At 54.5% G+C, this 57,090-nt stretch carries 54 protein-coding genes (1 of these 54 only partly in view); 23 read left to right on the top strand and 31 right to left on the bottom strand.

Features of this window, described 5'->3' with window-relative positions; genetic code table 11:
- The 4 genes from KGB28_RS15125 to KGB28_RS15110 form a co-directional block, all read right to left on the bottom strand.
- A protein-coding gene (locus KGB28_RS15125; RefSeq protein ID WP_223446263.1) for an IclR family transcriptional regulator crosses the window boundary here: on the bottom strand, positions 1-725 show its 5' portion. 178 nt of this gene lie to the left of the window's left edge; only the first 725 of its 903 coding nucleotides appear in the window; its start codon is at positions 723-725; its stop codon lies beyond the left edge, outside the window.
- 114 nt (positions 726-839) lie between these two features.
- A complete protein-coding gene (locus KGB28_RS15120) occupies positions 840-2,444 on the bottom strand; it encodes an MFS transporter (RefSeq protein WP_223446262.1) in 1,605 nt (534 codons plus the stop codon).
- A gap of 213 nt (positions 2,445-2,657) precedes the next feature.
- Positions 2,658-3,815 (bottom strand): serine hydrolase domain-containing protein, encoded by a 1,158-nt coding sequence (locus tag KGB28_RS15115; protein ID WP_223446260.1) that lies wholly within the window; start codon positions 3,813-3,815, stop codon positions 2,658-2,660.
- A gap of 68 nt (positions 3,816-3,883) precedes the next feature.
- Positions 3,884-4,051, bottom strand: a complete 168-nt coding sequence (locus KGB28_RS15110) for a rubredoxin (protein WP_223446258.1) — start codon at positions 4,049-4,051, stop codon at positions 3,884-3,886.
- Positions 4,052-4,166: 115 nt separating this feature from the next.
- Here KGB28_RS15110 and KGB28_RS15105 point away from each other — a divergent pair, with 115 nt between their 5' ends.
- From KGB28_RS15105 to KGB28_RS15095, 3 genes are all read left to right on the top strand, one after another.
- Complete coding sequence (locus tag KGB28_RS15105; RefSeq protein WP_223446256.1) at positions 4,167-4,787, top strand: TetR/AcrR family transcriptional regulator; 621 nt, start codon at positions 4,167-4,169, stop codon at positions 4,785-4,787.
- Positions 4,788-5,013: 226 nt separating this feature from the next.
- Positions 5,014-6,153 (top strand): NADH:flavin oxidoreductase, encoded by a 1,140-nt coding sequence (locus KGB28_RS15100; protein WP_223446254.1) that lies wholly within the window; start codon positions 5,014-5,016, stop codon positions 6,151-6,153.
- A 741-nt stretch (positions 6,154-6,894) separates the two neighbouring features.
- Positions 6,895-7,629, top strand: a complete 735-nt coding sequence (locus KGB28_RS15095) for a TetR/AcrR family transcriptional regulator (protein WP_223446252.1) — start codon at positions 6,895-6,897, stop codon at positions 7,627-7,629.
- A gap of 166 nt (positions 7,630-7,795) precedes the next feature.
- Here the strand turns inward: KGB28_RS15095 and KGB28_RS15090 are convergent, their stop codons facing one another.
- A complete protein-coding gene (locus KGB28_RS15090) occupies positions 7,796-8,587 on the bottom strand; it encodes an enoyl-CoA hydratase-related protein (RefSeq protein WP_223446251.1) in 792 nt (263 codons plus the stop codon).
- Between the two features lie 66 nt (positions 8,588-8,653).
- Positions 8,654-9,451, bottom strand: coding sequence for an enoyl-CoA hydratase/isomerase family protein (locus tag KGB28_RS15085; RefSeq protein ID WP_223446249.1), 798 nt, complete (start codon positions 9,449-9,451; stop codon positions 8,654-8,656).
- A gap of 266 nt (positions 9,452-9,717) precedes the next feature.
- Here KGB28_RS15085 and KGB28_RS15080 point away from each other — a divergent pair, with 266 nt between their 5' ends.
- The 5 genes from KGB28_RS15080 (at position 9,718) to KGB28_RS15060 (ending at position 14,719) form a co-directional block, all read left to right on the top strand.
- Positions 9,718-10,623 carry an SDR family NAD(P)-dependent oxidoreductase gene (locus KGB28_RS15080; RefSeq protein ID WP_223446247.1) on the top strand — a complete coding sequence of 302 codons (906 nt, stop codon included), beginning with the start codon at positions 9,718-9,720 and terminating at the stop codon, positions 10,621-10,623.
- Positions 10,624-10,670: 47 nt separating this feature from the next.
- On the top strand, positions 10,671-11,468 hold the full coding sequence (locus KGB28_RS15075) for a crotonase/enoyl-CoA hydratase family protein (protein WP_223446245.1): 798 nt from the start codon (positions 10,671-10,673) through the stop codon (positions 11,466-11,468).
- Entirely contained in the window at positions 11,461-12,252 is a 792-nt protein-coding gene (locus KGB28_RS15070) for an SDR family NAD(P)-dependent oxidoreductase (RefSeq protein WP_223446243.1), read from the top strand. Before KGB28_RS15075 ends, KGB28_RS15070 begins: the two co-directional genes overlap by 8 nt.
- A 66-nt stretch (positions 12,253-12,318) precedes the next feature.
- Complete coding sequence (locus KGB28_RS15065; protein WP_223446241.1) at positions 12,319-13,893, top strand: class I adenylate-forming enzyme family protein; 1,575 nt, start codon at positions 12,319-12,321, stop codon at positions 13,891-13,893.
- A 52-nt stretch (positions 13,894-13,945) separates the two neighbouring features.
- Complete coding sequence (locus tag KGB28_RS15060; RefSeq protein ID WP_223446239.1) at positions 13,946-14,719, top strand: SDR family NAD(P)-dependent oxidoreductase; 774 nt, start codon at positions 13,946-13,948, stop codon at positions 14,717-14,719.
- 69 nt (positions 14,720-14,788) lie between these two features.
- On the opposite strand, the gene KGB28_RS15055 is transcribed toward KGB28_RS15060, so the two are convergent.
- From KGB28_RS15055 to KGB28_RS15010, 10 genes are all read right to left on the bottom strand, one after another.
- Positions 14,789-15,910 carry an acyl-CoA dehydrogenase family protein gene (locus tag KGB28_RS15055; RefSeq protein ID WP_223446237.1) on the bottom strand — a complete coding sequence of 374 codons (1,122 nt, stop codon included), beginning with the start codon at positions 15,908-15,910 and terminating at the stop codon, positions 14,789-14,791.
- 3 nt (positions 15,911-15,913) lie between these two features.
- The gene (locus KGB28_RS15050) at positions 15,914-17,116 is read right to left on the bottom strand and encodes an acyl-CoA dehydrogenase family protein (RefSeq protein WP_223446235.1); all 1,203 of its coding nucleotides are present in this window, start codon (positions 17,114-17,116) and stop codon (positions 15,914-15,916) included.
- A gap of 83 nt (positions 17,117-17,199) precedes the next feature.
- A complete protein-coding gene (locus KGB28_RS15045; RefSeq protein WP_223446233.1) occupies positions 17,200-18,384 on the bottom strand; it encodes an acetyl-CoA C-acyltransferase in 1,185 nt (394 codons plus the stop codon).
- A 31-nt stretch (positions 18,385-18,415) separates the two neighbouring features.
- Positions 18,416-19,459, bottom strand: coding sequence for an acyl-CoA dehydrogenase family protein (locus KGB28_RS15040; RefSeq protein ID WP_223446231.1), 1,044 nt, complete (start codon positions 19,457-19,459; stop codon positions 18,416-18,418).
- The gene (locus KGB28_RS15035; RefSeq protein ID WP_223446229.1) at positions 19,456-20,616 is read right to left on the bottom strand and encodes an acyl-CoA dehydrogenase family protein; all 1,161 of its coding nucleotides are present in this window, start codon (positions 20,614-20,616) and stop codon (positions 19,456-19,458) included. The genes KGB28_RS15040 and KGB28_RS15035 overlap by 4 nt, the downstream gene beginning before the upstream one ends.
- 34 nt (positions 20,617-20,650) lie before the next feature.
- Positions 20,651-21,880, bottom strand: coding sequence for a CaiB/BaiF CoA transferase family protein (locus tag KGB28_RS15030; RefSeq protein WP_223446227.1), 1,230 nt, complete (start codon positions 21,878-21,880; stop codon positions 20,651-20,653).
- A gap of 59 nt (positions 21,881-21,939) precedes the next feature.
- Positions 21,940-23,118: an acyl-CoA dehydrogenase family protein gene (locus tag KGB28_RS15025; RefSeq protein ID WP_223446225.1), complete on the bottom strand. Its 1,179-nt coding sequence runs from the start codon at positions 23,116-23,118 to the stop codon at positions 21,940-21,942.
- On the bottom strand, positions 23,111-24,235 hold the full coding sequence (locus tag KGB28_RS15020) for an acyl-CoA dehydrogenase family protein (protein WP_223446223.1): 1,125 nt from the start codon (positions 24,233-24,235) through the stop codon (positions 23,111-23,113). The genes KGB28_RS15025 and KGB28_RS15020 overlap by 8 nt, the downstream gene beginning before the upstream one ends.
- A 35-nt stretch (positions 24,236-24,270) precedes the next feature.
- Positions 24,271-25,041, bottom strand: coding sequence for an SDR family NAD(P)-dependent oxidoreductase (locus KGB28_RS15015; RefSeq protein ID WP_223446221.1), 771 nt, complete (start codon positions 25,039-25,041; stop codon positions 24,271-24,273).
- A 66-nt stretch (positions 25,042-25,107) separates the two neighbouring features.
- Positions 25,108-25,476, bottom strand: coding sequence for a Zn-ribbon domain-containing OB-fold protein (locus KGB28_RS15010; RefSeq protein WP_223446219.1), 369 nt, complete (start codon positions 25,474-25,476; stop codon positions 25,108-25,110).
- A gap of 1,059 nt (positions 25,477-26,535) precedes the next feature.
- Between KGB28_RS15010 and KGB28_RS15005 the strand changes: the two genes are divergently transcribed.
- The 7 genes from KGB28_RS15005 to KGB28_RS14975 all read left to right on the top strand — a co-directional run bounded on the left by KGB28_RS15005 (position 26,536) and on the right by KGB28_RS14975 (position 32,022).
- Positions 26,536-27,687 carry a thiolase gene (locus tag KGB28_RS15005; protein ID WP_223446217.1) on the top strand — a complete coding sequence of 384 codons (1,152 nt, stop codon included), beginning with the start codon at positions 26,536-26,538 and terminating at the stop codon, positions 27,685-27,687.
- 77 nt (positions 27,688-27,764) lie between these two features.
- Positions 27,765-28,661, top strand: coding sequence for an alpha/beta fold hydrolase (locus tag KGB28_RS15000; RefSeq protein WP_223446215.1), 897 nt, complete (start codon positions 27,765-27,767; stop codon positions 28,659-28,661).
- 48 nt (positions 28,662-28,709) lie between these two features.
- Positions 28,710-29,486: an enoyl-CoA hydratase/isomerase family protein gene (locus KGB28_RS14995; protein ID WP_223446213.1), complete on the top strand. Its 777-nt coding sequence runs from the start codon at positions 28,710-28,712 to the stop codon at positions 29,484-29,486.
- A 26-nt stretch (positions 29,487-29,512) separates the two neighbouring features.
- Positions 29,513-30,385 (top strand): MaoC/PaaZ C-terminal domain-containing protein, encoded by an 873-nt coding sequence (locus KGB28_RS14990; RefSeq protein ID WP_223446211.1) that lies wholly within the window; start codon positions 29,513-29,515, stop codon positions 30,383-30,385.
- Positions 30,386-30,427: 42 nt separating this feature from the next.
- On the top strand, positions 30,428-30,853 hold the full coding sequence (locus KGB28_RS14985) for an SDR family NAD(P)-dependent oxidoreductase (RefSeq protein ID WP_223446209.1): 426 nt from the start codon (positions 30,428-30,430) through the stop codon (positions 30,851-30,853).
- Positions 30,843-31,187 carry an SDR family oxidoreductase gene (locus KGB28_RS14980; RefSeq protein ID WP_223446207.1) on the top strand — a complete coding sequence of 115 codons (345 nt, stop codon included), beginning with the start codon at positions 30,843-30,845 and terminating at the stop codon, positions 31,185-31,187. The genes KGB28_RS14985 and KGB28_RS14980 overlap by 11 nt, the downstream gene beginning before the upstream one ends.
- A gap of 640 nt (positions 31,188-31,827) precedes the next feature.
- The gene (locus KGB28_RS14975; RefSeq protein WP_223446205.1) at positions 31,828-32,022 is read left to right on the top strand and encodes a type II toxin-antitoxin system Phd/YefM family antitoxin; all 195 of its coding nucleotides are present in this window, start codon (positions 31,828-31,830) and stop codon (positions 32,020-32,022) included.
- A 513-nt stretch (positions 32,023-32,535) separates the two neighbouring features.
- Here the strand turns inward: KGB28_RS14975 and KGB28_RS14970 are convergent.
- The 9 genes from KGB28_RS14970 to KGB28_RS14930 form a co-directional block, all read right to left on the bottom strand.
- On the bottom strand, positions 32,536-32,778 hold the full coding sequence (locus KGB28_RS14970; RefSeq protein WP_223446203.1) for a hypothetical protein: 243 nt from the start codon (positions 32,776-32,778) through the stop codon (positions 32,536-32,538).
- Between the two features lie 264 nt (positions 32,779-33,042).
- Positions 33,043-34,683, bottom strand: a complete 1,641-nt coding sequence (locus KGB28_RS14965; RefSeq protein ID WP_223446201.1) for a GMC family oxidoreductase — start codon at positions 34,681-34,683, stop codon at positions 33,043-33,045.
- 103 nt (positions 34,684-34,786) lie between these two features.
- Positions 34,787-35,587: an SDR family NAD(P)-dependent oxidoreductase gene (locus tag KGB28_RS14960; RefSeq protein ID WP_223446199.1), complete on the bottom strand. Its 801-nt coding sequence runs from the start codon at positions 35,585-35,587 to the stop codon at positions 34,787-34,789.
- Between the two features lie 180 nt (positions 35,588-35,767).
- The gene (locus KGB28_RS14955; protein ID WP_223446197.1) at positions 35,768-36,025 is read right to left on the bottom strand and encodes a hypothetical protein; all 258 of its coding nucleotides are present in this window, start codon (positions 36,023-36,025) and stop codon (positions 35,768-35,770) included.
- A gap of 58 nt (positions 36,026-36,083) precedes the next feature.
- On the bottom strand, positions 36,084-36,788 hold the full coding sequence (locus KGB28_RS14950) for an SDR family NAD(P)-dependent oxidoreductase (protein WP_223446195.1): 705 nt from the start codon (positions 36,786-36,788) through the stop codon (positions 36,084-36,086).
- An 80-nt stretch (positions 36,789-36,868) separates the two neighbouring features.
- The gene (locus tag KGB28_RS14945; RefSeq protein ID WP_223446193.1) at positions 36,869-37,291 is read right to left on the bottom strand and encodes a carboxymuconolactone decarboxylase family protein; all 423 of its coding nucleotides are present in this window, start codon (positions 37,289-37,291) and stop codon (positions 36,869-36,871) included.
- A 41-nt stretch (positions 37,292-37,332) separates the two neighbouring features.
- Positions 37,333-38,481 carry an acyl-CoA dehydrogenase family protein gene (locus tag KGB28_RS14940; RefSeq protein ID WP_223446191.1) on the bottom strand — a complete coding sequence of 383 codons (1,149 nt, stop codon included), beginning with the start codon at positions 38,479-38,481 and terminating at the stop codon, positions 37,333-37,335.
- Between the two features lie 13 nt (positions 38,482-38,494).
- Positions 38,495-39,703 carry an acyl-CoA dehydrogenase family protein gene (locus tag KGB28_RS14935; protein WP_223446189.1) on the bottom strand — a complete coding sequence of 403 codons (1,209 nt, stop codon included), beginning with the start codon at positions 39,701-39,703 and terminating at the stop codon, positions 38,495-38,497.
- A gap of 55 nt (positions 39,704-39,758) precedes the next feature.
- A complete protein-coding gene (locus KGB28_RS14930; protein ID WP_223446187.1) occupies positions 39,759-40,544 on the bottom strand; it encodes an enoyl-CoA hydratase/isomerase family protein in 786 nt (261 codons plus the stop codon).
- 574 nt (positions 40,545-41,118) lie between these two features.
- On the opposite strand from KGB28_RS14930, the gene KGB28_RS14925 reads away from it, so the two are divergent.
- The 5 genes from KGB28_RS14925 to KGB28_RS14905 all read left to right on the top strand — a co-directional run bounded on the left by KGB28_RS14925 (position 41,119) and on the right by KGB28_RS14905 (position 47,519).
- Positions 41,119-42,366 carry a cytochrome P450 gene (locus KGB28_RS14925; protein ID WP_223446185.1) on the top strand — a complete coding sequence of 416 codons (1,248 nt, stop codon included), beginning with the start codon at positions 41,119-41,121 and terminating at the stop codon, positions 42,364-42,366.
- A gap of 169 nt (positions 42,367-42,535) precedes the next feature.
- Entirely contained in the window at positions 42,536-43,909 is a 1,374-nt protein-coding gene (locus KGB28_RS14920) for a DUF1329 domain-containing protein (RefSeq protein WP_223446183.1), read from the top strand.
- 198 nt (positions 43,910-44,107) lie between these two features.
- On the top strand, positions 44,108-45,709 hold the full coding sequence (locus tag KGB28_RS14915) for a GMC family oxidoreductase (protein WP_223446181.1): 1,602 nt from the start codon (positions 44,108-44,110) through the stop codon (positions 45,707-45,709).
- Entirely contained in the window at positions 45,706-46,467 is a 762-nt protein-coding gene (locus tag KGB28_RS14910; RefSeq protein WP_223446179.1) for an enoyl-CoA hydratase/isomerase family protein, read from the top strand. The genes KGB28_RS14915 and KGB28_RS14910 overlap by 4 nt, the downstream gene beginning before the upstream one ends.
- 206 nt (positions 46,468-46,673) lie before the next feature.
- Positions 46,674-47,519: a hypothetical protein gene (locus tag KGB28_RS14905; RefSeq protein ID WP_223446177.1), complete on the top strand. Its 846-nt coding sequence runs from the start codon at positions 46,674-46,676 to the stop codon at positions 47,517-47,519.
- Positions 47,520-47,728: 209 nt separating this feature from the next.
- Here the strand turns inward: KGB28_RS14905 and KGB28_RS14900 are convergent, their stop codons facing one another.
- The 6 genes from KGB28_RS14900 to KGB28_RS14875 are packed head-to-tail and all read right to left on the bottom strand — an operon-like array spanning position 47,729 to position 54,557.
- The gene (locus KGB28_RS14900; RefSeq protein ID WP_223446175.1) at positions 47,729-49,906 is read right to left on the bottom strand and encodes a malate synthase G; all 2,178 of its coding nucleotides are present in this window, start codon (positions 49,904-49,906) and stop codon (positions 47,729-47,731) included.
- Positions 49,907-49,917: 11 nt separating this feature from the next.
- Complete coding sequence (locus KGB28_RS14895; protein WP_223446173.1) at positions 49,918-50,319, bottom strand: heme-binding protein; 402 nt, start codon at positions 50,317-50,319, stop codon at positions 49,918-49,920.
- A complete protein-coding gene (gene glcF, locus KGB28_RS14890; RefSeq protein WP_223446172.1) occupies positions 50,316-51,548 on the bottom strand; it encodes a glycolate oxidase subunit GlcF in 1,233 nt (410 codons plus the stop codon). The genes KGB28_RS14895 and glcF overlap by 4 nt, the downstream gene beginning before the upstream one ends.
- A 2-nt stretch (positions 51,549-51,550) precedes the next feature.
- Positions 51,551-52,609 carry a glycolate oxidase subunit GlcE gene (glcE, locus tag KGB28_RS14885; RefSeq protein ID WP_223446170.1) on the bottom strand — a complete coding sequence of 353 codons (1,059 nt, stop codon included), beginning with the start codon at positions 52,607-52,609 and terminating at the stop codon, positions 51,551-51,553.
- Complete coding sequence (gene glcD, locus KGB28_RS14880) at positions 52,609-54,108, bottom strand: glycolate oxidase subunit GlcD (protein WP_223446168.1); 1,500 nt, start codon at positions 54,106-54,108, stop codon at positions 52,609-52,611. Before glcD ends, glcE begins: the two co-directional genes overlap by 1 nt.
- A complete protein-coding gene (locus KGB28_RS14875) occupies positions 54,105-54,557 on the bottom strand; it encodes a MaoC/PaaZ C-terminal domain-containing protein (protein WP_223446166.1) in 453 nt (150 codons plus the stop codon). The genes glcD and KGB28_RS14875 overlap by 4 nt, the downstream gene beginning before the upstream one ends.
- Positions 54,558-55,024: 467 nt before the next feature.
- On the opposite strand from KGB28_RS14875, the gene KGB28_RS14870 reads away from it, so the two are divergent.
- The 3 genes from KGB28_RS14870 to KGB28_RS14860 all read left to right on the top strand — a co-directional run.
- The gene (locus KGB28_RS14870; protein ID WP_223446164.1) at positions 55,025-55,774 is read left to right on the top strand and encodes an electron transfer flavoprotein subunit beta/FixA family protein; all 750 of its coding nucleotides are present in this window, start codon (positions 55,025-55,027) and stop codon (positions 55,772-55,774) included.
- On the top strand, positions 55,775-56,716 hold the full coding sequence (locus KGB28_RS14865) for an electron transfer flavoprotein subunit alpha/FixB family protein (RefSeq protein WP_223446162.1): 942 nt from the start codon (positions 55,775-55,777) through the stop codon (positions 56,714-56,716).
- A gap of 117 nt (positions 56,717-56,833) precedes the next feature.
- Positions 56,834-57,090, top strand: a 257-nt coding sequence (locus KGB28_RS14860; RefSeq protein WP_223446159.1) for an aldo/keto reductase, incomplete at its 3' end; no start/stop codon positions are given.

Raw genomic sequence — 57,090 nt, 5'->3', positions numbered from 1 at the left:
GATATTCCGGTTTTGCGAATGTCCGAGAGCCGTTGACGTAGTTCGGAAGGGCTGAGTGGAACTCTCGGCGAGAACTCGTCCACCTTCAATTTTTCAGCTTTGATTGATCGCAGATATGACTCTTGCGATTCTTTGTCTTGATAGGCAAGCAGGACGTTGCCTGCGGCTGTCTGGTAGAGCGGAAATGTCATTCCCACCCGCAAATTGTAAAGCAACGCTTGAGCACTGTTTATTACCTCAATGGCGACTGCTACCGGCTCGCTGGAGCCCAACACGGCAAAATAAACTGTCTCGTGCGTTCGCTCAGCTAGCTGCTCTACATAGGGTTCGATCAGTGTTCGGATCTTGTGCGCCGCAAGGATATCTGCAGACATCCGAAAGATACGTGGTCCGAGCCTGTAGCGGGATTTTCCATGGCTCAGATAGGACTCCGCCACCAAGGGACGTAATAAGGTCAGCAGGCTGCTTTTCGGCGCGCCGAGCTCAATACTCAAATCTGCGAGAGAAAGTCCGTCTGTTGCGCGGGCCAACGCCTCGAACAAGCCCAAAATTCGCATCACCGAACGAGGTCCGCTAGCGTCTTTTTCTGCCTGCTGAGTTTCCTTAGAAATAGCTTTATCTGACATGTGTTCTAAACCGACCCATTGAGTTGCTGGCGGCGTCCCATTCAGGACGTATATTTTTTGCCACTTCGACCAGGAATGCCTAAGTGTTATCGTGTTCATGAAATGTACCATGATCAATAGGGTTCGAGAAACTGAACGCCGCGTAGAACTCTCTAGGTGATCCATTGTGTTTTTGCGTTGCGTTTATTGGCATCAGTTTGGCACCAATCAGGGTTACTCGGCTTGCAAATGGTGTGTCGTTACCGGCGTGCCTTTTATCAGTGTGCGGCGAACGGCATCGTCTCTACGCTGGTCTGCAATCGTCGCGCGGCTTCGTTGACGAAGATAGTCAGCCCAAGAGTCAACGCAGATCCTCTCCACAAATCGGGTAGGTTCCGACAGGTCGCGGGATAGGGTCCACGACCGTACCCCTTTGCGTCGCCAGGATCTGCCCACTGAGTTAATCGCCAGAGTAAAATCGTCAACGTAAGCAGGGTCCACTGTATAGGTATGATGGATTGAAACTGGCTTCCCACTAGGCTCAATCCCACATACATATGTGGTGTCTGGCTTGGGTGATGCCAGCGTGAACTCTCGGTCATCCATGGACCCAAGTGGATGGCGGCGAGCTAGCAAGCTCCCACACACAATTATCAACGCGGCAGAACAAAGGGTTGGATAGACACCCCATACACTGGCGATCCACCCCCAAAATGTGCTTCCCAGTGCCAGCGAACCTTGAAAAACCAGGATAAACAACGCCAGTGCCCGACCTTTGATCCATGGCGGCAAGGTGGATTGATAATTTGAACTCATGGTGACGGTGAACTGTGTCCAGCCAATTCCGGCCAACACAAGTACTGCGCACATGGTAAAGGTATTACTCGTAAAACCGATGGTTACACTGGCCATGCCGAAGAGCACGCAGGACAGGGCAATCACGCGTTCCGCACTTAAGTGCTCTTTCATTTTTGCGAAAAACAAACCGCCCAGCACTGCGCCTCCACCAATGCAGCCCAGTAACACTCCGTAGGTACCAGAGTCATGGTCTGGCAATCTTCCGGCTACTACTGGAAGTAGTGCCCATAAGGCGCTGGCACCTCCTACGAACGTCAGGACGCGAAGCAACAGCCCTGGGAGTAAGACTGAGTGGCGAACAAACTGAAAACCGGTGCGCATTGCACTGAGTAATGGCTCGCGGGGCGCTTCGCTAACAACCTTGCAGCGAGGCATAAACAGACAGAGCGTAAATGCGGCCAGGCAGAGCGTTGTCACTGCGATGAACACTGCGGTAACTCCAAACAGTGCGAGGACTATCCCCGCGATTGCGGGGCCTACGGCCCTGACGCTGTTGTAGCCTATGTTATTGAGCGCTATCGCTGCGCTGAGGGCGGCCCTGGGCACTGACTCGGAGATAGAAGTCAGCGCTGCCGGGGTAGCGAGCGAAGTCCCCACGCCGATGAGAAAAGTGAATGTCAGTAGAACCATCGGGCCCCCCGCCTCAAGTTCCAAGACCACAGTTAGCCCGGCGGCGCAAAGGAGCATCCAGCCATAGGTCCATACAAGCATCCGGCGATGCCCGACCATATCGGCCAATGCACCCGCGGGAAGACTCAATAGAAAGAAGGGGAGACTGGTGGCTGTCTGAATAAGCGCAACCATAAGGGGAGATGGAGAAAATCGCACCATCAGGGTTGCAGCGCCGACGTTCTGCATCCATACGGCCATGCCACTGCTCATCAATGCCATCCACATGATGACAAACTGACCAGAACGTAATGGAGAGCCGCCTGGCAGGAATTCAATAAGCCTACTGGATTTATTCGTCGAAGTAGTCATGTGTTCACAGCCTTGATGAAACATTGTTCCATATTGTGAATTATGGTCATGTTTGTGAGTGCAAGTTACGATTGGGGGCCTGGTCGTACCTCCGATTTACATGAGGTGGTGGCAGCTATCTGCTTAGCCATTACAGTTAGGCAGATAGCCGAGGGACGCCCGATAACTGCCGAAGCAATGTCGGTGTCGGCAGATCGATGTGGTAGGGCAGCCCTATAGCTTCAGTGCCGCTCGTACTGCATTCGCGATCGGCAAAATGGTGTCATCTTCACGGCTGCTGGAGTTGAACATTCTGTTATGGCAGATAGCGACCGCGAGTTTTTGATCCGGGTCGGCCCAGCCGATAGATCCCCCCTGTCCTGGGTGGCAAATCGCTCGAGGGCTGGCAGGGGAGCACACTGGGGGATGTTCGCCGCCTAGCCAGTAGCCACCAATGCTCAGAGGTAGAGGGATGTTGAACATCACCGGATCAGGTTCGTCGCTATGCACGCGCGGCGTGTTCAAGGATGCCGCCAATTCCCTGGAAAGTATCCGCACACCATCTAACTCGCCACCTTGGGCCAGCATCGCCCAGAATCGAGCCTCGCTGCGTGCAGTAAAGATACCGCCCACCCCGGCAACCGCTGCTCTGCGCACGTCAGGTCGCTCGAATACTTCCGGGACCAAGTCTACCTGCGGGGGCATAGAGGCTGTGAAGAGTGGTGGCAGGTATTCTGGTGGGACTGGGTTTATGGCGTTGGTCAGTTTTGCCACCCGATGCTCGACTTCATCGCTAATACCAATCCACAGGTCAGGGATACCCAAGGGATAGGCAATTTCTTGTTGAACGAATTGGCTGAATGAGCGACCTTGCGGGTCACACCGTCGAACCAGTTCGCCGATGATCCAGCCGAACGTCATGGAGAGGTATAGCGTCTTGGTGCCTGGATCAGCCAGCGGCTCAAGTGCTGCAATTTCCCGCGTCATCCAATCCCAATCGCACATAAGTTCAGGCGTCACGCCTGGAGGCATCTGCGGTATGCATGCACGGTGAGTAAGCACGTGACGAACAGTAGTGTTCTGCTTGCCATTGGCGGCATATTCCGGCCAGTAACGGCTAACCGGTGCGTTGTAGTCGATAAAGCCGCGGTCCGCCAGGATATGGAGTGCGGTCGCTGCCACTGCTTTGGTGACCGAGTACACATTGAACAAAGTGTCTCCGTCGACCATGCGTCCAGTTGTTTCGTCGGCCAATCCACCCCACGCATCAATGACGAGCTGGCCGTTCAGATATGCGGCCACTTGTAGGCCGATCTCAGACCCATTGGCTATCGCATGGTCTATCGCACGCTGGACGTGCGCGTTTGCATCTGAATTTATCGTGTTGATCATTTGAGCCTTCCCAGAAACGCTGCGCCAATGATGACGCGATTGTTGTTATGGCGTTCGAATGTATCTCTTCACTCGATCTCGATCATTTCGAACTCGGCTTTCGACAAGCCGCAATCCGGGCAGATCCACTCTGAAGGAATTTCCTCCCAGGGAGTGCCTGGCGCGATGCCTCCTTGAGGGTCGCCATTTGCCTCGTCGTAGATATACCCGCAGTTCACACACATCCACTTTTTCATCATCGGTTTCCCAGTCAGGCTGTGCGAAGCGTCACCCCGCAGATTATAGTTATATGCACGACGTGCACGATATCGTACAATTTGTCGAGAAGTCCATAAGCGGATATTGACGTTCATGAAGGAAAAAGTACGGGGTCGCCCATCCAAAGAGTTGCTGGCAGAGCACCAAGAGCATCTGCTCGACATTGCCACCGAAGAGTTTTTGGAGCATGGGTTCAAAGCTGCGAGCATCGATGGAATTGCACGAAAGGCAGGAGTGGGAAAGCTTACTATTTACCGACGCTTTGACGGCAAAAAAGGCCTGTTTTTGGCGGTGGCCGAGTGGGTCCTCCAACACGGCCACCCGCTAGCGACTGTATCAACTGAAGGCGGCTCACCTGAGCAGGTGCTCCTCGATTTCTCTTTAGCTATCTATCAAGGGATTACCATTGTCAGAACTCGGGAAATTACCCGGATGGCAGTAGCAGAAGCACGTGAGTTCCCGGAAGTAGCCCGTCGCTATTACGAAAGCGCGATGGTCAGTCTTGAGCCCTTGGTCCGCTTCCTTGAGCTCTTGGACCGTGAAGGCATTCTGAGTGTTCCAGACCCGTTGCGTGCCGCGATTGACTTTACCAACCTTACTGTCGATGGACTGCGCTTTTTGGTCATGGAGCCACTACCGGAGGAGGAGCGTATGGGTTGGTGCACGGCTGTAATCAGGGTCTTCATGGACGGGTATCGCCGTCGTTCAATTTGAGACCTCCGTTGCCTGGAGGGTAGTGCTGCTCTGTATCTCAATCTGTTTTTTGGAATCAGCAGAATTCCCCTCATTGACACGCTGGGTTTGGAAACTTCACACAGATGTTTCTTGACCAGATCTTTCGTCAGAAATAAACTGACGATGTGTCAGTAATTTCGGGGTGTGAGTCTTTCATGCGTTTGAGTGTCCGCTCTCCGATCATTTCGTGCCTGCTAGGAGACGTATGGTGAACCCATTGACCGCTGCCCTTTTCCAGCCCTTCCAGAGTCGTTCGCTTACGCTAGCCAACCGCACGGTCATGGCGCCTATGGGGCGAATGTTCGCGGAAAATGGGGTGCCCAGTACAGACGCTCCTGCCTATTACCAGCGTAGGGCTCAAGGTGGTGTCGGACTGGTTATCTGTGAAGCGACAGGGGTTGATCATCCGCTGTCTGTCGATCATCCTGCAGTGCCGGTCATGCATGGCGAGGCTGCGCTTGAAGGGTGGAAGCGAGTAGTTGACGCCGTACACTCCAGCGGCGGCAAGATTATCCCTCAGCTTTTCCATCAGGGCCCATTACGTGGCGGCAGTATTGCTGATGGTGGCATCGCGAGCTTGCGTCCGTCGGGTACGATCGGTCCCGATGGGCCGAACTCATATGACCCGGGCTTTTTCCTGAAGGCGGTCAAGCCGACGAGCCCCATGACCGACTCCGACATCCAGGATGCCATTGACGCTTTCGCGCGTTCTGCAGCAAATGCAAAATCATTGGGCTTCGATGGAGTGGCAATTCATGGGGCGCATGGATATTTGATCGATTCCTTCCTCTGGGGTGAGACTAATCGGCGCACTGACCGCTATGGGGGCGACCAGAAACAGCGGGCGACCTTTGCCGGTGAAGTCATACGCTCTGTTCGTAAGGCCATTGGGGAGCAGCTGCCAATATTCTTTCGGCTTTCACTACATAAATCCCACAATTATGCTGCTCGCACGGTCGAAACACCTGCCGAGTTAGAGGCATTGCTTGGTCCGATAGTGGACGCTGGCGTAGATGTGCTGGATACCAGTATTCGACGTTTCTACCAACCTGCATTTGAGGGCTCGGCGCTGAATCTTGCTGGGTGGACAAAAAAACTTTCGGGTAAACCGACCATGGCAGTTGGGAGTGTTGGCCTCAGCAATACTGCGTCAGAGACCTTCCTCAAGGAGGAAAGCCTGAGTGTCAACAATATCCCGCAACTTATGGATCGCTTCAATGACGGCGAGTTTGACTTGATTGCAATCGGTCGCTCGCTCATAGGTGATCCCGATTTCGTAGCCAAGCTGCGCAACGGTGAGGAGCCGATCCCGTTCTCCCGGTCGGCGTTGGATTCTTTGATTTAGCGGTGTGCAGGTGCCGGTAGTGCCGCTCAATTGCTGGCACCTGCGCACAGCGACGTAGTCGATTTGGCTGCGTCGTTAGCGTCCTTTATGGCGCTGAAGGTCTCGCTTACTCTCGCGACCTCAGGCGCTGCGATGTTCCTGGCGCTTTTCAAATACATATTTCTTCCGACGATGAGCTCTGAAACTAGCGTTTCAGCGATATGTCCTGCGCTTAGCAACTTCAAAAAACAGCTTCCGATTGGCAGGTGACATTGAAGATCACCGACCTCCTGATTCGAATCTCTCGGTGCTTTGATGGCTTGTATTAGTTGTCATATAGTCAGCTATTTGCGGTCGGAAGCTGAACGCTACTGTGCAGCTGTCCTTGGGTTGGTGAGGCGCTTTCTGCGTCGAGAGAGATGGTGCGATATGCGCGTTGGCGAGTGTGAGATTAGAGTTTTAGTCGCAGTGAAGCATATGTGGTGGGTTAGAGCACCTGCTCGAGAGTCAAGGAGGATGGGTCAGTACTTTATAACGTCTAGGCAGAAGCAGATCTCCAGTTGGGCTTGGGATTGATCCAAAATTAGTGAGTGGATAGATGTCGAGGGGCAGGATGAAGGCAGCCAACTGATTTCACTAATGACGGTTTTTTGCGTTGGTTGGCCCTGAAAAGAGGGATGGCCTGGGGCGGAAGGAAGTGATAGCTGCCATCGTGTCAGTTTGTCGTTTACACTGAGAAAAATAGATCTGCAGGAAGTTGCTATGAGTGAAATTGTAAAAGTAGAGGGGCGTGCGAAAAAAGTCAGTGCTATTCCTGGCGGATATAAACCGTTAAAGCGATTTGTTACCAGCAATAAGCAGGGGCAGCAACTGGGTCCGAAGGGGCAGGCGACGAGATTGCGAATTGTAGAAGCAGCAGAGAAACTGTTGTTGACGCAGTCGCCGGTGGACCTCACCGCGGTGGCTATCGCCAAGGCTGCCAACACATCGCCGGCATCGTTCTATATGTATTTCGAAGACATCCGGGAAGTTCTTTTTGCCCTAAGCGATATTGCAACCCAAGAGATGGACGATGTTCTAGGGATACTGGAGGATGAATGGCGAGAGGACAATCTCGATAGTTGGGCCAATAGTCTTGTCGATGCGTTCTATGCGGTCTGGGACCGACACAGAGAAGTTCTTCGATATAGAAATATGGAATCTGATCGCGGTGATCCGGCTTTTGACAAGCTACGCAATGAAGGTTCATTTCCTTTCATCGAGGCACTGGCCTCGCGAATCGTCGCAGCATGCGCAGCCGGGCAAATGCCCTCCAGAGGCGATGCACGTGCGCTTGCGACAGTTCTCCACGCAGGCATAGAGCGGCTTGCTGCCGTAGATCCGGAGGTTACGCAAGGAATGCTGGGTGTCAAACGGTTAAAGGCTGCGCAGGCGCGTGCAATTGTTTGTGTAATCGTAAGCACCCGCCTTAGTTTTACGGCGCTCCCGAAGGATTAACGCTGCGTTGTATGGCCTACGTCAATCGGGAGAAGCGTTGCGAGACGTGAAATCGCTGTGAGGAGGGAGGGGAATTGTAGATCCCTCACCCCCCTAACTCAGGTATGCGTGAAGCGAAACTTTGAGGGGATAGCAGGGCAAATATACATCTTGGTGTTACGGCTCTTCAGGAAAAAGTCCACTTGGGTTCACGCTTCTCCTGAAAAGCAGTTCGGGCTTCGCTGGAGTCGTTGAGGCGAGAGACGCGATTGGTGTAATCCTGTTCCAGGCGATACCCAGGCTCCAAAGGCATATCTTCGACCCTGTTAAGCGATTCTTTGCCCATCCGTAGGCCCAGCGGGCTGTTGCGTGCTATCTGAGCTGCCAATTCCCGTGCCGCACCCATTAGTGCTTCCGGTGCCAGTACTTCTTCAACAGCCCCCAGGCGATACAGCTCAGTCGCTGGTATGGGGTCGCCAGTGAAAAATGCGCGTCGGGTTTTATTGGCGCCCACTAGACGCTGCAGGTGTCGACCACCGCCCAGCACACCCACTTTTATCTCTGGGACGGAGAAAGTAGCGTTCACTGATGCCAGCAAAATATCGCAGCTGGCGGCAAGCGGGATGCCCGCACCGATGGCCGGCCCGTTGATAGCGCCAATCACCGGTAAAGGGCAGTTGCGTATGGCCTCGAAGCATTCTCGCGGGACGGCTCCAGGGTCAATCAAGTCAGCTACCGTATCGTCTCCGGTCAACTGACGGGCATGTCGCCGGGCGCTGTCCTTCAAATCTACACCTGCGCAAAAAATCTTTTCGCCTGCGGCGGTGAATATCACCACGCTAGCCTCGGTTGACCGCCCCAAGTCGGTGAATACCTGTGCGATCTCGCGAAAGGCTTCGGCATCGAGTGCATTGACCGGTGGGCGATTCAGCGTCACGGTCGCGATACGGTCCGAGATTTCCAGTTTTATATGTTTCACGTTACTTACCTTGTTTGGCGCTGCGGATTGCTTCAATAGGTATTAGAAAAAAGGCCTTAGACGCCGTCAGCAGCCTTTGAAAGCTGGCTTGCGTTTTTCTCTGAATGCATTGATGGCTTCCTGATGATCGCCACTTAAAGTGGCGGCTAATGCCTCGTAAGCCATGCCTGCGTCCATCATGCTGGCGGCCATCTGGCGCAAGGGGATATTGATCGTGGCTTTGCTCAGTCGTAGCGACTGGGTCGGTAGGGCGGCCAGGCGATCGGCGTAAGCATCAACGTAGGCATCTAGTTCGGCGGCGGGCATGCAGCCGTTAATCAGTCCAATTCTTTCTGCTTCCGGCGCGGGTAGCTTTTCACCGGTCAACAAATAATGCTTGGCTCGGGTGTAGCCGATGCGGGCGGGCCAGGTCAATTGACCGCCATCGCCACTGGTCAGGCCGACATTATTGTGGGGGTCACCAAAGCGAGCGTGGTCGGCAGCGAAAACCATATCGCAGCAAGTGATTAGCGTTGATCCCAAACCGATAGCGTCGCCGTTGACCTTCGCGATGATCGGCTTATCGCATTCGAGCATGCTAATGATGATGCGCTTGGCTTCGCGGATGGTGCGAAACCAAACCTGAGGGTTGTCACGAATTTCCTGCATTTTCGGAATGTCACCGCCTGCACTAAACGCGCGCCCAGCACCGGTCAAAACGACGATGTCGCTTTCAGGGTCTTCGGTCACGTCATCCCAGACCCGGCTCAGTTCTGCATGAGACTGATCAGAGAAGCTATTGAGTGTTTCAGGCTGGTTGAATGTCATGTACAGAATCTTGCCGCGACGTTCAAATTTCATCGTTGTGTATTTTGAAAAGTCCATTGCCCCTCCTTGTCTGTCCACCAGGCGCATCTGAGAAAATTTACATGGTCGGCAGCGTTTGAAATCATTATGATTAGCTGACTTATAGTCAGTTATCAAAATATAGCCTGCATGGGTAGGCTGTGCAAGGTTGCTGGCGGCTCTTCGCCGATTATGGCGGCATCTTGTCAGCGTTTTTCAGTTGCCTAACAGCCATTCACTGCTATAAACAGGCTATTCGTCAGTTATATTTTCCTTAATAAACGCGCAAAAACAGGAGAGTGCACATGTCTGGCATGGTTCAGGGCAAAGCGGTCGTCATCACGGGGGCTGGGTCGGGGATTGGCCGGGAGTTCGCTTTGGCGTTTGCGGCGAGCGGCGCAAAGGTGGTCGTCAATGACTTAGCACGAAACGTCGAAACGGGTGTTTTCGCGGCCGAAGAGGTAGCCGCTCAGATCAGGGAGGCCGGTGGAGAAGCGGTGGCGAATACGGACAGCGTCGCCGAGTGGCAATCCGCTCAACATATCGTCCAAGCGGCGATGGACAGCTTTGGCCGTATTGACTGTGTGGTAAATAACGCCGGAATTCTACGAGATAGATTTTTTTTCAATATGAGTCCCGAAGAGTGGAGTGCCGTGATCGATGTGCATCTGAGCGGTTCGTTCTACGTTGCGCGTGCTGCAGCCCCTCACTTCAAGAAGCAGCAGTCAGGCAGCTACATCCATATGTCGTCGTCCAGTGGACTGATCGGAAACGTTGGCCAGGCGAATTACGGGGCAGCGAAGATGGGCATTGCCGGTTTGTCGAAGATTATCGCGTTGGATATGGCGCGCTATAACGTGCGTTCCAATTGCATCGTACCGTGGGCTTGGACTGCCATGACATCGTCGGTGCCGATCAATACGCCTGAAGATGCTGCACGGGCCGAGAAGAACAAACGCATGGAACCTAAGAAGGTCGCGCCACTTGCGGTTTACCTCGCAAGTGATGCGGCATACGACACCACTGCGCAAATCTTCGGTGTGCGTGCCAATGAGATTTACTTGTTCTCCCAGCCTCGGGTGATGCGGTCGGTGCATCGCAGTGAGGACTGGACTCCAGAAACGATTGCTGAGCATGCTATTCCATCAATGCGCTCAAGCTTTTTCGATAATTTGCCTGGAGTGGCGTTGACCACTTGGGACCCGATTTAGGGGTTCCGAGCGTACCAAAACAACAACAAAATTTCGGTAGAGACTTCATGGAAAAATTCCTATTGTACGAGCAAGTCGGCGGCATCGTGACGTTGACGATGAATCAACCCGAGGTGCGCAATGCCCTGACGGGAAACTCTGCGATTGCCGAGTTCATCGAAGCTTGCGCGAGGATCACCCAAGATACGTCAGTAAGGGTTGTCATCCTGACAGGTAATGGCCCAGCGTTTTGTTCTGGCGGGAACGTCAAAAACATGCAGAAATACTTCAGCGAGTCGGTCGACGTTGCAAGTATTCGCCACGAATACCGGACGGGCATTCAAAACCTGACGCGCTCACTCTATAACCTTGAAGTGCCTGTTATCGCTGCGGTAAACGGTCCGGCGATTGGCGCGGGATGTGATTTAGCCTGTATGTGCGATATCCGCATTGCATCTGACGTGGCAACGTTTGCAGAGAGCTTTGTGAAGATCGGCATCGTTCCTGGCGATGGTGGGGCATGGCTGTTGCCACGCGTTGTCGGCATTGCGCGCGCTTCTGAAATGGCGCTCACCGGCGACGCACTGGATTCACAAGAAGCACTGGCTTGTGGACTCATCTCGCGGGTAGTACCGGCGGAGGATCTTATGTCGCAGGCTAGGAGTATAGCGATGCGCATCGCGGCTAATCCTCCCCAGGCTGTGCGTATGACCAAACGCCTCCTGCGCGAGGGACAGAATGCGTCGCTGGATACACTGCTGGAGATGTCCGCCAGCTTTCAAGCAGTGGCGCATAAGTCTCGAGACCACAAAGAAGCAGTGATGGCTTTTATCGAAAAGCGTGAACCTGTTTTCGTAAATGACTGAGTCCCTGTTGCCTAGTTCAGCTTACCGAAGCATTTTGGAGGCGCATGTGAAAAGCGAATTCGATGGTTTGTACGCAGTTGTCACAGGTGGAGTCAGTGGTATTGGCGCTGCTACGGCAAAGTCATTGTTGGAGCGCGGTTGTGAAGTGACGGTTACGTACCTGACGGAGGAGGAAGCCGCAGACTTTGCCAGAACGCCCGGCGCCGACCGTATGACGATGAGAAAGCTGGACGTTACCGACAGTGCTGGTGTTGCTCTATTTTTTTCGTCACTCCAGAAATTGGATATCTTGGTGAATTGTGCTGGTGTAGCGGGGCGCCCAGAAGAGTTCGACGAGCAAGGCTTTCTACGGACCATGGATGTCAATTTAAACGGCACCATGCGCTGTTGTTATGCGGCTAAGGATCTACTCGTCAACGGTGGAGGAGCAATCGTCAATATCGCATCAATGATGAGCTTTTTCGGCAGTGGTACGTCACCTGGATATGCCGCTAGCAAAGGTGCAGTCGGTCAGTTCACGCGCTCCCTCGCCGTCTCGTGGGCGGAGCATGGTATTAGGGTAAATGCCCTCGCTCCGGGATTCACCGATACACCCATGACTAAAAGTCTGCAGGCTGATGCGCAGTGGAGCACCAAGGTGCTGGCCCGAACGCCAATGCAGCGCTGGGGCACGCCGGAAGAAATGGCGATTGGCATCGTGTTTTTAGCATCGCCACAATCTTCATTCGTCACTGGAGTGATTTTGCCCGTCGACGGTGGCTATATGGTCAAAGCAGTCTCTTGACCCACTCATCCAATAAAAAATGTTCCTTTACCCAGGAACTGGAAATCAAGGCTTGAGGAGCTCCTTATGCATGCTGACCTACCGCTATCAATGGCGGATGACCTGGAATATAACTCTCGATGGCATGGGGCAGAACTTGCCTACATAGAAGAAGAGCGCAGCCTTACCCATCGTCAACTGCTCAGTCGAGGGTTGCGGTTAGGCTCGGCTATTTATGAAGCGGGGCTCCGCCACCAAGACAGAATCGGCGTACTTGCGATGAACTGCATCGAATACGGTGAGGTGGTTGCAAGTGCTCAATGTTCGGGCTTCGTATTGGCCACCGTGAACTTTCGACTGGCACCACCGGAAATCGCCTACATCATCAATGATGGGCGACCGAAGATCCTGTTTTTTGAAGCCCAATATTTGGCCGTAGTAGAGCAACTGCGTTCACACCTGCCTTCGGTGGATGTGTATGTGTGCATTGGCGGGGAAGCCAGTTGGGCCGAGAACTACGAGAAATTCATTGCGCGGGGAGACGAGGTAGGACCACCAATACGCTCACGGGAAGAGGACATTTTTTGTCTGATTTACACCAGTGGAACAACCGGGCGGCCGAAGGGCTGTATCTGGGGGCAAAGGGAATTCCGCAAGACCGCCGCAATGTCGGCGTTCAAAACAGAGTTGCAACAGCCTGACCGGATCATGTTGGTCATGCCCATGTTTCACAAGGGCGGCCTGGCAATGAGTCAGTCACAACTGGCCGTGGGTGGGACTTGTTGCCTGTTTCGTCAGTTCGACGCCAATGCTTTGCTCGCCGCCATCCACCGCGACAAGATCAGCATTGTTTATCTTGCGCCAACCATGGTTCAGATGCTCTTGGAGCAGCCTGGCGTTGAGGAGGCGGACCTTTCCAGTGTTCGCACCGTTATGTACTCGGCAGCGCCAATGCCGTTGCCGGTATTGAAGCGAGCTATGGAGCTGTTTCCCGGCTGTGGTTTCGTCAACTTATACGGGCAGACCGAGATTTGCACATTCAGCCTGTCTTCGACTCAGCATCGCCCCTTTGGTGATGAGCGGGATATCAAGCGTCTGACATCAGTGGGCAAGCCTCATGGCAATCATGTACAGGTACGGATTGTCGATGAGGATGATAATGATTGTCCCGTGGGAGTTCCGGGTGAAATCCTAGCCCGCAGTGGTGCCATGCTACGTGGTTACTGGAACAACCATTCGGCAAGCCTGGAGGCGCTGAGGAATGGCTGGGTGCATACCGGCGACGTAGGCAAGTTAGATGAAGACGGTTTTCTTTACCTGGTGGATCGCAAAAAGGACGTGATTATCTCTGGTGGTGAAAATATCTACTCCCGGGAAGTCGAAGATGCTGTTGTGACTCACCCGGCGGTTTCCGAGTGTGCGGTAATCGGCATTCCCGATGAGAAATGGGGTGAAAGCGTCTGTGCGGTGATCACCTTGAGGCCGGGGAGATATGTTGCGGACCAGGAGCTGATCGAATATGTACGCACCCGGATCGCCGGCTACAAAAAGCCCAAGTACATCATCACGCTGGATGAGTTGCCCAAGCTAGTTACCGGCAAGGTGAATAAACTTGAGTTGCGCCAGCGTTACGCCCTGAAGCAAGAGGCGCCAGCCGTGTGATTCCTAGTGAGATCTTGTTGACCGTCCCTTTTACAAAATCAAGAGACACACCATGACTGAAGAGAATGACTTTCCACGGGGTACCGCATTGGTTGTCGGAGCCAGCGGCGGAGTCGGTGGGGCAATAAGCAGGGCGCTCGCTCAGCAAGGTAGCGATGTGGTGCTGTGTTACCGCTCTAGTCAGGCACCCGTGGAGGCTGCTGCCGAAGCGGTACGTCTGGCCGGGAGAAAGGCGCGAGTGGTAAAACTTGACTTGCAGAATGCGAAGTCTGTAAAACAAGCCGTTAACAGTGCGGTGGCTGAATTTGGGCAGATTCACACGGTGGTTTACGCGGCCGGGCCGCAACTGCCATTGAAGTGGTTGAGTACGATCGATCCAGGGGAAATGGCGGAATTCCTCAATGCGGACACCATGGCTTTTTTCAACCTCATGCACGCAAGTATTCCGGCACTCAGAAGCAGTCGAGGCTCAGTTGTCGCCATCCATACCTGCGGTCTCTATCGGTGGCCCAACAAAGATGGCCTTTCGGTTGTGCCAAAAGCGGCAATTGAAGCAATGATCAAAGGTTTTGCTCGAGAGGAAGGCTCCAAGGGTGTCCGCGTCAATGGCATTGCTTTGGGGGTGTTGGATGGCGGTCTGTTTCACAAGATGACGGCCGCAGGTGATTTGGATGAAAGTTATGTCGAGGCCACTAGGAAAATGGTACCGCTGGGTCGCTTGGGCCACTTGGAGGAAGTTGCACACGCCGCGGTATTCCTCGCATCAAGTCGGGCGGCCTACATCACGGGTCACTCCATCGTCGTTGATGGTGGCTTTCACCTTTAAGCAGCGACTGGCGTTATCGGCGACCCCAAGGCAGGTATAACCTCGGGGTCGCATTTTGCGCTTGCTTTCTCAGGTAGCACGCGTCCGGGCACGCTTGAGATGGAAGTCCTGGTCTCCCAAGCGCTTGTCATAGACCAGCATAGATTTGTAGTAGTGACTCACGGCGCATTCTTCGGTGACGCCGATACCCCCATGCAGTTGAATGCTTTCGCCAGCAATGAAGTTGTAGGCTCTCGTAGCAATCACCTTAGCCCCCGACACTGCTCGAGAGCGCTCGGTGCCGTCGCCTCGCTCAAACGCCGCCAGCGTGCTGTAAAGCATTGCCCTGGCTTGATTGATCTCCACGAACATTTCAGCCATGCGGTGCTGCAGTGCCTGGAAGCTGGCGAGCGTTCGGCCATATTGGACACGGGTTTTAAGGTATTCAGACGTCATGGCCATTACGGCCTCCATCGCACCTAATGCGATGGCAGTCGCGGTAACAACGGCGCGGTCCAGCGATTCGATCAGCGCGGATTCAGCGCACTCGATCAAAAGCGCCGATGTAGGCAGGTTTAGGTCGGTCATTCTGAGGTCAGCGACTAGTGTGCCATCGATCAATCGGTGCGTTGCCACCGTGACACCATCCGATCCCTTGGGAACGAGAAACAAGGCGAAGTCATTTCCATCAGTAATCTTGGCAGATAACAGCCAATAGTCGGCAGCCGTCCCGTAGGCAACAAAATGCTTAGTGCCGCTTATCCGCCATGTATCCCCTTCAAGCACGGCGCTGGTAGTTACCTCGGTGTCGTACTCGCAGCGTCCGCCTGGCTCCATGTGTGCCAGAACAACCAACGCGTCTCCACTTCCCATTCTTTCCAGAAGTCCGTCGCGAGCTTGGCTGGGCAAGGCGTGGGCGAGCAAATTGCTCGCCAGTATCGCAGCGTCAACGAATGGCTCGGAAACAAGACCACGACCTAACTCTTCTGCCAGCAGGGCGACATCCACCATGCTGCCACCCAAGCCGCCGTTGTCTTCGGAGATCGGAAGCAACAGCCAGCCCAATTCGCCGAAAGTGTTCCAATGTTCAGCGCTGAAGCCTTTGCTGGATTTACTCGCGTTTCGACGGGCTTCAACCCCATAGTGCTCACGTACATAGCGCTTGGCGGTATCTACGATCATTTGTTGTTCGTTAGACAGGTTGAAATCCATGGCTTATAACCCAAAAGCGACTTTGGCGATGATGTTTTTCTGCACTTCTTTTGCACCGCCGAAAATAGTGTAGGCACGCAAGTAGAGCAGGTCGTTGGTGGCACCCGTAATGTAGTCGGGCCATATCGGATCATTCGTGTGATCGGCAAAGGATTCTTCCCTGGTATACAGCCTCAGGCCCTGAACACCTAAGGCTTCAACCGCCAACTCAGAAAGCCGCTGTTGCAGCTCCGAGCCTCGTACCTTAAGTACGGATGCGTTAGCCGCGACAGGATGTTCGCTAGGGGCGTCACACAGGACCCTCAGCACCGCCCACTCCAAGGCTTGCACTTCCAGCTCTGCCATCGTCAGCTTGTCAAGAAACGCTGAGTCTTCGATCACAGGCCGTCCATTTTTCTGTTGTTGACTCGCGATCTGACGGATTCGTGTCAGGTCGCCGTAGGCCTTATAGATTTCCGAACTGGAAGTACGCTCGTTAGACAGCAGGAACTTGGCCTGATCCCAGCCTCTGTTGACTTCTCCGATGATGTTTTCTTTGGGTACCCGCACGTTATCCATGAACACTTCGCACGGAGACGATCCCCCATTGATCATCGGAATAGGGCGCACAGTGATTCCGGGCGATTTCATATCGACGATAATCATAGAAATACCCGCTTGAGGCTTTGGAGTATCAGCCGTGCGAACCAGAAAAAATCCTTGTTCGCACCATTGCCCTTCGGTAGTCCAGGTCTTCTGACCGTTCAGTACATACTCGTCGCCCTTCAATACGGCGGTAGCGCGCAGGCTTGCCAGGTCTGACCCGGCGCCCGGCTCCGAAAAGCCCTGCGCCCATTGTTCATCGCCACGAAGAATGGCCGGTAAGTAACGTGCCTTTTGCGCGTCTGTACCGAAGGTGTACAACACCGGACCCAGGAGCCGGAGTCCTTGCCAACGTAGCTCAGGGGCATCGGCCATTCGACTTTCATATTCAAAAATATGCTGTTGGATTGGAGTCCAACCGGTACCGCCGTACTCAGTCGGCCAATGCGCAGCTGCCCAGTTATTTTCGAATAACATTCGTTGCCACCAGCGGCGATCTTCCTCGTTTGCTGGGTGATAACCGATTCTGGAACGACGGCGTACATCTTCTGGCAGGTTGTCGCGTAGAAACGCGCGCACCTCTTCGCGGAACGCTTGGTCTTGGGTATCCAAGTGCAGATTCATGGTGCCTCTCCTGCGTATGTGGCCGCTGCGAACACTCAAATTACGGCGTGGATCAATGGGGCTTTGGGAAAACTCATCAGCCATCAATAAACTTCAAACAGCCCGGCAGCTCCCATTCCTCCGCCCACACACATGGTGATCACGACATATTTGACGCCTCTTCGGCGGCCTTCGATCAACGCATGTCCTACGAGGCGAGATCCTGTCATACCGAACGGGTGTCCCAAGGCAATCGCGCCGCCATTGACATTGAAGCGCTCAGGGTCGATACCCAGTTGGTCTCGGCAGTACATGGCTTGACATGCAAAAGCTTCGTTCATTTCCCAGAGACCAATATCGTCAACTTTAAGGCCGTGCTGTTTCAGCAGTTTGGGGACCGCGTACAGCGGACCCAGACCCATTTCCTCGGGCGCCAGTCCTATGATTGCGGTACCACGATAGGCACCCAGTGGCTCGAGCCCTTTGCGTTGTGCGATGGAGGATTCCATCAACAGACAGGCAGAAGCACCATCGGAAAGCTGGCTTGAGTTGCCTGCTGTAATGACCCCGTTTTCCACTACTGGTTTTAAAGCGAGCAAACCTTCGAGCGTGGTTTCGCTGCGGGGGCATTCATCACGGTTGAACAGCAACGAGCTGTATTTAACTTCGCCAGTGTCCTTGTCTTTGATCGACTGCACCGTTGTAATCGGGACCAACTCCTGGTCGAAGCGCCCGGCCTCTCTGGCTGCGGCGAATCGCTGTTGAGATGTCAACGAAAAGGCATCCGCGTCTTCGCGGCTGATAGCGTATTTTCTGGAGATGTGCTCTACGGTCTGGATCATCGGGGTATAGGCGTGTGGTACATGAATGATTGCATTCTCATCCCTTTCCCTGACCGCATACTCGACATAGGAGGGCGTCAGTGCGCTGACGTTTTCTGATCCTCCTCCGACCACGATATTCATGCCATCCACCAGGATTTGTTTGGCGGCTACACCTATTGCAATCAGCCCGGAGGCGCACTGTCGTTCCACTACCAAGCCAGCAACACTGACAGGAAGTCCCGCTGCCTGAACGGACGCACGGGCAAGGTTACGTCCAGCGGTACCCGCGGGCATGGCGCAACCAATCACGACGTCTTCGACCTCGGCACCATCGATCCCGGCACGCTCAACGGCATTGCTGATTGCGACTGCCGTCATGGTCGGTGATTTGATATTGTTCAGCGCGCCTCGGTGGGCTTTGCCGATAGGTGTTCTGGCGGTGGAAACGATCACGGCTTCGCGCATTTGGTTGTTCCTTATACTGTTATGTATGCAATCATTCGGTAATGGACGGCCAGAGACCGGCGTTTCCGTTGGCGAGCACTTGGTGGCCCAGTCGTTCGGACCAGAAATGCTCACTGCCTGACTCTGTTCGCCACTGCCAAAGCCGTCGGGTGTAGTAATGCAGGTCATGCTCATCAGTCACGCCGATCGCACCGAACACCTGGTGTGCAATAGCGCTTCCAAGACCCGCTGCGCGCCCAACGTGTGCTTTGGCCACCGCTGCGCCGTACTCGGCGTTTGCGCTATCAATACGCCGGCAAGCGAAAAGGGCAGCCGCTTGAGCCGATGCTGCCAGAGAGCCAAGCTCGGCGATCATCTGTTGGATCGCCTGAAACTTGCCGATAGGTTTACCGAATTGCGTACGGGTGTTGGCGTACTCGACGCATAGCGCGAGGATTCGGTCTAAAGCCCCGCTAATCTGCCCCGCACGCAGAGCTGCCAAATAAGGCATGAAGCCGAGTTCGCTGATAGCGCTCGCTGCTGAAGAAGTTTCCAGCGGGCGTATGTTCTTTAGATTCAATCGAGCACTAGGAATGCGGCTCAAGGTTTCTTGAGGTTCCAAATCGATCTGCGAGCGTTCAATCAGGCACACGACGTTTTCGTCACCACGATTTGCTGATACCACCAGATGCGTCGCGTGTTGTGCCCAAGCCACTGAAGGGGCAGATCCACTGATGAGACCTGCGGCATCAAGCGTCATCCGTTCGTTAACAACGGCCAGCGGCCCGTCCGGAATACTGAGGCCTGCGTTGGATAACACCCAAGCCCCAACAATGGTCTCGCCTAGTGGCACCGGCGCCACGAACTCTCCGAGGGTACGCAGTAGTGCGCCGGTTTCGGCCCAGGACATGTCCGCCCCACCAGATGCTTCCGGCACAAGAGCCAGAGGCAATCCAAGGGCCTGTATCTGATCCCATAGCGCTGTTGCAGGTTCGCCCTTCTCGACAGCCATCAGGACTTCTCGGCTGACCTCTTTGGTCAGCAACCGTGACAGCTGATCGGCAAGCATGGTGCTTATGTTCATTTCGTTGTTCATCGCAGGCCGAGTCCTTTGGCAATGATGCCGCGCAAAATTTCTCGAGTGCCGCCGCGCAGTGAGAATGTCGGCACGGTTTGGGTCAAGAAGGCTTGTAATTCGCTCAGGCGGTCGCCGCGAGTCATGACCGCGGAAGCATCGGTGAGCTCTCTCACCAACTCAGGCATCCGTTGCTCGTAGCTATTGCCCAGATCCTTGAGTAGTGCTGCTTCTTGAGCGGGGGAATGTCCGCTTGCCAATTGACCGACGATGGATAGCGACATCTCTCGCAGTACAACCAGTTCTGCCACGGCATCACCAATGCGACGTGCCGCCAAACGATCCACCTGACCTTGTTGGCATATCGGATCGAGAGCCGCACTTAGTAGGGGGAAGCAGCTCATGTATCGGTCTGGCTGACTGCGCTCAAATGCGAGTTCTCCGCTGGCTTGCGCCCAGCCGTTACCTTCGCTGCCTACCAAGGCGTCACCCGGGACAAAAACGTTGTCGAACATGACTTCATTGAAGTGTGCTTCGCCCGTCAGATCAACGATGGGACGCACCTCGATTCCCGACGAGCGCATATCGATCAAAAACTGTGAGAGCCCTTTATGCTTTTCGACTTCTGCCGATCCCTCGGTGCGAAACAGGCCAATCATGAAGTCACATACTTGTGCGTTGGTGGTCCAGATCTTCCGGCCGTTGAGTCGCCACCCACCATCCACTCGGGTCGCCCTGGAGCGCAAAGACGCCAGGTCCGAACCAGCGTCCGGTTCACTCAGTCCAATACAGAATGCTGCTTCCCCGCGAGCGATCATGGGCAGAAAACGCTGGCGCTGTGCTTCGGTCCCAAGGCGTAGAAGCAAAGGGCCGCTCTGACGGTCGCCGAACCAGTGGGCGCCCAGTGGCGCGCCGGCTGCCAGCAACTCTTCGACTACGACATAGCGCTCCAGCCCCGTTCTCTCGTGCCCCCCATACTGTTTGGGCCATGTCATTCCGATCCAGCCGCGCGCGCCGAGTTCTCGGCTGAACTCGCGATCAAACCCGGTCCATGAGTGGCCGATTTTCCATCCAGTCCATTGAGAGGAGGCCTCTGCGAGAAAGTCCCGAACCTCGTGACGCAGGGAGGCGTATTCGGCAGGAATATCCAGTGGTTCAAAATTGAAGGGTGACGTCATCTTTTCATTCCTTGCTAGCTTGCCGGTCTGCGGCTCAGATCACGTTGCGTTCTTTGAGATCCACCATGCGATGCTCATCAACGCTTAGCCATTCCTTGAGTACCTGAGCCGTGTCTTCGCCCATCAGAGGGGGGGGCAGTCGATACGAGACAGGGCTTGCGGAGAAGCGCATAGGGCTCGCTGCGGTGCGAATCGTGCCTTTGGTAGGGTGTTGAAGAGGGACGATCATTTCCCTAGCGATGACATGCGGGTCTCGCTCCAAATCCGCCATGGAATTGATTGGGCCGCAGGAAACCGTCGCCGCATTGAATGTCTCGACCCATTGATCTTTCGTGCGTCCGGCCAATGCTGCAGTTAGCAACGATGCCAGCGCCTGTCGATTGGCTACCCGGTCAGCATTTTTTGCGAAGCGAGAATCGTCGCCCCATTCAGGGTGACCCACGACGGTGGCCAGACGGACGAATTCGCGGTCATTGAACGTCGCAATCAACAGATAGCCATCATCGACTTCATACACGCCGTAGGGAGATGCGCTGGGGTGGTCGTTGCCGGTCCGGCCCAACTCTGTTTCGGCATTGAACCAAGAGGAAAATGTATTCAGCAGGGTTGCGACCTGAGCGTCAAACAGCGACACGTCGATGTGCTGACCTTCACCCGTGGTATTGCGGTGGTTCAATGCTGCCAGGGTACCGATGGCCGCATAGAGCCCAGCGCAGATGTCCGCAATGGGAATGCCCACGCGTGTCGGGCCAATGCCGGGTTCGCCATCGCGCGGGCCGGTTACCGACATTACACCTGCCATCGCTTGTATCAGGTAGTCGTAACCGGAGCGGTTGGAATACGGTCCCGTCTGACCGAAGCCGGTAAGCGAAACGTATATGAGTCGCGGGTTGATCTGTTTGAGATCTTCATAACCCAAGCCGTATTTGGCTAACGTCCCAGTACGATAGTTCTCAATCAGCACGTCAGCCTTGGCTGCCATCTCGCGTATGATCTGCGCACCTTCCGGCTGACTGTAGTCCACTGTTACCGAGCGTTTGTTCCGGTTTACGGCCTGGTAATACGTGGATTCCTGAGGCGTATGAGTATGCCTGGTTGGTAGCCAGGGTGGACCGACACGACGGATGTCGTCACCTTCGCCTTGACGCTCAAACTTGATTACCTCTGCACCAAGGTCCCCCATGATTTGCGCTGCATAAGGTCCTGCGATAACGCGCGTCATATCCAGCACGCGCAGTCCTGCGAGTGGTCCAACTGTTGTCATTTTCTGCTTCCTCGAAACAGTGCCGGAAAATACCGGCGCGTATTACTCGTGGGCCGGAGTCAGGCTGGAAGTTTCAAAACTGTCTTGGCCAGAATGTCGCGCTGTACTTCGTTACAGCCCGCGTAAATAGTGGTGGGTAGGGCCCACATGAATGGCCAGTGCAAGTTGGTGGAAAGATCTCCCACCTGAACATCACCGATGACTGCGCCATATTCAGCGGCAATGCCAGCGTTGAATTGCACGATCCTTTGAAGTAGTTCGGAGATGTAGACTTTTAAAACAGAGGCGCCAGGACCCACTTCAGCGCCATTGGCGACGTCTTCGCAGATATCGGTGTAAAGCAAGCGATAGTCATGCAAGTCACACTGCAGTTGGGCGAGGCGGTCGGTAACTCCTACGTCGGTTTCAAGGCCGATCTCTTTGACCAGGCGTGTCGCAATGTGCATTGCGCTATTTGCCATTGCCGGGCTGCCGAGCCAGAGTCGTTCATGGCCCAGCAGACTTTTAGCAACTTGCCAGCCATCGTCGACTGCGCCGACAGCGTCTGAGACTGGAACTCTCACATCATCAAAAAAGACCTCACAGAGTTCGTCATCACCGGCCAAATTCATGATCGGGCGAACGCTGACTCCTGGTGCTCGCAAGTCAATCAGCAGAAAGGTAATTCCTTGCTGTTTTTTCTCGTATTGACCCGTGCGCACCAAGGCAAAAATATGTGTGGATGTGGAGGCTTGGGTGGTCCAAATCTTCTGGCCGTTGACGATGAAATCATCCCCTTCCCGGATTGCCCGCGTGCGCAGGCTTGCCAAGTCCGAGCCAGCATTGGGCTCAGAGTATCCTTGCACCCAAAGGTCATCGCAGCGAAGAATACGAGGGAGGTGAGCAGCCTTTTGCTCCTCGGTGCCATATTGGAACAGGGTCGGGCCCAAATGGGTTTCACCTGGCTCGACGATGCGTGCACCAGCCGCGCGCTCCCACTCTTGCTGGTAGATCCATTGCTTTCGGAAACTCAGGCCCATTCCGCCGTACTCGCGAGGCCACGCTGGTGCGCGCCAACCGTGTTCGTTGAGCAGAAGCATGCAGGCGCGTAGGTCCTCGCCAACCAAGCGAAGGTAGGGACGACGATCGTTCTGGCGCCATTGTTCCGGATAGTATTCCTTTAGCCAGGCCCGAAAGCGCAGGCGGAACTCATCATCGCTCAGCGCGTTGAAGTCATAAGGGGTTAGGTGTTCATGCATGATCAAGTACTCCACGGGCGGTCAGGAAGCGTCGGCGATGGGCTGTAGGCGAACCCAACCAAGCGCTGCCTGCCATCGCGCAACGCAGGTAAAGGCCGATGCCGCCTTCTTCGGTAAAACCCATTGCGCCGTGCAACTGGACCGATTCGCGTGCTACCCACAGTGCGGTGTCGGCGCATCTGGCTTTTGCAGCACTGCTGGCGGCGGTCGTTTCTGGAACTAGCGGAGTTGACTCGTAGGCGCCAAGTGCGTGATGCCAACTGGCCTTGGCCAGTAGCGTCGCGCTGTGCAGATCCACACAGCGATGGCGGACCGACTGTAAGCTACCCAAAGGGTTCCCGAATTGAGCCCTGTTAGTGACGTATTTGATTGTTCGGGCCAAGCAGCCTTCTGCAAGGCCAGCCATTTGGGCGGCGAGCGTTATGCGTCCGGCTTCGAGTGATTGGTTCAGAGCATCGGTTGCCGAGGCGCCACTGAGTAATGGGCGGCCGTTTAGTATCTGGGCGCCATTGAAGGTGATCTCGGCCACAGTGCCAAGTGCAGTTGCACACAATTTATGGCTGACGCCAGGTGCGTTGGCGTCGATTGCCACTACTGCTGCTTCCTCTCCAGTATTTACGCTCACCAGCAGAGTTAAATCGGCTTTTGCATACGGAACAAACCGCTTCACTCCGTAGACCTTCCCATCGGAAAGGTTGAGACGGGTTTGGGGCGTATCGGGGCTAATTTCGCCGAGCTGATCTTGCCAGGCGATTGTGAAAAGCCGGCGGCCGCTGGCTAGCTCGTCAGTCAAGCCCTGTGCAAAGTCATCGCCTTCACAGGCAGACAGCACGATCGACGGCATGAGGGCAGACGCAATGTAGGGGGCAGGGAAGGCGCCAAGGCCGAACTGCTCGGCAAGGGTCGTCGCCTCTCGCAGGCCCAGCCCCGAGCCGCCCATTGATTCGGGAAGTGCCAGCCCAAGCCAGCCCAGTTCTGCCATCTCTTCCCACAGTGACTGATCGAGGTCTAATGGCTCACTAAGTACTGCTTCCTTGCGGGGCAGTGTCTCGTGGCTTTGCAGAAAGCTTTCAACGCTTTCGCGTAGCATTTTTATGATTTCAAGATCTTCGCCCATGGTTGCATCTGCTCTTTTGTTTTTTTGGGGGGGGGCTAGACCGCAATGGTGTAACCACCGTTGACTGAAAGGACTTGCCCTGTGATGTAAGAGGCGCCTTCGGAAAGCAGAAAGCACACAGGCATTGATGCTTCATCCGGTGAAGCGAATCGCCCCAGCGCAATCTGGCTTAGGTATGACTCGATGAACCGCTCTGAACGAGCAACTTCGGTCATTTGAGTTTCAACGAGGCCGAACGCAACGGCATTGGAGCGAATGCCATGAGTCGCCCACTCGCGGGCGGCCGTCATTGCCATACCGAACATGCCGGACTTGGCTGCTGCGTAATTGATTTGGCCCAAACTTCCGCGGCGACCAGCATCGGAGGTGATAAACACGATTGAGCCAAGCTGATGTTCACCGGCTTTGGCTTGGGCAACCATGTGTCTGCCCACCGCCTGGGTGAAGTAGAAGGAACCATTTAAATGGACGTCGAGCACCAATTGCCATTGCTCGGGGGTCATTTTTTCGATCATGGCTGGGCGGCCAATTCCAGCGTTATTCACCAGGCCATGAATCGCCCCAAAGTGGTCTACCGTTTTGGCGACCGCTTCATTGGCGAAATCCGGATCGCAAACACTGCCGGTGAGTGGCAAAAAACGCCCCTCGTAGGCTTGCTGCGTCAGGGCGAGGGCTTCGCCGTTGAGGTCAACGCCGGCAACGTTCGCACCAAGTTCGATGGCCAGCTTGCTGATAGCAAGGCCAATACCTTGTCCGGCGCCAGTGACCAAAATTGTGCGACCTTCAAGTGACATTGGGTTTTTCATGGGGCCTCTTAACAGATCGATAAAGTTGAATTCGAGGGCGGGCAGTGGGTATCTATGGTTGAGGCGTCAATTCCTGACAGGATCAAACACGATGCACGCCTGATTTTCCCTGCTTGATATCCTGGCGCGTACTGGCATACCGATCTGAATTGCTTCGGGTTCTATGCCTTCAACACAACTCATCATTCGAACTCCCTCATCCAGGTCGATCAATACCACGCTGTATGGAGCAGCCGGTGCTTTAGGTCTGACTATCGTGGTTGCGTAAACGGTGCCATGCCCTCTTGCCTGCACCCATTCCAGATCGTCGGCACCCGTGCCGGGCTCGACTGTACGAGGATAAAAAACGCAGCGACCACTGCTACGACTGACCTGAATCATGAAGCGGCCTTGGTTGAGGAAATTCTGGAACTCCAAGTCGGGACGGATATCCATGGCGACACCTGAGCGTGATAGCTGAACAGCCAGCGTTGAATTCGTGAAGCTCGCCAACCCTTGGGTTCGAGCTGTATTGTGTAAAAACTGTCACATCGACAGTTTTTACACTCTGAAGGGCTTTTTTACATGCGTCAAGTAGGTTCTGGAGGCCCGTTTATCGCCAAAACATGGGTTTTTTGCAGTTTTGTTGAGCGCATCTGGCTTTTGTTAGCTATATTTTGGTTTCAACTAAGAGCTGACAGTTGGTCATCTCTTCTGTAATGTTCGCAGGACGACAGTGGGCGCTGGAGCCGGATTGCTGTACTGGAGTGTTACGGCGTCACGGTCGGATGCAATCGACTTGTCGATGAAGGAGCAGGGTTTCACGCCTGAGAGGGTGAGTAGATGCAGGGCAGGAAGAGGTTGCTACCCGGTAAGGATTATTGATGTGCAGGTGCCTAGCTGAAGTTAACAATAATAAAAGCTGGAGGTTCTTCATGGTCACTCGTTTGATTGTTATCGCTATTTTCCCGTTGTCATTGGCTCTCGTCATATTGTTCGGAGCTTTTGGCCCGCATCTGTCACCCCCGACGGCATTCGCTCAATTGCCGCCTTGCGCCACCCAGGCTCCGTATTGCGCAGTACCGTCCACCATCACATTGTCTCGCTTGGGCTGGTAAACGCCGGGCCCGCTTATGTTGCGGCGTGGTGTTGAAGCTGCGCGTCACTCTGAACGCAACGTACAGAGTGGCGCGTGTGGCATTTTGCTCGTGCCCCCTTGCATGGGGGAGTGACGGGCCGCTCAACACTCACTTGAAGTTAGTCCTCGTCAGCCATCTTCATCTGGCTCGGATGCGTTTTGGCGTGTTTTGTAAGCGTCAAGTGAACGGGGAAGCTGCCAATAAATCGTTTTTTACCTACTGACAAGCAACGAGAAAAAAGTAGGCTCTGCCTTAGGTCCATTGGCTAAAGATTGCTTGATTAGCATATTTTCTTCGGATAATGTCTATAAAGATGACGGATAGTCAGTTATTTTCAGGCTGTCCTGAACGCCACTCACGAGATGGATTCAACTCTATGGAACAGTTCCCCCGAGGTCGGTCAGCGATAGTTGGCGCGGCCACTTATGGTATTGGTGAAGCGCCTGGTATGACTTCGTTGGACCTGGCAGCAAAGGCTGCCATGAAAGCGCTAGGGCAAGCTGATATCGCCCTGAAAGATGTAGATGCCCTGTTTGTCTGTACGCCAAATGATGCGCTATCCGGTCTTAGCGCTGCCGAGTACCTCGGCATTCAGCCTCGATTTACCGAGAATAATCGCACTGGGGGTTCCTCGTTTCATTCACATCTGATCGTCGCATCACTGATGCTGGAGGCGGGCTATTGTGAAACTGCCTTGATCATGTATGGCAGTAATCAGCGTACGGGGGCCGGTGGACTTGTCAGCATGCGCTTACCCTCGCCTTACGAGAAACCTTACAAGCCTATGACTCCGGTGTCCTCCTATGCGCTCGCCGCGTCTCGACATATGTATCAATACGGCACTACCCGAGAGCAGCTTGCGCACGTAGCAGTTTCAGCGCGCAAGTGGGCCAATCTCAATCCTGAGGCCTTTGCCCGTGGAGAGTTGAGCATTAGTGATTGCCTCAACGCTCGGATGGTTTCGGACCCGCTGAGTGTACGAGATTGTTGCCTCGTCACCGACGGCGCGGCCGCGATCGTAATGACACGTTCTGATCGTGCGAAAACGCTCAATACGACGCCCATTTATATTCTGGGTGCGGCGGCTGCTACGTGGTATTCGGGCGTAGATCAAGCTCAGGATCTTACGGTGACAGCAGCCTCTGAATCTGCTCGTCGCGCCTTTGCTCTCGCTGGAGTGGCTCCCCGAGACATCGATGTCGTGCAGCTCTACGATGCCTTTACGATCAATACTATTCTGTTTCTGGAAGATCTCGGTTTCTGTGCGAAGGGAGAGGGAGGAGCGTTTGTCGAGGGGGGGCGAATCGCTCCTGGCGGAGCTCTACCTGTCAACACAAATGGTGGTGGCCTTTCCTGTTGTCATCCTGGCATGTACGGCATGTTCACGCTCGTCGAGAACTGCGTGCAGTTGCGCGGGGAAGGTGGGGATCGCCAAGTATCCGGTGCTGAGTTGGCTGTGTGTCATGCCAACGGTGGCACCTTGTCGAGTCAGTCGACGGTAGTGCTGGGTACAGCGGCAACGCTTTGAATTTTCGATCCGAGTGTTTGTGCGTTGCCGTGATACGCCGGCCGGAGTGACTAACAGTTGCAGAGGAATAAAGCCTCATGAGCGCCGAAATTAGACCAACCGTTTTTGACACAAGCGCCCCGCCTGACGTGTTAGCTCTGGCACTGGCGAAGCCTGGAAAATCGTACTTCGTTCGTGTGGACGGAGCCTCTGTTCATTACCTTGGTTGGGGGATGGAGCACACACATAAACCAGCGTTGGTGTTTGCGCACGGTCTGCGTGCTCATGCGCGATGGTGGGACTTTATCGCGCCGTACTTTCTTGACGATTATAGAGTCGTCGCTGTTGACTTTTCCGGCATGGGAGACAGCGAGCACCGAAGCCATTATGACCAAATGACCTTTGTTCAAGATCTCTTGGGGGTCATGGCTGATGCTGGTTTAGCCAAGGCCATTGTCGTAGGTCACAGCTTTGGTGGAGTTCAAGTCGCCCGCTTATGTGCGACCGCACCTGATGCGGTGGAGCGAGCAATTATCATCGACAGTAAGTTTGATCGTATCGGGGAGCTAACTAATTTTGGGTCAGATCTATCCAAGTCTGCGCCACTTTATGCTGGCCTGGATCTAGCGCTGCAGCGTTTCCGTTTGCTCCCTGCTCAGCCAGTAGCGTTGCCTTTTTTGGTCGACTACATCGCCAAGCATTCGCTACGTCAGACAGCAGAAGGCTGGGTCTGGAAGTTTGATCGTCACATGCCCCTGGAACAGGCTGTTCCTGCGAGGCAGGAGTTGCTGCACAGAATCAAGGTTCCGGTGGACTACATCTATGGCGAATTCAGTGCGGTTGTTGATTGCGCGAGAGCCGAATGGATTTGTGAGTCCCTAGGGCAACACCGAAGCCCCTACTTGATCTCCAACGGATATCACCACGTGATGCTGACTGAGCCGGTAGCTTTAGTCAGTGTTTTACGCACGATTTTATCGACGCGGCCAGCATGAGAACACGCTGGTTTCTATCGATTTTACCGACAGTAAGGAGAGATACAAATGGGTGACTGGGTTCGAGTGGACACGATTGATGCCGTCGCGGTTGTCACGCTCAATAATGTTGAAACGCGAAATGCTCTCTCGCGAGGGATGCTGGAGATGTTGAGCGCGGATTTAGTTAAGCTCAATGCCGATGACCATATCCGAGCCATTGTGCTTACTGGGGCGGGGGATCATTTCTGCGCCGGTGGTGACATTTCCGGAATGATCACTGCACGCACGGTCAGTGAGTCTCGGTCCAGAATTCCAGTCACCGCTCGAATTGCTCGCGAGCTTATGGGCGGCGCAAAGCCTGTAATTTCCGCAGTCGAAGGTTGGGCTGCCGGCGCCGGGCTTTCACTGGTTTCTGCTTCAGACTTCGTAGTCTCGTCTAGCCAGGCCCGATATGCAGCGGCTTTTGGAAAGATGGGTTTGCTTCCTGATATGGGATTGCTCTGGAGTCTTCCGCAACGCATTGGTTTAGTCGAGACGAAACGTTTGCTCTTCACGGGTTGCACGATCGACGCCAACAAGGCGCTTGCGTTAGGGCTTGCGGATCAGCTCTGCGAGCCGGGGGAGGCTCGTGAAGTGGCAATTGAACTTGCCTGTGAGTTTACCAATTGCGCACCGCTGCCTATGGCGATCATCAAATCTTCCTATGCCGCGGGCCTCAGTACTTTGGGAGACGCGCTGCGCTGCGAACTGGACAATCAGCCTGGGCTTTTCCAAACCCAGGATCACCGAGAGGCCGTTGCCGCGTTCCTTGACAAGCGCAAACCGGTGTACCGCAACTCCTGATTATTTCCTCCTGCAATGAGACTTCCATGGCGATCGATTACCAAAAGCTGATGGCGTTGAAGATTCCTGATGGTCATCAGACTTATACATACAAAGACACCATTCTTTATGCGTTGAGCATTGGCTATGGCACGGACCCGCTGAACACTGAAGAGCTACCGTTTGTTTATGAAAAAGACATTCGAGCGGTACCGAGCATGGCCGGAGTTTTGGCCCATCCCGGATTCTGGGCAAGGGACCTAGACACGGGCATTGACTGGGTGCGCATGGTGCATTCCGAGATGGGGTTGATCCTCCACAAGCCTTTGCCCCCAAACGCAAGTCTGATCAGCAAATCGCGAATACTGGAAGTGGTGGACAAGGGGGAGGGTAGAGGGGCCATCGTTCAGCATGAACGCATGTTCCTTGATCGAAACAGTGGTGAACTGCTGTGTACCAGTGTCCAAAGTATCTTCTGTCGTGGTGATGGTGGCTTCGGCGGCCCCCCTCGCAGCCTCCAGCCACCCCACCCGATGCCAGAACGACCAGCGGATTGGATTCATGAGCAAGCCACAACACCCGGCATGGCGCTGCTCTATCGTCTGAACGGCGACTGGAACCCATTGCACGCCGATCCCAAGATCGCCAACAAGGCCGGCTTCGAGCGCCCAATCTTACACGGTCTCGCAACATATGGCGTGGCGTGCAAGGCGCTGCTCGACACGGTTTGCGAAAACGATCCGAGCAGACTCGCATCCATTTTCTGCCGTTTTACTGCCCCGGTTTATCCAGGGGAAACGTTGCGCACTGAGATCTGGCTGGATGGCAACGTGGTCAGTTATCGAGTGAAGGCATTGGACAGGGATCTGATAGTGCTCAATAACGGGAAAGCAGAGCTTAGGGAGCCTATTTACACCTGACAAATGTGTGAATTCAACGCTGCTCACTAATGTAGGAATGATATGGCACGAATCAATGTTGTAACTGGCGCTGCATCCGGTATTGGCCTGGCTACGGCGAACTTACTGCGAAATCGTGGTGAGACCGTTATCGGCGTCGATCTGGCGGGTGCCGATATAAATGTCGATCTTGCAAGTCCGGCTGGCCGATTACAGGCAAGTCAAGCGATACAAACGCTTGGCGCAGGTCATATCGATGCCGTGATTGCCTGCGCTGGCGTTGCGATGGCTGCGGGGGAAAGCGTAATCGCGGTCAACTACTTCGGGGTGGTTGATTTGCTTCCCAGGCTACTCCCGCTGTTACAGGCGTCAGAGGCTCCTCGAGCGGTAGTGATTTCCTCATCTGCGTCCCTGCTTCCTAGCGACCAAGCCTTGGTTCAGGCTTGTCTGACGGGGGGGGGAGGAGGCTGCGAAATCGTTGGCTCGTGACAATCCTCTGGCTTACGCGTCTTCGAAACTGGCACTTAGTCGCTGGCTTCGGCGCACGGCTGTGCTCGACCAATGGGCTGGTGCGCGCATTTTGCTCAATGGCGTTGCGCCGGGAACCGTGCGTACTCCGATGACCGCTTCATTGCTGAGCAACGAAGAAGGAAGGGCGATACTTGCGCAAGCGACACCGTGCGCGATGCCCGACTACGCCGATCCGCAAGATATAGCGCCTTTGTTGGCATTTCTTGCCAGCGCTGATAATCGCTACATGGTGGGGCAGATCCCGTTCGTGGATGGTGGTAGCGATGTATTGCTTCGTGGTGACGACGTTTAGCAGAACGCTCCTGTGTTGTATCGGAATAGCGAGCGAGACGAGGCAAAAGGGCAGGGAGAGGGAGAGGGCGCACTCTCCCTGCAGTTCTGCTTTATCGGCCTCAGAGGAAAGGCGTAGCGCGTTCTCAAGGATGAAGTCCGCTGCACGCCATGCCCGGCACGCTGAATGACGCCGCCGAGCGGCACAGGCAAATTATCCCGCGCGCTGGGACCGATGGTTTCGATCAGTTATGCCGCGGTGTTGAATGGCGTTCGCTCACTGGAGTGCCACACGTAGATCGGCGCAGGCATCGGCCAAGGCGAGGGCCGAGGGTTTGGCAAAGGGCGCCAAGCTGATAAAACCGTGGAACATGCCTTCGCAGCACTGCAACCGTATCGGTATGCCGGCTTTGCTTCAGCTGTGGAGCAAGTTTTAGTCTTTCTGTACCGAACAGCCAATGGCGGAATCATTCGGACAGAAAAAATTCAGAGGGCATGGAAAGAGAGACGTTTCTGGCTTTTGGAAACGCGGGAAGGAAATTACCTCGTTGGTAGTTTCAAACGCGGGGGTGGGCGACGTAGTTTTCTTGAGTTGCTTCGGTCGGTTGAACGTCTCAAATCTGATCCAAGATTGAATGCTTGATCTCTGTGGGAGTGGAGGTATGACCGCATGGCAGTTGATGCACTGGACGGCTACTCGAGCAACGAGCAATTTTGATGAGTTGCTCGAGAAGTTAATCACGACTCGTAAACCGATCTTCATTGATGGTGAGCGAAGGAGCGCTGTGCTGATCTCGATCGACGAGTGGAACGCCATTCAGGATGAGCTCCGACCCCGCGTTCAGTCAGACCTCTAAAAAATTACTTGCGACCTTTTACGGTTCAATCATCAGCGCTCCGATTTAGCCATGCGGAGCGCTCCAAACTGACTCTGTCCTGTGACCCTCGTTTTGCCAGGGGACGGCTCACAGCTGGCCCTGGCTCAGTAACCGTACTCGTTCAGCAGTTTCTGCAAAAACTCACGCCGCCGTTGGACGGTGCTCAAAATGAGATAGTCGCGATCGGTGTCTCTCGTCGACAGGTGCCCTGCGTCCACAAGGCCATCGATGTAGCCTTCGGCTCTGCCTCTTGCTTCGAGCAAGGCCTCCTTTGATGTGCTTTTGTAGATGTCTTCAGCGATGCTTCATTTAACGCCGTCCAGCCGCGTCGTCCGAAAATTTTGGAGCGTTCATTAGTGCCTGGAAATCGTTGGGTAACAAAGCGCTGAAAGTGGAAAGCAGCTCACGGCTCTACCACTGTTCGTTTGAAGAGCTATTGCGCCGTACTCGGCGGCCCTACTTTCAACTCAAGGATTCTCCGTACCTTGCTCATCAACCTGCACATTCACGATGCAAGTTGTCTTGCTCCAATGGCCGACATAACCGCGCATCCAGTTCGCCAACTGCGCCGGCTACGAGCAGTTCCCGCACTTCGACCATCGAGTCGCCGGGGATGGCAGTCAGCAGATTGTCTGAAAACTGCCGGTATTGAGTGGCATCGACCTGGCTGTAATCGGGTTCAGGAATCTCGCGTAACTGTTGGAGTAAATCCACGATCTGCTTATCGAGTTGCATGGGCGTCGTCCTCTATGTTGGCCGTTTTGAAACACTGGGCGGGTCTCTTTCAGGCGGGTCGGCGATGGTGCCGACCATCGCAGCCATGTGCGTACGATCCTCCGTAAGCTGCGTCGTTTGCTATGCCCGATGTTGCTGCGTAATGACGAGGTTTAGCAAAACGCTCCTGCGCCATATCCGAAAGGGCGAGCATAGCGAGGTAAAAAGGGGAGGGAGGACAGAGCAAGCGCTTCCGAGCTTGCTCTGTCCTGTCGGGGATCGAATTCAAACAGGCAGCGCCTTTTGCTCCGCTTTATCAGAGTCAGAAGAGCTTCGTAGTGCGTCTTCGAGGATGAGATCCGCTGCACGCCACGCCAAGGCCATCGTGGGCCCATTTGTGTTTCCGGACAGCAGCTCGGGATAGATCGAGCAGTCCATCACCCGTAGTCCCTCTACACCCTTGACTCGTAGCCTAGGGTCCACCACTGCTTGGTCGTCCACACCCATCCTGCACGTGCCACTAGCGTGGTAACCACTTTGACCGTAACGCCTGTAGGCATCGAGAATCTGTTCGTCACTCTGGGCGTTAGCCGTGTAGGACATTTCCTTGCCTACCAGGTTCTCCAGAGGCCTTTGAGTGACGAGCCGGCGAATGTAGCGAACAGACGCTACGCTCACTTGTCGATCATAGGCGGTGGCCAGGTAGTTGGGGTTGATAATCAATGGCTGATCGGGGTCCTTTGATTGGATTCTGACGCTACCCTGGCTGTCGCTTCTCAGCGGGTAGGCAAAGAATTGCATGCCCGGGGTTTTATGCATGGCGATTGCCGACGCGTCCAGGTCCAGGGAGAACGGCGCGAACATCAGCTGTGCGTCGGGCCGGTCCAAGCCAGGAAGGGTCTTCACGAAGGCGCCAAGTTGATAGGAACCTTCCGCCAGTGGGCCTCGGCGCGCCATAAGATACTTGAGCATGCTCTTTAGTAGGCCACCCCCTGAAAACGCCAGGTTCTGACTGTCCTTCAGTCGTTTCAGGTTGAACTGCAGCATGAGCAAAAAATGCTCTCGCATGTTCTCGCCAACTCCGGGGCTATTCTGAATCACGGGTATTCCAAGACTCTCCAGGTGTGCGGCGGGGCCGATGCCTGATAGTTGCAATATCTTGGGTGATTGCAGCGCTCCTGCGCTCAATATGATCTCCTTGGCCCTGAACGTTACAGTGCGGTCGCCCTGCCGACAAAGCACACCGACGGCACGTTTGCCTTCTAATACGACTCGATCGACCGAGGTGCCAGTAAGGATTGTGAGGTTTGTTCGATTGCGGATAGGGTGGAGGAACGCTCGGGATGCACTGACCCTTTCGCCATGGCGGTTGATGTTGAACGACAAATACCCTATGCCCTCCTGATCAAGCCGGTTGAGGTCATTCTTGGCCTTAAGCCCTAATAGGCGGCCCGCAGCGATCATGGCGTCGCCCAATTTGCTAGGTTTTGCCACGGTGATGTCGACCGGCCCGTCGACTCCTCGCAATTCGTCCCCTCCAAGGGCATGATTTTCAAGGCGCTTGAAGTAAGGTGCTACATCATTCCAGCTCCAGCCAAAGTTCCCCAGTTCTGCAATCCTGTCATAGTCCTGGGGCTGCCCGCGCACATACACCATCCCATTTACGGCACTGCTTCCGCCGAGCGCTTTTCCTCTCACCCAGACTTCTGGTGTCTCGCCTTTCATGCGGGTTGTGACGTAGTGCCAGGCGAACTTGGGGTTCATGAGTGTTTTGCCAAAGCCTTTTGGCATACGGAAGAGCAACCCGTCGTCAGCTGTGCCGGTTTCGATCAGCAGAACGCGATGCGCGGTGTTTTCAGATAGGCGATTGGCGAGTACACAGCCTGCCGAGCCAGCGCCGACAATGATGTAGTCATATTCAGACATGAGGTGTTCTCACAGTGCCGAGACAAGCTTATTGCTCCTGGCTCGGCAGTAGAAAATTCTTCCCGAAGGCCAGTGTGGGACTGGCTTTTGGGGGGGAGCCCGGTCAGCTGACGGTGAAGCCGCCGTCGACTGCCAGCAGTTGGCCGGTAATGTAATTTGATGCTGGGCTTGCAAGAAACAAGACTGCGGCTGCAATGTCCATCGGCACTCCGATCCGGCCCAATGGCACACGGCCGGGTTGGCCAATTGGCCCATGCGCCGGATAGTCGCCCGTTTGCGCTGCACGTGCGCCTTCAGTGTCGACACCGCCAGGCAATACAGCGTTGACGCGAATCTGGTCACCTGCGAACTCTAGCGCTGCTGTCTTGGTCAGCATATTGACCCCCGCTTTCGAGGAGGCATATTGAGCATTGTCGAAAATCACTGGGTGCAGAGAGTTCACAGATGAAATGTTGACGATCGATCCGCCATTCCCTTCAGCCTTCATTTGCTTGATGGCTTCGCGCATGCAAAGGAATACCCCCCGGGTGTTTACCTCATGCACACGATCCCACTTTTCTACGGAGATATCGAGAAACGGCTCAGTCGGAAATATTGCAGCCACGTTCACCAGAATAGCCACGTTGCCGAATGCCTTTGCTGACTCCTCGAATAGTTTCTTCACCGTTTCTGCGTTAGAGACGTCGACGGCTACGCCGATTGCGTCAGCGCCTAGCTGTTTAAGTTCTTCAGCGGTGGTGTTGGCAGCGGCGTAATTCATGTCTGCAATCACCACGCGTGCACCCACCGAGGCCAAAAGTGTGGCAACTTCCTTGCCGATGCCTCGCCCTGCACCGGTTACAATGGCTGTACGGCCTTCAAGGCCAAATAGACTGCTCAGTTGATGCTGGTTATTATTAGGCATTTTCGACTCCTGCGATGTGCTGGTATGGACCTTTTTGAATCAACTTGAGTTGTGCTGATTCATGTCCGCCGTTGTTTTTATTAGATAAAATCACACGTGTTTTTGCTGCTAAAGGACTATGCCAATCCAAAAGTCTGACAGTCGGGGAAAACCTTCTTTTTTCCTTGTTCGCCTGACTCTTCAGCTCAGTGCTTCATGGATGCTGACCTCGGGGCGGCTCGTGCGGGTGGCACGCATACGCCGACTTGGATCCTCGGGGTCATTGGGTGAGATGAATATGTACGTCTCACTAACTTCCAAGATCGTACCCACGAATGGCATATCGCCGAACTGATCAGAAACCCGGTAACTAACCGTGTCACCTACGGAAAAGGTGACTGGGTCGAAGTTGAATTTGAACGGGCACTGTTCATCTTCAGAGCTAGAGATAGATTTCATTGTCTGACTCCTGATAGTGAAAGTCGGGGAGGGCGTCGGCCAATCGAGGTTGGCGCGGTCAGCTAAGGCCGGCCACCGGAACTGCTGCACCATGAATGGCACGAGCATTTTCGGAGGCCAGAAACACGATGACATCCGCTAATGCAGCCGGTGTCACCCACCGACTGAAATCAGCGTCTGGCATGTCGGCACGATTAGCAGGCGTATCGATGATGCTCGGCAATACGCAGTTAACGTTGATGTTCTGTTCACGCAACTCGGCGGACATACTTTCGGTGAGGCGAATAACGGTTCCCTTCGCCGCGCAGTAAGCTGACTTGTTGGCGCCGCCAGCGTTGCCCGCGGTCGCTGCGATATTTATGATCTTACCGCCGCCGGCGGAAATCATCTTTGGCACGATCAATCGCGCGGTATTAATCAACGAGGTTGCATTGAGGTTCATCATTAAGTCCCACGTTTGATTGCTCAGCTGATGAACCGGCTCACCCATCGCGAAACCTCCGGCAACATTGCAAAGCACGTCGATATCCCCAAACCATTCTTCTGCGTCTTTTACAGCCTTCGCCAAAGAGGTTGTATCGAGCAGGTTTGCCGGCAGCAAAGCCTGGTTGTCATTGCTGACGCCATACGCAGTACTGAGCGCGTCTTCGTTCAGGTCTAGCAACACGAGTTTGGCGCCCTGAGCTGCAAAAGCAGCAGCCACGGCGCGCCCCAGATTTCCTGCGGCGCCAGTAATCATTACTGTCTGACTCAAATGACTCACTGCTAATCTCCTATTTGAATTTCTGACTTGCAGGGCCAATGCATGCGAATAAATTCAACGAGCACCGTGATTGATTTCGATTACTTGAACAGCCCACGATCAGTAGCGGAGGGGGCGGTGGTGAGCCCATTTTCCTGGAGCACCTCCAGTGCCGCACGGGACGCAACGCTGAATGCCGGGAATCCTGCATAGGGAATACTCTGCATGAGTGCCTCTTCGATTTCAGTCTCGGAGAGCCCGTTCGCAAGCGCAGCCCGGACATGGTTTTTGAGTTCTTCAGGTTGTCCTTGGGCAATCAGCAAGCCCAGAGTCACGAGGCTACGCGATCGATTATCAAGCCCTGGCCGCGCCCAAATATCGCCGAAAACATTTTCCAGCGCCATCGCTGCAGAACTGGCACCGAATTGACCTGATGCAGCATAAGTTTCCAATGATTCGAGAAACTGATCTCCAAGCATTTCCTTGACGACCTTACGGCCGGCTTCCTTCGCATTGTTTTCCATCAAAATATTCTCCAATTCACCTTGAGCGATACGGCATGCTATTAAGCGCTGCCAAGCCGAGCCTTACTGTTGGTGGTTTCGGCGACGCGGGCCGAATGATGTTCAATGTCGCCATTCAGCTTCTCCAGCACTTTGAGGCGTTTGAAGTAGTGGCCAATGCTGCATTCCTCGGTTATTCCCATACCGCCATGCAGTTGAATGCCCTGGGCTCCGACGAACCTGCCTGCCTCAGCTGCCACCACTTTAGCCATCGAAATAGCCGACTTGCGCATGTCAGGGGTTGCCTCAAGGAATGCGAGTCCGCGATAGAGCATCGATCGCACATCTTCGGACTTGACGAACATCTCTGCCATGCGGTGCTGTAGCGACTGGAATTTCCCAAGTGGTTGTCCGAATTGCTTACGCGTCTTGATGTATTCGGCGGTGATCTGCATTGCCGCTTCCATCGCACCAAGTGTCTCGGCGACCTGGGCGAGCGTTGCCCTGTCGATGGCATCTTCCATCACTTCCAGTGCCTTTGCGCCGAATAGAAGGAGGGCGTTTTTTTGCAATTGAACCTGGTCAAAGTTAAGATCCGCAGCACGGCTACCGTCGATCAGTGCGTAATTGTCGAGGCTTAATCCGGGCGCATTTCTTTCAACTAAAAACAGCCCAAGGTTTTCATTGTCAGGCATTCGCGCCGAGACGATGAGCACGTCGGCGGACGGCGCATCAATTGCCATCAGCTTGCTGCCGGATATGCGGTAACCCTCACTATGAATTGTCGCTTGTGTGGTTTCTACATGAGAGAGGCTGTAGCGATTACTCCTCTCTGCGTGGGCGAATGCGATCTTGAGGCTACCGTCAGCAATTTGCGGTAACAGGTCCGCACGCGCGCTGCCGTTGCCTGACTGGTCAATGATTCGGGCGCCGAGAACTGTCGTGCTGACTATTGGCTCCTGCACGAGGCCTCTACCCAGTTCCTGCATCAGGATCGTAACGTCGACAAAACTCAGGCCGAGACCACCGACATCCTCGGGCAGTCCGAGAGACAGCCAGCCCAAATCGGCGTATCGCTGCCAATTGTCTTGGCTGAACCCTTGTTCAGTTTGCAGTAACTTGCGGCGGGTCTCGAACGCGTGTTGTTCACGAACAAACCGTGCGACGCCATCTCGTAATTGTTGTTGCTCTTCGCTGAGATTAAAGTCCATGCCTAAATCCGCCTTACAAGCCAAACGCTAACTTGGCGATGATGTTCTTTTGAACTTCTTGTGCGCCGCCGTAAATAGTAGAAGCGCGGTTGAACAGGTATTGGGCCGCACGACCGGGCACATAATCAGGCCATAGGTCATGATCACCAGTGTCACTGTCATTTTCTTGCGTCAAATTGAAATACCTCAAGGATCGTAGCCCTAGCGCTTCCATCTGAAGCTCCGTCACGCGCTGTTGCATGTCAGACCCGCGAATCTTCAGGGTAGACACCACCGCATCTAGGTTGAAGGACGATTTTTCGTCGGCGAGAACCCGCAGCACCGACCATTCGAGAGCATGCAGATCCATTTCAAGTCTTGAGAGTTTTCGACTGAATTCAGGCATTTCGATCACAGGTTTTCCGTTATCGAGTTCCCGCCGGGCAATGTCCTTGACCACGTCCAACTGGCGCTTGTTGTAATAGATGAAGGAGCTGGTTGTACGCTCCTTCTCTAGCAAATATTTGGCGTAGCTCCACCCCATATTGAGGTCGCCAACCAGATTTTCTTTCGGTACCCGCACGTTATCGAGAAAGACTTCGTTGAGCTCATCGCCGCCGTCAATTTGCTCAATGGGGCGCACGGTAATACCTGGCGTACTCATATCGATAAGTAAGAACGAAATACCTTTTTGAGGCTTGTCTGCACTGGCATCAGTTCGAACCAAGAAAAATCCCCACTGGGAATACTGAGCTTCGCTAGTCCAGATCTTCTGACCATTCACCACATAGGTGTCGCCATCGAGCACAGCGGCTGTGCGCAGACTTGCCAGATCGGATCCCGCGTTGGGCTCAGAGAAACCCTGGCACCAATACACGTCACCGCTGAGCATGGGAGGAAGGTGACGTTGTTTTTGCTCCTCCGAACCAAAAGCGATGATGACGGGGGCCGCCATGTGCAAGCCCTGCCAGCCTGCATCCGGGGCATCAGCCTTATAAATTTCTTCCGTGAATATATGTTTGCGTACGGCACTCCAGTCGGAACCTCCGTACGCTAATGGCAAGTGAGGGGCGCCCCAGCCCTTTTTGTACAACGTTTTTTGCCAGTGACGAATGCCTTCGCGGGAAACGGCATTGCCTCTTCTATAAGCCTGGCGGGCGATATCCTTGGGTAGATTCTGTTGGATAAACTCACGGACCTGGGCGCGAAACGCTTCGTCTTCAGGGCTAAATTCAAAATTCATAACGCTCTGCCTTTTTAGAGGTGCTATTGGCATAGGCCAAATGGCCCGCTCGGATTCAAAGTCCTTTGAAGTCGGGCGACCTTTTTTCTCGCGCGGCAGCCCGGCCCTCAGTTGCATCCTGGCTATTGACAGCCAATGCAACAGCATTCAGTTCGAGTCCGAGAAACTCTTCGATCGAGCCGCAGTTCGCACGAAAAAGTTGTTTGGTCAGGCCGACTGAAAAGGTAGGGAGCGCTGCGAGTTCGCGCGCCAGTATCTGGGCCTGGTCTTCAAGTTCATCGTCAGGAACAACCTTGTTGACCAGGCCTAGCATGCTGGCTTCATCTGCCGATACTCGACGCCGGGAGAACACGACCTCCTTGGCTCTGAGTTGACCTATGTTTTTTGCCAGCACGTGCACGAGCCCGCCTTCTGGAACGGTGGCACGATTAAGGAAGTTGGCGCAGAACAAGGCGGTTTCTGAAGCGATGATCTGGTCGCTCGTCATCGCCAAGGACCAGCCAATACCTACTGCGTGGCCGCGGACGGCACACACTACTGGCTTGTTGAGATTGTGAAATTTGAGAAGTGTTTGCTGCCACGTGAACATCCCTTTCCTGGCATAAGACACTGACATCACTGGGGGCGCGGATGTAGCGCCTGATCCTTTGATATCAGCTCCAGCACAAAAGGACCGTCCTTGCCCGCACAGAACCACTGCCCGGATGGCCGGATTTGCCTCAATCTCATCGGCGTAATCACACAGCAGTCGTAAGCTTTCGGCGCTTAGAGCATTAAGGCTCTCGGGGCGGTTGAGGCGTACGGTCGCAACCGAGGCCTCGATTAGCAGTTCTACATCCATGATGTTGTCCTGTCTCTCTGGCGGCGGATTGGGGTGTCCAGCAAAGATGCAGAGGCATTGCAGCAGCCATCTGCGTGTCGCTTGACGTAATCCTTTGTTCTTATTTATGTGCGTTGTTCGACAATATGAACCGAAAAAATCGGTAACGTCAACATTCCGCTGCGCATTCTCACTACGCTTCCCGCCATAGCCTGTGCCTTGCCTTTCCTAGGTAGCGAAGTCGTCGCTCAGCCAATTCAATTGCGGCCGGCCTCCGTATTTCTTCGCTTCGAGGTGTCCATGCTACTGGCATCAAGGTCAGAGGCAGTGGTACATGATCGATATCAAATATCGTTTCCATATCAAAACAATATTTGTATATGTGAATGTCTATGCGCTATAACTCCGCCCAGCGAAGGTCGGTGGTGTCCCACCTGACGGGCTGCTACGAACCACCCATCCAAGGGCCTAGCTTTTTGGATTAAGTATACGCTATCGTTCACTTGATCTTGGAGCGTACTCCTAGACACTCCTGGAACGCCAATAACAAAAACAAACGAGTGGCTGTTCAAGTCATTCGGCAGAGGAGGTAGGCATGAACGCCGTGCTTCAGCTTGAAGATTTCAAAGACGACTTTGACCCGTTCACTGCTTGGGCCACCATCGGTGGTGAAGGCGCCATCATTGACCCTTATCCGGAGCTGGCGCGTTTGCGGCAAGACTCACCGGTTCAAGCTATTGACCTTCGCGCTCACTTCGGCGTGACAATCGATCAAAGCATGGAAGGGCTTAATCCTTACGTTATTTTGGGTCATAAAGAGGTGAGCGAGGTTCTCAGCAACCACGCCGACTATTCCAGCAAGATCTTTGAGCGCAATTTGGGGGAGGTTTTTGGTGCAACCATTACCGCCATGGATACGCCAGAGCATGGTCGGTACCGTCGCCTATTCCAGGCGGCGTTCACTCCAGTTCGACTAGACGCCATGCGCCTTAAGTTTCAAGGTGTCATCGATCGTCTCCTTTCAAATTTCATGCATCGCGGCAAGGCTGACCTGGTCCAGGAATTTGCATTCCACTTTCCGTTCCAATTCATCACTGATCTCATGGAATTGCCAATGGCGGATCGACCGCTGTTCCATAAGATTGCTTTCGCGCAAACAACCATCGGTTTCGCGCCCTATCACGGTCGTGAGGCCTCCCGCATTCTGGGTAACTACCTGACCCAATTATGTGAGGTGCGTCGTGAACTCAAGTCGAGCGACGATTTTGTAAGCCTCATCTGTAATGCTGAAGTAGAAAATGAGCGGCTTCCGGACGACGTGACGATCTCGTTTTTTCGCCAACTGATGAACGCGGGCGGTGACACCAGCTATCACGGCTTTAGTAATGCCCTTACAGCGCTATTCAGTAACCCAGATCAATTAGAAGCCGTTAAGAACGATCGAAGCCTTATTCCTCTGGCCATTGATGAGGCGTTGCGCTGGAATTGCCCGGTAATGATTGTCCACCGGACACCCAAACGGGACGTGGTATTGGGGGGAGTAGAAATAGAAGCCGGTGCGAATCTGATTGTTTGCCTCGGTGCCGCTAACCGCGATGAAAATGTTTTTCCGGAGCCTGATAAGTTCGATATTTTTCGGGAGCGCAAGCGTCATGTCGCTTTCGGGTTCGGGCTTCACGTATGTATTGGTCAGCATTTGGCGCGAATGGAATTGACCATGGCGCTCAATGCCCTGTTGGACAGACTGCCCAATCTACGACTCGATCCGGATTCACCCCCGCCCGTTGTCACGGGCCTAGGCATGCGCGGGGCTCACTCCGTCAACGTTGTTTGGGATCTATAGCTCCTCCAATGCTGCCGGCCCCTGCCGTAGCAACCGGATCTCAATTGTACTAATGGCATACGCGTGGTTAGTGCTGATGTCTCAGACAGGCCATACAACAACAAAAATGTGATCGCTGTGTTTGACTCGAGCGTACCTACGTCGTCAGGACACGCGAATGGAGGTTTTCATGAATGCCTTGCCAACTGTATTTGCTTTCAGTTTCGCCACAATGCTGGCTGCCGGAGTTGCTTACGGGGCCTCTCCCGAAGAAGTCAAGCAACTGGGCTCCACGCTTACCCCCTTCGGCGCAGAAGTGGCGGGGAACAAGGAAGGGACAATTCCCCCTTACGATCAGAACAAGGCCGCAATCACGCCTCCCTCTGGTTATAAACCAGGTAGCGGCGTCTACCTTAATCCTTTTGCCGATGAAAAACCGCTGTTTACCATCACCGCTGCGAACATGAGCCAGTACAAGGACAAACTTGACGAGGGAGCTCAAACGCTTCTCAAGCGTTGGCCTGACACCTATAAAATCAACGTCTATCCCACCCATCGCACCGCGGTTTACCCCAAGTGGGTATTGGACAACACACTTAAGAATGCAACAATAGCGAAATTGCTGAATGACAAAGGGGATGGCGTCGAAGGCGCATATGCGGGTGTTCCATTTCCTATTCCGAAGAACGGCTTGGAAGCCCTGTGGAATAATATTCTGTTCTGGCGCCCCGTGGCGCTCGAGGAGCTCAGCACTGGTTATCTCGTTGATTCTAACGGTCAAGTCACCAACGTTGGCACCAACTTGGGTTATTACGAAACGCAGTACTACAACAAAGATAAGGACAAGCTTGAAGGTCCGATTTACTACAAATCCCTTTTCAATACCAAAGGACCGGCTCGGCAGGCAGGTGAAGCTTCTTTGGTGCACTATTCTTTAAATTACGCGACGCAGGATCAGATTACCTGGTCCTATTCTCCTGGGCAGCGCCGAGTGAGATTGGCACCTGAGTTTAAATATGATACCCCTTCGCCTAACTATGGAGGTGGGTTGTTTTGGGATGAAATTCAGCTTTTTTCCGGAAGGCCTGATCGCTTTGACTGGAAGTTGATCGGCAAGAAGGAAATGTACATTCCTTACAATGGCTACGACGTCACGAACAGTACGTCTACGCAAGTTTTGGGTAAGCAGCATCCGAACCCGGATAGAGTACGCTGGGAACTGCATCGCGTATGGGAAGTTGATGCGACCCTCAAAGCGGGTGAGCGCCATGCATATAAAACGCGCAAAATCTACATTGATGAGGATAGCTGGAGGATTGTCGCTGCTATTGGTTACGATCAAGCAGGGCAGGTTTACCGCGTAGGGCATTCCTCACCATGGCAAGCCTACAGCCCTGAAGTTCAATGGATGTATGGGGGGTCCTTTTGGATTCAAGATCTCCAAAAGAATCAATACCTTGTTACACCCATTTACGGCGGTGAAAACGGTTTCCTGAGACCGGCCACGTTGCGAGCTTCATTCGCGACGACGCCGGGTGCTCTACAGGGCACGGGAGTTCGCTAAAGTCCGACAGTCATCTCCGTCAGTCTCTGGCGGAGATGGCTGTTTTGGTACCCTCTAGTACATCGTTAATGCCTCATACGCTTTATGCCTCTTGGCGAGTGACTTCCCACGTCATAGCGAGGCTTGGCGTGATTGGAATAGTGTCTTTTTCCGTTTTTGTGGGAGTCACGGATAAGGACACCCAAAGAGTTTCATTTAATGAAAGATTTCGATTACATCATTGTCGGCGCTGGATCGGCCGGCTGTGTGCTTGCAAATCGCCTTTCTGAAAATTCGGATACTCGCGTATTACTGATCGAGGCAGGGCCAGAGGATAGTCACGCCTTCATCCGAATGCCGAAAGGTTTCGGTAAACTACTGACTGATCCCAAACGCGCATGGTTTCTGCCAGTCGATCCTCAGGAGGGCAGCGGTCGCGTCAATGAGACCTGGATACGAGGCAAGATGCTCGGCGGATCCAGCTCTATCAATGGGATGGTGTACATGCGCGGCCATCCACAGGATTACGATGAGTGGGAGGCTAATGGTGCGACCGGCTGGGGCTGGACGACCATGCTCAAGGCTTTTCGCAGCATTGAGAATCACGCCTTGGGTGAAAGTGAGATTCGCGGCGGGCAGGGGCCATTGAAAGTTACGCCGTATGGTGAGCGCAATGCGTTGGGTGAGGCGGTGATTGCCGCTTGCGAATCGCTTGGTCTACCGCGCAAGGAAGATATCAACGAGCTTGATCACGAAGGTGTGGCCTACCTTAATTACACCATTTCAGGTGGTGTCCGACAGAGCGCTGCAAAAGCCTTTCTGTCCCCGGTACGCAAACGCGGCAACCTGACCGTGGTGACCGATACCCTGGTTCAGCGTGTACAATTTGAAGGGACCAGGGCTGTAGGGGTTGAGTGTGTCAGCGGCGGGAAAACCCTTCGTTATAATGCTCGCTATGAGGTGATCCTGAGTGCCGGCGCTCTGGAGTCCCCCCGCTTGTTGCAACTATCCGGGGTCGGTGATCGTGAGCATCTTTCTGGGCTCGGTATCGATGTTGTTGTTCACAACCCGAACGTCGGACGTAACATGCAAGAGCATTTGTTGTATGCGTTGCAAGTGCGATTGCGGCACTGGCGAGATAGCCAGAACCGGCAGTTCTCTGGTGTGCGACTCCTTAAAAATGCCTTGCAGTATTTTCTCACCAAAACTGGCGTCATGGCGCTGGGTTCTTATCAAGTGGGTGGCTTCTTCAAGAGCCAGCCGAACCTTGCTCGGCCTGATTTCCAAATAATGATGGCGCCGTACTCGCTAGAGGTTTCGGCACCCACTTATAGTTTTGAGAAGTTCCCGGGTATGCAGCTGTTTGTCTATCCCATGCGTCCACGTAGCTTGGGGAGTGTACTTATTAAGTCGGCGGACTCCAGTGTGCCCGCACAAATAAGCACCAACTATTTGACCGACCCCCATGACCGAGCAGTTTCGGTCGCTGCCTTTCGGTGCATGCGTAAGGTTATCCAGAGCTCGTCGATGAGTCATATGGTGCTCGAAGAGACTCATCCTGGACCCAGGATTCAAACTGACCAAGAAATCATCGATGAGTTTCGGCGTCGTGGACAGTCTGGATTTCACGCCAGTTCAACCTGCGCCATGGGTGCAGACGATACAGCAGTGGTTGACCCGCAGCTGCGCGTGAGGGGAGTACAAGGTCTGCGCGTTGTCGATCTCTCAGTGTTTCCAACCATGATCTCGGGTAACACAAACGGGCCAGTGATGGCGATGGCATGGCGAGCCGCTCAACTGATTCAGGAGGCCGCATCGTGAGCAAATTGGAAGAGTACTCACAACGTTTCGCTAATATTCGATTAGAGCGTACTGACGGTATCCTGCAACTGACCATGCATAGCGCTGGCGAATCTCTCAATTGGGGGGCGCTGGACGGCAGTATTCACACACAGTTAGGTGACTGTTTTCGTGAGATCGCCCGCGATCCTGAAGTACGGGTATTGATCATCACTGGCATTGGAGAGGCTTTTTGCGCGTCCATGAACCTGCAGGAAGTTCCTTCAGAGCCAATGTCTAAAGGCTGGCATCGGCTGCAGCGCGAAGGCAAGGATTTGTTGATGAACCTGCTTGATATCGAAGTTCCGGTGATAGGTGCCATTAATGGTCCAGCGTTCATTCACGCTGAAATCCCGGTGCTCTCTGACATTGTCCTGGCCAGCGATACAGCCGAATTGGCCGACATGGCGCACTTTATCTACGGAGTGGTGCCTGGGGACGGCGTGCAAGTGGTCTGGCCCATGCTGCTCGGGGCCAATCGAGGACGCTATTTCCTGCTCACTGGTCAACGGTTGACGGCCGTCGAAGCGCTATCGTTGGGGGTTGTTAGTGAGGTTCTGCCAGCCAATCAGCTATTGGCTCGTGCGTGGGAACTTGCCCGACAACTGGCGAATAAGCCGATCGAAACGCTGCGTTATACCCGCGTCGCTTTCACTCAACCTATCAAGCGTCGTTTTATGGACGAGCTTGGGTATGGTCTGGCGATGGAAGGTCTGGGAATCATTGCTGCAAATGGATGAAGGCCCTGAATAACAATGACTGGCTTGCGATTATGGTGTCATAACTCTTTACTCCTTCCTGCGGAGAATTTTGTCTTATCGACCAAAGCCAGGATTTCATTGCGGGCACGGCTAAGCCCGCGCGCCATATGTAATCCTGATATCAACCCTGTCAGTGAATATTGCGTACGAATGCTTTTTCAATAGCGTTAATGGAGTTTGGGGAGTTGGATATCAACAATCATAAAAGCTGGATAGGGCATAAAAAGAGAATGAAGGATCAGCTCACGCTGATGCCGGTAAACGCGCTAGCGGCGACGCTAAATCATGATTATGGCGCTGCCCTCTCTGGTGATTTGCTGCCTGAGCTTTGGCATTGGCTTTATTTCCTCCCTACACCTCAGTGCGCGGAAATAGGCGGGGGCGGCCTGCCTTTGCGTGGGGTTTTACCTATGATTGCGTTGCCCAACTGCATATGGGCCGGAGGTCGAATTGAATACATTCGCAGCCCTCAAGTTGGCGATGAGGTCGAGCGTGTCTCCACTATTCTTGACGTTAACCATGAAGTAGGGCAGGACGGTCAGCTGGTATTTGTGACGCTGCAGCACGAAATTTTTGATGATGGTGGGCTGCTGATCCGCGAAGAGCAGGATCTCATTTATCTTGATAATGCGAAGCTTGAGTCACCGTTATCTCGCCCGCAATCGACCGACATGGAGCCTCTGTGGACAAGAACCGTTAATCCGGATCCAGTTCTGTTGTTCCGTTATTCGGCCTTAACATTCAATGGGCATCGCATTCATTACGATCGCTCTTATGCGCAAGAAGTCGAGGGGTACCCTGGATTAGTTGTTCATGCCCACCTGATTGCGACGTTGTTGGTTGATCTGCTTCACGAGCATCTGCCCGTTGCTACGATGAAGTACTTAAGTATTCGAGTCTTACACGCACTTTATGATATCGCTCCTTTTCGATTGTGTGGTGTCCCGAGTGAGGATGGTAGGTCAGTGACTCTCTGGGCCGAAGGTCCCGACGGCAGCGTATGCATGAAGGCAACAGCCACTTTGGCCTAAGAAAAATATTTCGCTGGATCGGATCTGAATGGTCCGGCGTTAAAGAAATTAGCTCTGCGATTAAATTTATCTAATCTCTTTAGTCGACCTGGCATCTTAGGTGAGTGGTGCTGATCGAGAAAAAACGCGGGCTAACAATACGTGGTGAGCGCATATCCAAATCAATAACCGCACCTCCCTAATATAGCGTGGAGATGCGGTCGCAACCCTTAATGTTTTTGCTTGAACAAGGCGCGGAAGCAATGCAACAGAGGTTCGGTGTAACCACTGGGTTGATGAAGCCCTTCAAACACCAAGGCACAAGCAGCTTGGAACGCCAGTGAACCATCGAAGTCTTCAGACATCGGTCGATATAGCGGATCTCCGGCATTTTGCTGATCCACTACGACGGCCATGCGCTGCAGGATTTTCAGGGTCTGCTGTTGATCGATCACGCCGTGGCGCAACCAATTGGCAATGTGCTGGCTGGAGATACGCAATGTGGCGCGATCTTCCATCAGACCGACATCATGGATGTCCGGCACCTTGGAGCAGCCCACGCCTTGCTCGACCCATCGCACCACATAGCCAAGCAGTCCCTGGGCGTTGTTTTCCACTTCTTCCCGGATTTGCTTCTCCGTCCATTTGGCGTCAAACGCAACCGGCACAGTCAAAAGGGCATCGAGCAAATCCTCGCCGCCGGCTGCCAGGGCAGATCGTTCTAGTTCTTGCTGAATCACCGCTACCTTGACCTTGTGGTAGTGCAAGGCGTGCAGCGTCGCAGCAGTAGGGGACGGTACCCAGGCGGTGTTGGCGCCGGCCATCGGGTGTGCGATTTTCTGCTTGACCATAGCTTCCATCAAGTCGGGCATCGCCCACATCCCTTTGCCGATTTGTGCTCGGCCGCGCAGTCCACAGTTCAAGCCGACCAGTACATTGTTGCGCTCATAGGCTTGTATCCAGGCGGTGTTTTTCATGTCGCCTTTGCGCAGCATCGCACCCGCTTCCATAGACGTGTGGATCTCGTCGCCAGTGCGGTCAAGAAAGCCCGTATTGATAAAGGCGACACGTGTCGCAGCCGCAGCAATGCAAGCCTTTAGGTTGACGCTGGTGCGGCGCTCCTCGTCCATGATGCCCATCTTTAGCGTATCGCGGTCAAGCTGCAGCACGTCTTCGATACAGCTGAACAAGCGCTCGGCGAAGGCGACTTCAGCTGGCCCGTGCATTTTCGGTTTGACGATGTAGACGCTGCCGCTGCGCGAGTTGCCTCGGCGCTTTAAGTCGTGCAAGGCAATCAGGCTGGTGACCATGCCGTCGAGAATGCCTTCGGGAATTTCCCGGTTATTGCCATAGAGCACTGCCGGGTTAGTCATCAAGTGTCCGACGTTGCGAATGAGCAACAAGGCGCGGCCGTGCAGTTTGAAGGCTGCGCCATCGACGCCAGTGTATACACGGTCCGCGTTGAGTCGGCGGGTTACGGGTTTGCCGTTCTTCTCCAGCGTCTCCGAGAGGTTGCCCTTCATCAGCCCAAGCCAATTGCGATACACCCGTACCTTGTCGCCGGCATCGACGGCAGCAACGGAGTCTTCGCAGTCGATGATGGTCGACAATGCCGCTTCGATCATCAGGTCTTTTATTGAGGCGGCGTCGTTGCGACCGATCGGGCTGTCTGGATCGATTTGGATCTCGATGTGCAAGCCATTGTTGCGCAGAACGATGGCCTTTGGCGTAGCGGCTGCACCTTGATAACCAACCAGTTTTTCCGGCTGGCGTAGGGTGGTGTGCTGATCGTCTTTGAGCATGACTGCCAACGCACCACCTATGATGCGGTACGACGTGGCGTCGGCGTGGGAGCCCAGTTGCAATGGCAAAGCCTCATCCAGAAAGGCTTTGGCAAAGGCGACTACTTTGGCGCCACGCACCGGGTTGTAACCCGTGCCGGCTTCGGCACCGCTATCGCTGCTAATAACGTCGCTGCCGTACAGGGCATCATATAAGGAACCCCAACGCGCATTGGCTGCATTCAAGGCGTACCGTGCGTTGATGGCGGGCACAACAAGCTGAGGCCCAGCCAGCTGACTGATTTCGTTATCGACCTTGGTGGTGCTGACCTTTACTTGAGCAGGTTGTGGTAGCAGGTAGCCAACTGAAGACAGGAACGCCCGGTACGCCGGCATGTCGGTAATGGGCCCTGGATTGGCTTTATGCCAGATGTCTAATTCCAGCTGCAAACGTTCGCGTTCGGCCAACAAGGCACGGTTAGCCGGCGCCATCTCCTGGACCAGATCGGAGAACCCGCTCCAAAAGGCTTGGACGTCTATGCCAGTGCCGGGCAAGACTTCTTCATCGATAAATGTCTGCAGGACAGGTGCGACTTGCAGGCCATGAAGTTTTGCGTAATCAGTCATCTGTTGTTCTCTCAATTCAAGGCGCGGACGCCGGCCGTTGCAATCTGTGCATCCTGGTCGGCCTTTACGCCGGAAACGCCGACTGCGCCAACTACTTGCCCTTCGACAACGATGGGTACACCACCTTCCAGCGACGTCACCAATGGGGCCGAGAGGAATGCACTGCGTCCCCCATTGACCATCTCTTCGTAGCCTTTCGACTCGCGTCGACCTAGGGCCGAGGTCCGGGCTTTTTCCGTGGCGATATAGGCACCGATTGGCGCGCAACCGTCCAGGCGCTCAAGGGCCAGCGGATGACCGCCATCGTCCACCACGGCAATGCAAACATTCCATTGGTTGAGCAGTGCTTCGCTGCGCGCGGCAGAGAGGATCAGGCCGACTTCTTTCTGGCTCAATACGGCTTTGCTGTTCATGAGTTTTCCTTTGAGTGAATGGCATCCTCCACCACTTCGATCCAGTGCCGCACCGGGGTGCGGCCGGCACTGTCGAGGTGGGTTTGGCAACCGATGTTGGCGGTGGCAATGACGGCGGGTGAGCCGCTCTCCAGCGCCTTGATCTTGTTGTCACGCAGTTGACGCGAAAGCGCTGGTTGGGTGATTGAGTAGGTGCCGGCGGAACCACAGCAAAGATGGCTGTCGGGAACTGCAGTAAGATGAAATCCCAGGCGCGCCAGAACGCTCTCAACCGCGCCGCCGAGCTTGAGCGCATGTTGCAGAGTGCACGGGCAATGGAAGGCCAGGCGCTGCTCGCTGCGAGCGCTTAGCTGCTCTAGGGGCTCAACTTGCAGGACCTCGACCAGATCTTTGCTTAAGGCACTGATCCGGGCAGCCTTCTGGGCGTACACCGGATCATGTTTGAGCAGATGACCATATTCCTTGACGAAAGCACCGCAGCCGCTGGCGGTTTGGACGATCGCTTCGGCACCACTTTCGATGGCCGGCCACCAGGCGTCGATATTGCGCCGGGCGCGCTCCAGTCCCGCTTCCTGGGCGTCGAGGTGGTAGTCAACGGCGCCGCAGCATCCAGCCTGGCTGATCGGCGTAATGCTGATGCCCAAGCGATCCAGCACCCGCGCGGTAGCAGCATTGGTGTTCGGGGACAAGCTTGGCTGCACGCAGCCTTCAAGCATCAACATGTTTCTTGCAAGCTTTCGCGTTGGCCGAGGTTTCGCACTGGCAATGTGGCGCGGCAGTTTTAGCTGTACGGTTTGCGGCAGTAAGGGGCGCAGGCTTTTGCCGATATTCATCAAGGGCTTGAACAGAGTCGGGTTGGGCAATAAGGTCCGCAAACCATGGCGCAACATGCGCTCACCGGCGCTGCGCGGTACTGCCTGATCAACCACGGCACGACCAATATCCAGCAGGTTGTGATAGTTGACGCCAGACGGGCAGGTGGTTTCACAGTTTCTGCACGACAGGCAGCGGTCCAGGTGTTGCTGCGTTTTGGCCGTGACTTCATTGCCTTCCAGTACTTGCTTGATCAGGTAGATGCGCCCGCGCGGGCCATCCAATTCATCACCCAATATTTGGTAGGTCGGGCAGGTAGCATTGCAGAAGCCGCAATGCACGCAGCTGCGCAGGATGCTTTCGGCTTCTTCGGCGCGCTCCAGGCGTTGGGCTTTTTCGCTCAAGGTGGTTTGCATGATCAGATCTCTGCGTACATTCGGCCTGGATTAAAAATCCCTTGCGGGTCCAGTTGTGACTTGAGCGATTGCTGGTAGCGCAACAGCGTAACCGCCAGTGGTTGGAACGGCTGCTCGACGTTTGCATGACAGGTGGCATGCCCACCGGCTTGCCTGGCAATGGCTCGGATGATTTCGACCGCGGCGCTGGATTTCAGCCAGCGCTGGGCGCCGCCCCAATCGATCAATTGCTCGCCCGGCAGGCTCAATGGGCCTGTATTGGTCGGTAGTGATAGGCGCCACAGTGGACGCTCATCGGCAAAAAAAGCCAAGCGTTGGGCATTCAATTCGCGCCAGTACGCGGCGTCGAGACGTTCGCCACCCAAACGATCATGAGCCGCCATAACTGAACCTTCGCCACCCTCCAGGCGCAGGTGCAAGCGCTGCCCGTCATGACTGGCCGCGCTGATCGGGACGGGCTGTTGCCCCCATTCCGCGAGTTTCAGCAGGGCTTGCTCGACGCTCATTTCTAAGACGATGCTGAGGCTTTGGCGGGGCTTAGGCAGCACCTTGAGGGACACTTCGGTCAGCAGCCCCAGGCAACCGAAACTGCCAGCCATCAGACGCGACAAATCGTAGCCTGCGACGTTCTTCATCACTTCGCCACCGAAACGCAGATGCTTGCCATGGCCGGTGATCACGCGGGTTCCTAGCACGTAGTCGCGCACTGAACCGGCCCATGGTCTGCGTGGTCCCGACAGGCCGGCAGCGACCATCCCGCCCACGGTGGCCCCGTCTTCGCTGTGCGGCGGCTCGCATGGCAACATTTGCCCAGCGGCGTCCAGTGTCGCGTTCAACTCAGCCAACGGCGTGCCGGCGCGTGCCGTGATCACCAGCTCTGTAGGGTCGTAGGTGACGATGCCGCGATGCGCACAAGTATCGAGCAGTTGACCGCGCACCTCGCGACCCAGATGAGCCTTGCTACCACCTCCCTGGATGCGCAACGGAACATGGCTGCGCAGGGCATGCTCAACCTGTTGCAACAGCTCAGCGCCAGCGTCGTTGGAATGTTGGCCAAGCATTAGAAACGCTCCAGTTCAGGGAAGGGCAGTTTCCCCATATGCACATGCATGGCGCCAAACTCGGCGCAACGATGCAGGGTGGGAATGTTCTTGCCGGGGTTGAGCAGGCCGCTGGGGTCAAATGCTGCCTTGACCGCATGGAACAGGGTCAATTCGTCGCTGCTGAACTGGGCACACATCTGGTTGATTTTCTCCCGGCCCACACCATGTTCGCCCGTGATGCTGCCACCGACCTTCACGCACAGCTCGAGGATCTTGCCGCCCAGGGCTTCAGCGCGGTCCAGTTCTCCGGGGGTGTTGGCATCGAACAGAATCAGTGGATGCATGTTTCCATCGCCTGCGTGAAAGACGTTGGCGACGCGCAGGTTGTATTCAGCGGACAGCTCGGCGATTGCCCGCAGAACACCAGGCAGTTCGCGGCGCGGTATGGTGCCATCCATGCAGTAGTAATCCGGCGAGAGGCGCCCGACAGCAGGAAAGGCATTCTTGCGTCCGGCCCAAAAACGTACGCGTTCGGCTTCGTCTTTAGCTTGGCGTACTTCCGAGGCACCGGCTTGCTCTAGCACCTGTCGGACACGCTCGCAGTCGTCGTCGACATCGGCTTCGACGCCGTCGAGTTCACACAGTAGGATGGCTTCAGCGTCGACTGGATAACCTGCGTGGATGAAATCCTCGGCGGCACGGATCGCCAGGTTGTCCATCATCTCAAGGCCTCCGGGGATGATGCCGGCAGCAATGATATCGCCTACTGCCCGACCGGCTTTTTCCACTGAGTCGAATGCTGCCAGCAGCACCTTGGCCGATTGTGGTTTGGGCAGCAGCTTGACGGTCACCTCGGTGATCACCCCAAGCATGCCTTCGGAACCTGTGAACAGTGCCAGCAGGTCAAAGCCGGGAGAATCGAGGGCGTCGGAACCCAGAGTCAGTCGCTCGCCATCGACAGTGAGCATTTCCACTTTCAGCAGGTTGTGCACGGTCAGGCCATATTTCAGGCAGTGCACACCGCCAGCGTTTTCCGCCACGTTGCCGCCGATAGAGCAGGCTATTTGCGAGGAGGGATCTGGTGCGTAATACAAACCATAAGGGGCGGCAGCCTGAGAAATCGCCAGGTTACGCACCCCTGGTTGTACGCGGGCAAAACGCCCGGCGGGATCGATTTCTAGGATTTTGTTGAAGCGCGCCATAACCAGCAGTACACCTTTTTCCAGTGGCAGTGCACCGCCGGACAGACCTGTGCCGGCGCCGCGTGGGACCACTGGGACACACTGTTGATGGCAGACTTTCAGAACAGTCTCGACCTGTTCGATCTCGCGAGGCAGAACCACCAGCATCGGTGTAGTGCGGTAGGCGGATAGACCATCACATTCATAAGGCCTGAGTTCTTCATTGCTGTGAAGAATTTCCAAGTCCGGCATTTGCTCACGCAATGCTTGTAAAAGTACGTGTTTTTCAATGAGCGGTAGCGCGCCGTCAACGCGTTCATCATAAAGAATATTCATATCTGGGCAGGCAACCCTTGCTTGTTGTTGTGACCGACCAGCCCAGAAACAACCCCGCTGGTTTCAGCGTCCATCACGGTAATTCCCGCTTCGTTGGTCATTGTGATTTGAGCCGTGGCCCGGCCCTGTTCGTCCAAAGTTGTGATCACCCAATGGCAGGTAATCGTGTCACCGGAATGGACTGGTTTAGTAACGGTGTAAGTAATGCCGGCACTCATCCAGCCAATTTTTCTGCTGATTTCGGTTACCAGGCTGGCCATCAAAAGTTCCTGTGATACGGCCGCCTTGAGAGGGCCAGCCTCGGCATAGCACGCATCGAAATGTACCAACTGGTAGTCCCTTGAGAGTCTCGCGAAAAGCTGGACGTCCTCAATGTTGTAACGGCGAGACGCCGTGAAGCTATCACCTGCTTGAAACCGCACCGCGTCGAATCGTTTGAGGCGGATCATCGAAAAATCCTTTGCATGGTTTCAGTGCCTACAGGCGACTGCTCCGACTTCTCGCCAGCGCGCTGCTTGCCAATAATGGGCAGTGGATTTCGCCCGTTCAGATCGCTTTACATAAGTAACACAGGCTCAGTTAATTGCCTTGGTCGCGCTAACCCCTGAGGTGTGAAGGAGATCGACAATCAGTGCTTTTTCAAAGAGTGGTAGGCCCTGAGATGGCTCATAAGTTTTTTGCCGGGAAGGTCTTGCCGTGCGCACGTGGCTGGCCATCAAGCATTCTCGGGGTGAGCCCATCAGGTGCCTCCTCGAGGGCTATGAGCGACCCTTTTACTATAGCTGTATTTTTTGATAAAAATAACACAATGTCAGTTAATGGCATCTTAAATGTTGACTTTTTTACCGGCTGGAACAAGATTGGAGTGGCGGATCACTTCGCCCTTTAACCCGTAATCGCCTATTAGAGAACGCACATGAAAATCCTGGTCCCTCTCAAGCGGGTGGTCGACTACAACGTCAAGGTTCGCGTCAAGGCGGACAATTCCGGCGTCGACCTCGCTAACGTCAAGATGTCGATGAACCCCTTCTGCGAAATCGCTGTTGAAGAAGCCGTACGTCTGAAAGAAAAAGGTGTTGCGACTGAAGTCGTCGTCGTCTCTGTCGGCCCGTCCACCGCTCAAGAGCAACTGCGCACCGCGCTGGCTCTGGGTGCCGACCGTGCCATCCTCGTCGAATCCGCTGAAGATCTGACTTCGCTGGCCGTTGCCAAACTGTTGAAAGCTGTTGTCGACAAGGAGCAGCCTCAACTGGTGATCCTTGGCAAACAAGCCATCGACAGCGACAACAACCAGACTGGCCAGATGCTCGCGGCATTGAGCGGCTACGGTCAGGGCACATTCGCTTCGAAAGTCGAAATCAGCGGCGACAGCGTTGCCGTGACTCGCGAAATCGACGGCGGCGCGCAGACTGTTTCCCTCAAACTGCCGGCCATCGTCACCACCGACCTTCGTTTGAACGAGCCGCGTTATGCGTCCCTGCCAAACATCATGAAAGCCAAGAAGAAGCCTCTCGAAGTGCTGACTCCGGACGCTTTGGGCGTTTCCACCGCCTCTACGAACAAGATCGTGAAAGTCGAAGCGCCTGCGGCACGCAGCGCGGGTATCAAGGTCAAGTCGGTGGCTGAACTGGTCGAGAAACTGAAAAACGAGGCGAAGGTAATCTAAATGACTATCTTGGTTATTGCTGAACACGACAACAAAGTGTTGGCCTCTGCCACGCTGAACACCGTTGCTGCTGCTGCCAAAATCGGTGGCGACATCCACGTTTTGGTTGCAGGCCTGGGTGTTGGTGCCGTGGCTGAAGCCGCTGCGCAAGTGGCTGGCGTGGCTAAAGTGCTGGTGGCCGACAACGCCGCTTATGCACACCAGCTTCCAGAAAATGTTGCACCGCTAGTGGCTAGCTTGGTGATCGAACAACACGCGATTTACAGCCATGTCCTAGCCTCGGCCACTTCCAACGGAAAAAACATTCTGCCGCGCGTTGCCGCTGCCCTGGACGTTGATCAGATCTCCGAGATCATCTCGGTCGAAAGCGCTGACACCTTCAAGCGTCCGATCTACGCCGGTAACGCCATCGCTACTGTTCAATCGAGCGCTGCCGTGAAAGTGATCACCGTGCGTGCCACCGGCTTCGACCCGGTTGCCGCTGAAGGTGGTACAGCTGCCGTTGAACAGGTTGCTGCTGCTCACGACGCTGAAATCTCCAAATTCGTCGGCGAAGAACTGGCCAAGTCCGATCGTCCGGAACTGACCGCTGCCAAGATCGTCGTTTCCGGCGGCCGTGGCATGCAGAACGGCGACAACTTCAAACACCTTTACGCCCTTGCCGACAAGCTGGGCGCCGGCGTGGGTGCATCGCGCGCCGCGGTCGACGCAGGTTTCGTACCGAATGACATGCAGGTCGGTCAGACCGGCAAGATCGTTGCTCCTCAGTTGTATATCGCCGTCGGTATCTCTGGCGCGATCCAGCACCTGGCCGGCATGAAAGACTCCAAAGTGATCGTTGCGATCAACAAGGACGAAGAAGCGCCGATCTTCCAGGTAGCCGATTACGGCCTGGTCGCTGATCTGTTTGAAGCGGTGCCGGAATTCGACCAACTCATCTGATCAATCTTGCAGCAAGGTGAGTGTTTGCTCGCCTTGCTGATCGTCGAAGGAGTCATCATGCGTTACAAGTTATTGGGGAACTCCGGCTTACGGGTATCGGAGCTATGTCTCTGAATCATGACGTTTGGCAACAAAGAATGGGGGACGAATGAGGCAGATGCAGCGAACCTCTATTCGCACTATCGCGATAGAGGTGGCAACTTTCTCGATACGGCCAATGAAATTTACACTGGGGGTGCCAGCGAGGAAATACTCGGTCGGTTGCTTCAGGGGCATCGAGATAAGATGGTGGTTACCACCAAATATGCTCTGCCCCCCCCCCCCCCGGTGGCCAAGACGTTAATGCCGGCGGCACCCATCGTAAAAGCTTGCAT

The organism is Pseudomonas sp. BF-R-19, assembly GCF_019956445.1.
Taxonomy (GTDB): domain Bacteria; phylum Pseudomonadota; class Gammaproteobacteria; order Pseudomonadales; family Pseudomonadaceae; genus Aquipseudomonas; species Aquipseudomonas fluorescens_BH.
This window is presented reverse-complemented; position numbering and strand designations above follow the sequence as displayed.

Excerpts from the sequence above, each read along its gene's own strand:
- KGB28_RS14940 (WP_223446191.1), bottom strand. The coding sequence starts at position 38,481 with ATGGACTTTAATCTCAGCGAAGAGCAACAACAATTACGAGATGGCGTC.
- KGB28_RS15080 (WP_223446247.1), top strand. The coding sequence starts at position 9,718 with ATGTCTGGCATGGTTCAGGGCAAAGCGGTCGTCATCACGGGGGCTGGG.
- KGB28_RS14865 (WP_223446162.1), top strand. The coding sequence starts at position 55,775 with ATGACTATCTTGGTTATTGCTGAACACGACAACAAAGTGTTGGCCTCT.
- KGB28_RS15020 (WP_223446223.1), bottom strand. The coding sequence starts at position 24,235 with ATGGGCGAAGATCTTGAAATCATAAAAATGCTACGCGAAAGCGTTGAA.
- KGB28_RS14900 (WP_223446175.1), bottom strand. The coding sequence starts at position 49,906 with ATGACTGATTACGCAAAACTTCATGGCCTGCAAGTCGCACCTGTCCTG.
- KGB28_RS15000 (WP_223446215.1), top strand. The coding sequence starts at position 27,765 with ATGAGCGCCGAAATTAGACCAACCGTTTTTGACACAAGCGCCCCGCCT.
- KGB28_RS15050 (WP_223446235.1), bottom strand. The coding sequence starts at position 17,116 with ATGAATCTGCACTTGGATACCCAAGACCAAGCGTTCCGCGAAGAGGTG.
- KGB28_RS15105 (WP_223446256.1), top strand. The coding sequence starts at position 4,167 with ATGAAGGAAAAAGTACGGGGTCGCCCATCCAAAGAGTTGCTGGCAGAG.
- KGB28_RS15030 (WP_223446227.1), bottom strand. The coding sequence starts at position 21,880 with ATGACAACAGTTGGACCACTCGCAGGACTGCGCGTGCTGGATATGACG.
- KGB28_RS15100 (WP_223446254.1), top strand. The coding sequence starts at position 5,014 with ATGGTGAACCCATTGACCGCTGCCCTTTTCCAGCCCTTCCAGAGTCGT.
- KGB28_RS14925 (WP_223446185.1), top strand. The coding sequence starts at position 41,119 with ATGAACGCCGTGCTTCAGCTTGAAGATTTCAAAGACGACTTTGACCCG.
- KGB28_RS15055 (WP_223446237.1), bottom strand. The coding sequence starts at position 15,910 with ATGGATTTCAACCTGTCTAACGAACAACAAATGATCGTAGATACCGCC.
- KGB28_RS14895 (WP_223446173.1), bottom strand. The coding sequence starts at position 50,319 with ATGAACAGCAAAGCCGTATTGAGCCAGAAAGAAGTCGGCCTGATCCTC.
- KGB28_RS15015 (WP_223446221.1), bottom strand. The coding sequence starts at position 25,041 with ATGAAAAACCCAATGTCACTTGAAGGTCGCACAATTTTGGTCACTGGC.
- glcF (WP_223446172.1), bottom strand. The coding sequence starts at position 51,548 with ATGCAAACCACCTTGAGCGAAAAAGCCCAACGCCTGGAGCGCGCCGAA.
- KGB28_RS15005 (WP_223446217.1), top strand. The coding sequence starts at position 26,536 with ATGGAACAGTTCCCCCGAGGTCGGTCAGCGATAGTTGGCGCGGCCACT.
- KGB28_RS14870 (WP_223446164.1), top strand. The coding sequence starts at position 55,025 with ATGAAAATCCTGGTCCCTCTCAAGCGGGTGGTCGACTACAACGTCAAG.
- KGB28_RS15045 (WP_223446233.1), bottom strand. The coding sequence starts at position 18,384 with ATGCGCGAAGCCGTGATCGTTTCCACCGCCAGAACACCTATCGGCAAA.
- KGB28_RS15040 (WP_223446231.1), bottom strand. The coding sequence starts at position 19,459 with ATGAACAACGAAATGAACATAAGCACCATGCTTGCCGATCAGCTGTCA.
- KGB28_RS15070 (WP_223446243.1), top strand. The coding sequence starts at position 11,461 with ATGACTGAGTCCCTGTTGCCTAGTTCAGCTTACCGAAGCATTTTGGAG.
- KGB28_RS15060 (WP_223446239.1), top strand. The coding sequence starts at position 13,946 with ATGACTGAAGAGAATGACTTTCCACGGGGTACCGCATTGGTTGTCGGA.
- KGB28_RS14970 (WP_223446203.1), bottom strand. The coding sequence starts at position 32,778 with ATGCAACTCGATAAGCAGATCGTGGATTTACTCCAACAGTTACGCGAG.
- KGB28_RS14930 (WP_223446187.1), bottom strand. The coding sequence starts at position 40,544 with ATGGATGTAGAACTGCTAATCGAGGCCTCGGTTGCGACCGTACGCCTC.
- KGB28_RS14975 (WP_223446205.1), top strand. The coding sequence starts at position 31,828 with ATGACCGCATGGCAGTTGATGCACTGGACGGCTACTCGAGCAACGAGC.
- KGB28_RS14955 (WP_223446197.1), bottom strand. The coding sequence starts at position 36,025 with ATGAAATCTATCTCTAGCTCTGAAGATGAACAGTGCCCGTTCAAATTC.
- KGB28_RS14960 (WP_223446199.1), bottom strand. The coding sequence starts at position 35,587 with ATGCCTAATAATAACCAGCATCAACTGAGCAGTCTATTTGGCCTTGAA.
- KGB28_RS15035 (WP_223446229.1), bottom strand. The coding sequence starts at position 20,616 with ATGACGTCACCCTTCAATTTTGAACCACTGGATATTCCTGCCGAATAC.
- KGB28_RS15095 (WP_223446252.1), top strand. The coding sequence starts at position 6,895 with ATGAGTGAAATTGTAAAAGTAGAGGGGCGTGCGAAAAAAGTCAGTGCT.
- KGB28_RS14875 (WP_223446166.1), bottom strand. The coding sequence starts at position 54,557 with ATGATCCGCCTCAAACGATTCGACGCGGTGCGGTTTCAAGCAGGTGAT.
- glcE (WP_223446170.1), bottom strand. The coding sequence starts at position 52,609 with ATGCTTGGCCAACATTCCAACGACGCTGGCGCTGAGCTGTTGCAACAG.
- KGB28_RS15115 (WP_223446260.1), bottom strand. The coding sequence starts at position 3,815 with ATGATCAACACGATAAATTCAGATGCAAACGCGCACGTCCAGCGTGCG.
- KGB28_RS15120 (WP_223446262.1), bottom strand. The coding sequence starts at position 2,444 with ATGACTACTTCGACGAATAAATCCAGTAGGCTTATTGAATTCCTGCCA.
- glcD (WP_223446168.1), bottom strand. The coding sequence starts at position 54,108 with ATGAATATTCTTTATGATGAACGCGTTGACGGCGCGCTACCGCTCATT.
- KGB28_RS15110 (WP_223446258.1), bottom strand. The coding sequence starts at position 4,051 with ATGAAAAAGTGGATGTGTGTGAACTGCGGGTATATCTACGACGAGGCA.
- KGB28_RS14990 (WP_223446211.1), top strand. The coding sequence starts at position 29,513 with ATGGCGATCGATTACCAAAAGCTGATGGCGTTGAAGATTCCTGATGGT.
- KGB28_RS15065 (WP_223446241.1), top strand. The coding sequence starts at position 12,319 with ATGCATGCTGACCTACCGCTATCAATGGCGGATGACCTGGAATATAAC.
- KGB28_RS14935 (WP_223446189.1), bottom strand. The coding sequence starts at position 39,703 with ATGAATTTTGAATTTAGCCCTGAAGACGAAGCGTTTCGCGCCCAGGTC.
- KGB28_RS14920 (WP_223446183.1), top strand. The coding sequence starts at position 42,536 with ATGAATGCCTTGCCAACTGTATTTGCTTTCAGTTTCGCCACAATGCTG.
- KGB28_RS15025 (WP_223446225.1), bottom strand. The coding sequence starts at position 23,118 with ATGCATGAACACCTAACCCCTTATGACTTCAACGCGCTGAGCGATGAT.
- KGB28_RS14965 (WP_223446201.1), bottom strand. The coding sequence starts at position 34,683 with ATGTCTGAATATGACTACATCATTGTCGGCGCTGGCTCGGCAGGCTGT.
- KGB28_RS14915 (WP_223446181.1), top strand. The coding sequence starts at position 44,108 with ATGAAAGATTTCGATTACATCATTGTCGGCGCTGGATCGGCCGGCTGT.
- KGB28_RS14945 (WP_223446193.1), bottom strand. The coding sequence starts at position 37,291 with ATGGAAAACAATGCGAAGGAAGCCGGCCGTAAGGTCGTCAAGGAAATG.
- KGB28_RS14985 (WP_223446209.1), top strand. The coding sequence starts at position 30,428 with ATGGCACGAATCAATGTTGTAACTGGCGCTGCATCCGGTATTGGCCTG.
- KGB28_RS15075 (WP_223446245.1), top strand. The coding sequence starts at position 10,671 with ATGGAAAAATTCCTATTGTACGAGCAAGTCGGCGGCATCGTGACGTTG.
- KGB28_RS15010 (WP_223446219.1), bottom strand. The coding sequence starts at position 25,476 with ATGGATATCCGTCCCGACTTGGAGTTCCAGAATTTCCTCAACCAAGGC.
- KGB28_RS15085 (WP_223446249.1), bottom strand. The coding sequence starts at position 9,451 with ATGGACTTTTCAAAATACACAACGATGAAATTTGAACGTCGCGGCAAG.
- KGB28_RS14995 (WP_223446213.1), top strand. The coding sequence starts at position 28,710 with ATGGGTGACTGGGTTCGAGTGGACACGATTGATGCCGTCGCGGTTGTC.